General features: G+C 57.9%; 50 protein-coding genes (2 of these 50 running past the window's edge). 39 read left to right on the forward strand and 11 right to left on the reverse strand.

Annotated elements, in window-relative coordinates:
- The 4 genes from ACTHO6_RS14550 to ACTHO6_RS14565 all read left to right on the forward strand — a co-directional run.
- Positions 1 to 611: the 3' portion of an IclR family transcriptional regulator gene (locus ACTHO6_RS14550; protein ID WP_440242457.1), read on the forward strand. It extends 160 nt beyond the left edge of the window; the window shows 611 of its 771 coding nt (coding positions 161-771); the start codon falls outside the window, past its left edge; it ends in the stop codon at positions 609 to 611.
- Positions 612 to 711: 100 nt separating this feature from the next.
- Positions 712 to 1,425, forward strand: a complete 714-nt coding sequence (pxpB, locus tag ACTHO6_RS14555; protein ID WP_440242458.1) for a 5-oxoprolinase subunit PxpB — start codon at positions 712 to 714, stop codon at positions 1,423 to 1,425.
- Positions 1,422 to 2,435, forward strand: coding sequence for a biotin-dependent carboxyltransferase family protein (locus ACTHO6_RS14560; protein ID WP_440242459.1), 1,014 nt, complete (start codon positions 1,422 to 1,424; stop codon positions 2,433 to 2,435). The genes pxpB and ACTHO6_RS14560 overlap by 4 nt, the downstream gene beginning before the upstream one ends.
- A 6-nt stretch (positions 2,436 to 2,441) precedes the next feature.
- The gene (locus ACTHO6_RS14565; RefSeq protein ID WP_440242461.1) at positions 2,442 to 3,221 is read left to right on the forward strand and encodes a LamB/YcsF family protein; all 780 of its coding nucleotides are present in this window, start codon (positions 2,442 to 2,444) and stop codon (positions 3,219 to 3,221) included.
- 87 nt (positions 3,222 to 3,308) lie between these two features.
- Here the strand turns inward: ACTHO6_RS14565 and ACTHO6_RS14570 are convergent, their stop codons facing one another.
- Entirely contained in the window at positions 3,309 to 4,535 is a 1,227-nt protein-coding gene (locus tag ACTHO6_RS14570; RefSeq protein WP_440242463.1) for an aminopeptidase, read from the reverse strand.
- Between the two features lie 289 nt (positions 4,536 to 4,824).
- Here ACTHO6_RS14570 and ACTHO6_RS14575 point away from each other — a divergent pair, with 289 nt between their 5' ends.
- On the forward strand, positions 4,825 to 5,139 hold the full coding sequence (locus tag ACTHO6_RS14575) for an MGMT family protein (RefSeq protein ID WP_440242464.1): 315 nt from the start codon (positions 4,825 to 4,827) through the stop codon (positions 5,137 to 5,139).
- A gap of 37 nt (positions 5,140 to 5,176) precedes the next feature.
- On the opposite strand, the gene ACTHO6_RS14580 is transcribed toward ACTHO6_RS14575, so the two are convergent.
- Positions 5,177 to 5,536 carry a Lin0512 family protein gene (locus ACTHO6_RS14580; RefSeq protein ID WP_440242466.1) on the reverse strand — a complete coding sequence of 120 codons (360 nt, stop codon included), beginning with the start codon at positions 5,534 to 5,536 and terminating at the stop codon, positions 5,177 to 5,179.
- A 166-nt stretch (positions 5,537 to 5,702) separates the two neighbouring features.
- On the opposite strand from ACTHO6_RS14580, the gene ACTHO6_RS14585 reads away from it, so the two are divergent.
- The 22 genes from ACTHO6_RS14585 (at position 5,703) to ACTHO6_RS14690 (ending at position 33,801) form a co-directional block, all read left to right on the forward strand.
- Positions 5,703 to 7,667, forward strand: coding sequence for an ATP-dependent DNA helicase (locus ACTHO6_RS14585; RefSeq protein WP_440242468.1), 1,965 nt, complete (start codon positions 5,703 to 5,705; stop codon positions 7,665 to 7,667).
- A 171-nt stretch (positions 7,668 to 7,838) separates the two neighbouring features.
- Positions 7,839 to 8,039, forward strand: a complete 201-nt coding sequence (locus ACTHO6_RS14590; protein WP_440242469.1) for a hypothetical protein — start codon at positions 7,839 to 7,841, stop codon at positions 8,037 to 8,039.
- A gap of 530 nt (positions 8,040 to 8,569) precedes the next feature.
- Positions 8,570 to 8,704: a hypothetical protein gene (locus ACTHO6_RS14595; protein WP_440242471.1), complete on the forward strand. Its 135-nt coding sequence runs from the start codon at positions 8,570 to 8,572 to the stop codon at positions 8,702 to 8,704.
- Positions 8,697 to 10,835 carry an acyltransferase family protein gene (locus tag ACTHO6_RS14600; protein ID WP_440242472.1) on the forward strand — a complete coding sequence of 713 codons (2,139 nt, stop codon included), beginning with the start codon at positions 8,697 to 8,699 and terminating at the stop codon, positions 10,833 to 10,835. Before ACTHO6_RS14595 ends, ACTHO6_RS14600 begins: the two co-directional genes overlap by 8 nt.
- Positions 10,836 to 11,002: 167 nt before the next feature.
- The gene (locus ACTHO6_RS14605) at positions 11,003 to 11,410 is read left to right on the forward strand and encodes a DUF4288 domain-containing protein (RefSeq protein ID WP_440242473.1); all 408 of its coding nucleotides are present in this window, start codon (positions 11,003 to 11,005) and stop codon (positions 11,408 to 11,410) included.
- Positions 11,411 to 11,532: 122 nt separating this feature from the next.
- Positions 11,533 to 12,441 carry a DMT family transporter gene (locus tag ACTHO6_RS14610; protein WP_440242475.1) on the forward strand — a complete coding sequence of 303 codons (909 nt, stop codon included), beginning with the start codon at positions 11,533 to 11,535 and terminating at the stop codon, positions 12,439 to 12,441.
- A 185-nt stretch (positions 12,442 to 12,626) separates the two neighbouring features.
- Complete coding sequence (gene msrB / locus ACTHO6_RS14615; RefSeq protein ID WP_440242477.1) at positions 12,627 to 13,598, forward strand: peptide-methionine (R)-S-oxide reductase MsrB; 972 nt, start codon at positions 12,627 to 12,629, stop codon at positions 13,596 to 13,598.
- 189 nt (positions 13,599 to 13,787) lie between these two features.
- Complete coding sequence (locus tag ACTHO6_RS14620) at positions 13,788 to 14,717, forward strand: D-alanyl-D-alanine carboxypeptidase family protein (RefSeq protein WP_440242479.1); 930 nt, start codon at positions 13,788 to 13,790, stop codon at positions 14,715 to 14,717.
- Between the two features lie 128 nt (positions 14,718 to 14,845).
- Positions 14,846 to 15,493 carry a TetR/AcrR family transcriptional regulator gene (locus tag ACTHO6_RS14625; protein ID WP_440242481.1) on the forward strand — a complete coding sequence of 216 codons (648 nt, stop codon included), beginning with the start codon at positions 14,846 to 14,848 and terminating at the stop codon, positions 15,491 to 15,493.
- Between the two features lie 220 nt (positions 15,494 to 15,713).
- The gene (gene accB, locus ACTHO6_RS14630) at positions 15,714 to 16,250 is read left to right on the forward strand and encodes an acetyl-CoA carboxylase biotin carboxyl carrier protein (RefSeq protein ID WP_440242482.1); all 537 of its coding nucleotides are present in this window, start codon (positions 15,714 to 15,716) and stop codon (positions 16,248 to 16,250) included.
- Positions 16,251 to 16,283: 33 nt separating this feature from the next.
- Positions 16,284 to 18,407: a methylmalonyl-CoA mutase family protein gene (locus ACTHO6_RS14635; RefSeq protein WP_440242484.1), complete on the forward strand. Its 2,124-nt coding sequence runs from the start codon at positions 16,284 to 16,286 to the stop codon at positions 18,405 to 18,407.
- Complete coding sequence (gene scpA, locus ACTHO6_RS14640) at positions 18,407 to 20,590, forward strand: methylmalonyl-CoA mutase (protein WP_440242548.1); 2,184 nt, start codon at positions 18,407 to 18,409, stop codon at positions 20,588 to 20,590. The genes ACTHO6_RS14635 and scpA overlap by 1 nt, the downstream gene beginning before the upstream one ends.
- Positions 20,587 to 21,636 carry a methylmalonyl Co-A mutase-associated GTPase MeaB gene (gene meaB, locus ACTHO6_RS14645; RefSeq protein ID WP_440242485.1) on the forward strand — a complete coding sequence of 350 codons (1,050 nt, stop codon included), beginning with the start codon at positions 20,587 to 20,589 and terminating at the stop codon, positions 21,634 to 21,636. Before scpA ends, meaB begins: the two co-directional genes overlap by 4 nt.
- A gap of 28 nt (positions 21,637 to 21,664) precedes the next feature.
- Positions 21,665 to 23,215 (forward strand): acyl-CoA carboxylase subunit beta, encoded by a 1,551-nt coding sequence (locus tag ACTHO6_RS14650; protein WP_440242487.1) that lies wholly within the window; start codon positions 21,665 to 21,667, stop codon positions 23,213 to 23,215.
- A 17-nt stretch (positions 23,216 to 23,232) separates the two neighbouring features.
- Complete coding sequence (locus ACTHO6_RS14655; RefSeq protein ID WP_440242489.1) at positions 23,233 to 23,694, forward strand: acetyl-CoA carboxylase biotin carboxyl carrier protein; 462 nt, start codon at positions 23,233 to 23,235, stop codon at positions 23,692 to 23,694.
- Between the two features lie 14 nt (positions 23,695 to 23,708).
- Entirely contained in the window at positions 23,709 to 25,085 is a 1,377-nt protein-coding gene (gene accC, locus ACTHO6_RS14660; RefSeq protein ID WP_440242490.1) for an acetyl-CoA carboxylase biotin carboxylase subunit, read from the forward strand.
- 371 nt (positions 25,086 to 25,456) lie between these two features.
- A complete protein-coding gene (locus tag ACTHO6_RS14665) occupies positions 25,457 to 26,935 on the forward strand; it encodes an Lsa family ABC-F type ribosomal protection protein (RefSeq protein ID WP_440242492.1) in 1,479 nt (492 codons plus the stop codon).
- 114 nt (positions 26,936 to 27,049) lie between these two features.
- A complete protein-coding gene (locus ACTHO6_RS14670) occupies positions 27,050 to 27,634 on the forward strand; it encodes a hypothetical protein (protein WP_440242493.1) in 585 nt (194 codons plus the stop codon).
- A gap of 168 nt (positions 27,635 to 27,802) precedes the next feature.
- Positions 27,803 to 28,084: a heterocycloanthracin/sonorensin family bacteriocin gene (locus ACTHO6_RS14675; protein ID WP_440242495.1), complete on the forward strand. Its 282-nt coding sequence runs from the start codon at positions 27,803 to 27,805 to the stop codon at positions 28,082 to 28,084.
- A gap of 178 nt (positions 28,085 to 28,262) precedes the next feature.
- The gene (locus ACTHO6_RS14680) at positions 28,263 to 30,242 is read left to right on the forward strand and encodes a putative thiazole-containing bacteriocin maturation protein (protein ID WP_440242497.1); all 1,980 of its coding nucleotides are present in this window, start codon (positions 28,263 to 28,265) and stop codon (positions 30,240 to 30,242) included.
- Positions 30,235 to 32,175 (forward strand): TOMM precursor leader peptide-binding protein, encoded by a 1,941-nt coding sequence (locus tag ACTHO6_RS14685; RefSeq protein ID WP_440242499.1) that lies wholly within the window; start codon positions 30,235 to 30,237, stop codon positions 32,173 to 32,175. Before ACTHO6_RS14680 ends, ACTHO6_RS14685 begins: the two co-directional genes overlap by 8 nt.
- 27 nt (positions 32,176 to 32,202) lie before the next feature.
- Complete coding sequence (locus tag ACTHO6_RS14690) at positions 32,203 to 33,801, forward strand: SagB family peptide dehydrogenase (RefSeq protein WP_440242501.1); 1,599 nt, start codon at positions 32,203 to 32,205, stop codon at positions 33,799 to 33,801.
- Positions 33,802 to 33,885: 84 nt separating this feature from the next.
- On the opposite strand, the gene ACTHO6_RS14695 is transcribed toward ACTHO6_RS14690, so the two are convergent.
- The 3 genes from ACTHO6_RS14695 to ACTHO6_RS14705 form a co-directional block, all read right to left on the reverse strand.
- Positions 33,886 to 35,139 carry a cation:proton antiporter gene (locus tag ACTHO6_RS14695; protein ID WP_440242503.1) on the reverse strand — a complete coding sequence of 418 codons (1,254 nt, stop codon included), beginning with the start codon at positions 35,137 to 35,139 and terminating at the stop codon, positions 33,886 to 33,888.
- Between the two features lies 1 nt (position 35,140).
- The gene (locus tag ACTHO6_RS14700) at positions 35,141 to 35,638 is read right to left on the reverse strand and encodes a cation:proton antiporter regulatory subunit (RefSeq protein WP_440242504.1); all 498 of its coding nucleotides are present in this window, start codon (positions 35,636 to 35,638) and stop codon (positions 35,141 to 35,143) included.
- A gap of 92 nt (positions 35,639 to 35,730) precedes the next feature.
- The gene (locus tag ACTHO6_RS14705; RefSeq protein ID WP_440242506.1) at positions 35,731 to 36,090 is read right to left on the reverse strand and encodes a hypothetical protein; all 360 of its coding nucleotides are present in this window, start codon (positions 36,088 to 36,090) and stop codon (positions 35,731 to 35,733) included.
- Positions 36,091 to 36,204: 114 nt separating this feature from the next.
- Here ACTHO6_RS14705 and ACTHO6_RS14710 point away from each other — a divergent pair, with 114 nt between their 5' ends.
- From ACTHO6_RS14710 to ACTHO6_RS14725, 4 genes are all read left to right on the forward strand, one after another.
- Entirely contained in the window at positions 36,205 to 36,816 is a 612-nt protein-coding gene (locus tag ACTHO6_RS14710) for a DedA family protein (RefSeq protein WP_440242508.1), read from the forward strand.
- Positions 36,817 to 37,068: 252 nt separating this feature from the next.
- Complete coding sequence (gene kynA / locus ACTHO6_RS14715; RefSeq protein WP_440242510.1) at positions 37,069 to 37,929, forward strand: tryptophan 2,3-dioxygenase; 861 nt, start codon at positions 37,069 to 37,071, stop codon at positions 37,927 to 37,929.
- Between the two features lie 23 nt (positions 37,930 to 37,952).
- The gene (gene ybaK / locus ACTHO6_RS14720) at positions 37,953 to 38,441 is read left to right on the forward strand and encodes a Cys-tRNA(Pro) deacylase (RefSeq protein ID WP_440242512.1); all 489 of its coding nucleotides are present in this window, start codon (positions 37,953 to 37,955) and stop codon (positions 38,439 to 38,441) included.
- 193 nt (positions 38,442 to 38,634) lie between these two features.
- Positions 38,635 to 39,987, forward strand: a complete 1,353-nt coding sequence (locus tag ACTHO6_RS14725) for an LLM class flavin-dependent oxidoreductase (RefSeq protein WP_440242514.1) — start codon at positions 38,635 to 38,637, stop codon at positions 39,985 to 39,987.
- Between the two features lie 219 nt (positions 39,988 to 40,206).
- Here the strand turns inward: ACTHO6_RS14725 and ACTHO6_RS14730 are convergent, their stop codons facing one another.
- The gene (locus ACTHO6_RS14730) at positions 40,207 to 41,223 is read right to left on the reverse strand and encodes an LLM class flavin-dependent oxidoreductase (RefSeq protein ID WP_440242549.1); all 1,017 of its coding nucleotides are present in this window, start codon (positions 41,221 to 41,223) and stop codon (positions 40,207 to 40,209) included.
- A gap of 386 nt (positions 41,224 to 41,609) precedes the next feature.
- Between ACTHO6_RS14730 and ACTHO6_RS14735 the strand changes: the two genes are divergently transcribed.
- The 7 genes from ACTHO6_RS14735 (at position 41,610) to ACTHO6_RS14765 (ending at position 47,640) form a co-directional block, all read left to right on the forward strand.
- Positions 41,610 to 41,879: a glutaredoxin family protein gene (locus ACTHO6_RS14735; RefSeq protein WP_440242516.1), complete on the forward strand. Its 270-nt coding sequence runs from the start codon at positions 41,610 to 41,612 to the stop codon at positions 41,877 to 41,879.
- 223 nt (positions 41,880 to 42,102) lie between these two features.
- Positions 42,103 to 43,458: an LLM class flavin-dependent oxidoreductase gene (locus tag ACTHO6_RS14740; protein WP_440242518.1), complete on the forward strand. Its 1,356-nt coding sequence runs from the start codon at positions 42,103 to 42,105 to the stop codon at positions 43,456 to 43,458.
- A 57-nt stretch (positions 43,459 to 43,515) separates the two neighbouring features.
- Positions 43,516 to 44,673: a M20 peptidase aminoacylase family protein gene (locus ACTHO6_RS14745; protein ID WP_440242519.1), complete on the forward strand. Its 1,158-nt coding sequence runs from the start codon at positions 43,516 to 43,518 to the stop codon at positions 44,671 to 44,673.
- 9 nt (positions 44,674 to 44,682) lie between these two features.
- Positions 44,683 to 45,468, forward strand: coding sequence for a methionine ABC transporter ATP-binding protein (locus tag ACTHO6_RS14750; RefSeq protein WP_440242521.1), 786 nt, complete (start codon positions 44,683 to 44,685; stop codon positions 45,466 to 45,468).
- On the forward strand, positions 45,465 to 46,133 hold the full coding sequence (locus tag ACTHO6_RS14755; RefSeq protein ID WP_440242523.1) for a methionine ABC transporter permease: 669 nt from the start codon (positions 45,465 to 45,467) through the stop codon (positions 46,131 to 46,133). Before ACTHO6_RS14750 ends, ACTHO6_RS14755 begins: the two co-directional genes overlap by 4 nt.
- Before the next feature lie 40 nt (positions 46,134 to 46,173).
- Complete coding sequence (locus ACTHO6_RS14760; protein ID WP_440242525.1) at positions 46,174 to 47,076, forward strand: MetQ/NlpA family ABC transporter substrate-binding protein; 903 nt, start codon at positions 46,174 to 46,176, stop codon at positions 47,074 to 47,076.
- A gap of 27 nt (positions 47,077 to 47,103) precedes the next feature.
- The gene (locus tag ACTHO6_RS14765) at positions 47,104 to 47,640 is read left to right on the forward strand and encodes a GNAT family N-acetyltransferase (RefSeq protein ID WP_440242527.1); all 537 of its coding nucleotides are present in this window, start codon (positions 47,104 to 47,106) and stop codon (positions 47,638 to 47,640) included.
- Between the two features lie 133 nt (positions 47,641 to 47,773).
- Here the strand turns inward: ACTHO6_RS14765 and ACTHO6_RS14770 are convergent, their stop codons facing one another.
- Positions 47,774 to 48,676: a LysR family transcriptional regulator gene (locus ACTHO6_RS14770; protein WP_440242529.1), complete on the reverse strand. Its 903-nt coding sequence runs from the start codon at positions 48,674 to 48,676 to the stop codon at positions 47,774 to 47,776.
- 122 nt (positions 48,677 to 48,798) lie between these two features.
- On the opposite strand from ACTHO6_RS14770, the gene gltB reads away from it, so the two are divergent.
- Positions 48,799 to 53,412, forward strand: a complete 4,614-nt coding sequence (gene gltB / locus ACTHO6_RS14775) for a glutamate synthase large subunit (protein ID WP_440242531.1) — start codon at positions 48,799 to 48,801, stop codon at positions 53,410 to 53,412.
- Positions 53,413 to 53,544: 132 nt separating this feature from the next.
- Here gltB and ACTHO6_RS14780 read toward each other — a convergent pair whose 3' ends face one another.
- The 4 genes from ACTHO6_RS14780 to ACTHO6_RS14795 all read right to left on the reverse strand — a co-directional run.
- Positions 53,545 to 54,099, reverse strand: a complete 555-nt coding sequence (locus tag ACTHO6_RS14780) for a GNAT family N-acetyltransferase (RefSeq protein ID WP_440242532.1) — start codon at positions 54,097 to 54,099, stop codon at positions 53,545 to 53,547.
- A 265-nt stretch (positions 54,100 to 54,364) separates the two neighbouring features.
- Entirely contained in the window at positions 54,365 to 55,693 is a 1,329-nt protein-coding gene (locus ACTHO6_RS14785) for a GntP family permease (protein WP_440242534.1), read from the reverse strand.
- Between the two features lie 23 nt (positions 55,694 to 55,716).
- Positions 55,717 to 57,258, reverse strand: coding sequence for a gluconokinase (gene gntK, locus ACTHO6_RS14790; RefSeq protein ID WP_440242536.1), 1,542 nt, complete (start codon positions 57,256 to 57,258; stop codon positions 55,717 to 55,719).
- A gap of 175 nt (positions 57,259 to 57,433) precedes the next feature.
- Positions 57,434 to 57,671 carry the final stretch of a MurR/RpiR family transcriptional regulator gene (locus ACTHO6_RS14795; protein ID WP_440242538.1) on the reverse strand. 632 nt of this gene lie beyond the right edge of the window, so only the last 238 of its 870 coding nucleotides appear in the window; its start codon lies beyond the right edge, outside the window; the stop codon is at positions 57,434 to 57,436.

Raw genomic sequence — 57,671 nt, forward strand, 5'->3', positions numbered from 1 at the left:
TGCAGAGGGGCGAGGATGGCAAGTTTTCGCTCGGGCTGTTGTTTTTGCAGTTCGGCCAGCTGGTGGCGGAGCGGCTGGATATTCGCCAGCTCGCTCTGCCTGTGATGAGCGCCCTGCGGGACGAAGCCGGCGAGGCGGTCAACCTCATCATTCGGGACGGCAAAGAAGCGATCTATATCGAAAAGCTGGATACCCCCCATCCCGTCAGGCTGTATACGAAGATCGGGCGCAGATCCCCTCTGTATGCGGGGGCCTGTTCGCGGATTATCTTGTCGTTTCTGGAGGAGAAGGAAAGAGAGCAGTATGTGCGCGAAGTGGAGCTTGTGCCGATTGGCCGCGGGACGATCACAGACAGGGAGCAGCTGCAACTAGCCATACAAGAGGCGCGGGAAAAAGGGTATACGATCAGCTACTCGGAGTTGGAAAACGATACGGTAGCAGTCGCAGCTCCCATTTTCGACCACGAGGGACGTCTGTATGCAGGCATCAGCCTCGCAGGACCGCAGGAGCGGTTCACTGAGGAACGGCTGCCAGGGCTGATTGCCCGTTTGAAGGACGCCGCAGAGCGTATTTCCGCGGCGCTTGGCTGGAGGCGAACCAGGCGTACTTGATTCCGAGGGCGGACGGCAGGAGGACAACCCCTCTTTTCCTTTTCCCCAACATTCGGAATGATCGTACCGATGATCGAAAATGGAAGGGGAGGGACGCAGGTTGGAGCAAATCGAGTTTTTTCCGCTCGGTGACTCGGGGATTGTCGTCAAGCTCGGAGACACCATCGACCAAACGACGCAGCAAAACGTACAGGCGCTCGCTGACCATCTGGAACAGCACCCGCTGCCGGGAATGGTTGAATTCGTGCCGGGCTATACGTCCGTTACGGTCTATTACGATCCGGTGTCGTGGTACGATCCGCGCGAAGCGGACAGCCCGTACGATCGGTTCAAAGCACGGCTGGCCAGGCAGCTTGTGTCGATTCGCGCAGAAGAGCAGAGCGCGCCTCGACTGATCGAGATTCCTGTCTGCTACGGCGGAGTGTTTGGCCCTGACCTGCCGGACGTGGCTGCGTATCACGGCATGACGCCGGACGAAGTGATCCGCATTCACTCCGGTCAGGAGTATCTGGTGCACATGATCGGCTTTGCTCCTGGCTTTCCTTATTTGGGCGGGCTGGACAAGCGCCTTGCTACTCCCCGACGGCAGTCGCCGCGCACCGCTATCGCGCCGGGAAGCGTCGGGATCGGAGGAGAGCAGACCGGCGTGTACCCGATCGAGAGTCCGGGCGGCTGGCACATCATTGGCCGGACGCCGGAACGGCTGTTTCGCCCGGAAGAACAGCCGCCGAGCTTGTTGCGGGCAGGCGACAGAGTCCGCTTTTGCCCGATCGCGGAAGAAGCGTACGAGCAAAGGGGGCGGATGGGAACGTGAGTATCGAACTGCTAGCGCCAGGACTGTACACGACGGTGCAGGACCTGGGCCGATACGGCTATCAGCGGTACGGCGTGATCGTCGGCGGGGCGATGGACACGCTGGCGATGCGCCTGGCCAACCTGCTTGTTGGCAACGAGCCAAACGCTGCCGTGTTGGAACTGACCGTGAAAGGCCCCGTCCTGTTGGTTCATCAGGATTTGCTGCTGGCCGTCTGCGGAGCGGACATGCAGCCCACTGTGGACGGCGTCCGCATTCGCAGGAACCGTCCTGTCTGGGTGAAAAAAGGCAGCACGCTGACATTTGCCCATGCCCGGACAGGCTGCCGGGCTTACCTCGCCGTTGCAGGCGGCTGGGATGTTCCGCTCGTCATGGACAGCCGGAGTACGAATGTCCGGGCGGGCTTTGGCGGAGCAGAGGGCAGGACGCTTCGGGCAAAAGATCGGCTGCAACCGGGCAAGCCGAGCGAGTTGGGGCTGCTTTTGGGGGAACAGCTGAAAGCCAAAAGCAAGGCGCGCAACGCGGATTGCTGCGAGATGGACTGGTTTGTTCCGTTCCATGTTTTTCCGTACCCCAAAGAGGCGGTCGTCCGGGTCATGCGGGGAGAAGAGTTCGCTTATTTTTCGGAAGCGAGCCGCCGGCAGTTTTTCGCGACACCGTATCGGCTCGCCGCGCAATCGGACAGAATGGGCTATCGCCTGGACGGGCCGGAGCTTGCGCTGGAGTCTCCGCTTGAGCTGATTTCCGCTGCCGTCTCTGCGGGAACGATCCAGGTCCCGCCAAACGGCCAGCCGATCATGTTGCTTGCGGACAGGCAAACGGTTGGCGGCTACCCGAAAATCGCCCATGTAGCGACCGTCGATTTGCCAATAGTGGCGCAGCTGCGGCCGGGTGATCGCGTGCAGTTTCAGGAGGTGTCCCTACGTGAAGCCCAGCAGGCGCTGTACAAGCAGGAAAGCGAACTGCGACAAATCAGGCTGGGAATCGAAATCAACGCGGGACGGAGGTAGAGCCCATTGAGAATCGTCGACTTGAACTGTGACATGGGGGAGAGCTTTGGGGCGTATCAGCTGGGCAACGACCAGGCGCTCTTGCAGCACGTCAGCTCCGCCAACATCGCCTGCGGCTTCCATGCAGGCGATCCGGCTACGATGCGACAAACAGTGAAGCTGGCCCTGGAGAACCAGGTAGCGATCGGGGCGCATCCCGGTCTGGCTGATTTGGTCGGATTCGGCCGCCGCCGCATGGACATTTCCGCTTCGGACGCTTACGATCTGGTCGTCTATCAGATCGGGGCGCTGCAAGCGTTTGTTCAGGCGGAAGGGGGCGTGATGCAGCACGTCAAGCCGCATGGAGCCTTGTACAACATGGCCGCTACGGATTCCGCCCTGGCCGAGGCCGTGGCGGAGGCAGTCTACCGGGTCAACCCGGAGCTGATCCTGTTCGGACTGGCTGGCAGCGAATTGACGCGGGCCGGGGAAAAAATCGGGCTGCGCACCGCTCATGAAGTATTTGCGGATCGGACGTATCAGGCGGATGGGACACTGACGCCACGCACGCAGCCAAACGCCCTGATCGTAGAGGAAGCCAAAGCGCAAGAACAGGTCGTGCGCATGGTGACAGAAGGCAAGGTACAAGCGCTGCAAGGTGTAGACGTGCCGATTCGCGCGGACACCATCTGCATCCACGGAGACGGCGCTCATGCCCTCGCATTCGCGCAAGGCATCCGCCAAGCGCTGACAGCGGCCGGAGTTTCCATTCGCTGCGTACGCTCGTCTGGGTTTGGCGAAGCGTAGGCAAAAAAAGAGGATCATGGCTCTATAGCAGGGCCTGATCCTCTTTTTTGCTGCCAAGCGTGTCGTCGGGATTTGCTTGCGACTTCCTTACGCCCAGTTGCCGTTGCGAAACAGCGGCTCCCGTACGCCGTCCGCTGTCTCGCCATCAATGTTCATCTCGGCGCAGCCGATCATGAAGTCGACATGCACCAGGCTCGTATTGAGGCCGTGGGCTGCCAACTCTTCCGGACTCATCGATTGGCCGCCTTTGATGTTGACCGAGTAGGCGTTGCCGATCGCGAGATGATTCGAGGCGTTTTCATCAAACAGCGTGTTGTAAAAAATGACGTTGGACAACGAGATCGGAGAGTGGTGGGGGACCAGTGCGACTTCTCCGAGATAGTGCGAGCCTTCATCCGTCGCAATCAGCTGCTTCAAGGCGTCTTCGCCCTTTTCCGCGCTGACCGAGACAATTTTGCCCTGGGCAAACGTCAAGGTGAAATTTTCAATGACATTGCCATGATAGCTCAAAGGCTTGGTGCTGCGGACCGTTCCGTTCACGCCGTCTTTTTTCGGAGCGGTGAACACTTCCTCGGTCGGCATGTTTGCCATATACGACACGCCTTTTTCGTTCACGCTGCCGCCGCCGATCCAAACGTGCTGCGCAGGCAGCTCAATCGTCAGTCGGGTGCCCGGCGCCTCGTAGTGGAGGTAGCGATATTGCTTGGCGTTCAATTGTTCGACCTTGCTGTTGAGCATGGCGTGATGGTTGTGCCAGGCCTGCACGGGATCGTCCGCGTCCACGCGCGTCGCCCGGAAAATCGCGTCCCACAAGGCTGGCACCTGCTCTTCGGCGGGCAAGTCGGGGAACACCATGGCCGCCCATTCCGGTGACGGGACAGCCATGACGCACCAGCTTACCTTGTCGGACATGGTGTAGTTGCGGAATGTCCGCAATGCTTGTCCCGCTGCTTTATTTGCAGCCGAGATTCGCTCCAGCTTGACACCCTTGAGCAAATCCGGATTCGTTGCTGTGATATACAAAAACGCCGCGCCGTTTTCCGCCATTTCTTCGAGACCCTTGGCTTTCCACAGCGGGTACTCGGCAAAAGCCTCATCCGGGGCGAGATCGTACTTCATGCGGGTCAGTTCGTCGTCGGTCCAGTCGATATGGACATGTTTGGCTCCCGCTTCATACGCCTTGCGCGCTACCTTGCGCACGAACGGAGCAGCGGAGAGCGGGGCGGTCACCACCAACGTCTGCATCGGCTGAACATGGACGCCGACTTTTACGGCGAGATCGGCATAGCGGTCAAACAAAAGCTCGAAAGACATAGCGTACCTCCTGTTCGTTTGCGATAAACTCTTCTTTATTCTCCCTCTCTACGGGGAGTCATGCGCTGATTTTTGTGCAAAGAATTTCCTTGGAAAGCGCAGAAAAAGACAGATTACGGCGGCTTTCGCGTGCGCGGTCAGCCTGCTCTTCGGCAGGTACGACCCTATTTGCGCTCTTTCTGGACGCGGGTGAACAGGAAAAACGGCGTATGATGGCGAAACCGTCAAAAGCCTTTTCCCCCGTCGTTTTTTGACGCCAACCAGCCAAAAACAGATAGGAGTACAGGAAATGACCGAATTTACCAAGCGAGCCGTACAAATCATCGCCAGCATCCCGCCGGGTCGCGTCATGACGTACGGACAGGTCGCCGCCCTGGCGGGAAGCCCCCGGGGAGCCAGGCAAGTGGTGCGGATCCTCCACTCCCTGTCGAAACCATACAAGCTGCCGTGGCATCGCGTCATCAATGCCAAAGGCAAAATCGGGTTGCCGGACCGCGATGCCATGACCTTGCAAAAAATGTTGCTGGAGGGCGAAGGCGTAGCGGTCTCCGAGGCAGGGGAGATCGACCTCGAACGCTATCGGCACCAGCCAAATCGCTTTTGACAGCTTGCTGCCCTCGCGTGGGACCGCCCGATCCGGTCTAGTAGCCTACCTCCACGGAGGCAATCACGACGTAAGCGAGGTCGTTTTTATCTTCTTTTTCCGCGATCACGACGCCGCTCGATGTCAGCATGCCGCCATCGACGACCTCAAACGAGACTTCGCCGTACGGCAATTCAGCGCGCACGGTGTCCAGATCGAGCTTGTCGCGGTCGGCTGGCACCGCAAGGCGGACGTTGACCTTCATATGGCGAAGATCGTTTCCGGGCAGCACGGAGCGCAGCCCCGGCATCGAATTGTGATGGATGGCGTTTTGGACAGCGCGCACGGCTGCTTTCGTGACGTTTTGCCCGTGGAGATCAATCCCCATTCCGATTTCGATAAACATAACCTTGTCCATTGTTGCATTCACTCCTGCCGTTTTCTTTCCTGATTTCTCTCCTATCTTATCACGAATCGCGATTTTTTCCCTCCTGACGTCTTGTGTTTCTCCATCACTCGTGTCATCATTACACTTTGGCATCCTCGCTTATGATTCTTTTGACGATAATGGAGGCAGGTCTGAAGTGGAACGATACCCTTTTCCCTACGATCCGGCCCAGCCGTTCATCCCGCAGGTGAGCGACTGGGTAGCGGACGTTTTTTACGAGATATTGCCAGAGGCAGGCTTCGAGGTGCGCGATGAGCAAATCTACATGGCGTTTCAGCTCGAACGGGCTTTCCAGGAAAAGCGGACGATTTTTGCCGAGGCGGGGGTCGGGACGGGCAAAACGCTCGCCTACCTGCTGTACGCCATCTGCTATGCCCGCTATACGCGAAAGCCGGCGATCATCGCCTGTGCCAACGAGTCGCTGATCGAGCAGTTGGTGAAGCCGGAAGGGGACATCGCCAAGCTGGCCAAGCATCTGAACCTGACCATCGACGCCAGACTGGGAAAATCGCCGGACCAGTATCTTTGCTTGCGGAAGCTGGACGAGGCCCGTCACGAGCTGGATGGCGACGAAGTTTTCCAGGACATGTACGAGGGGCTGCCGTCTTTTGTGCACACGCACGAAGCGCTCCAGTCGTTTTATCCGTACGGAGACCGCAGCGCGTATTCGGCGCTGAGCGACCGGCAATGGGCCAAGATCAACTGGGATGCGTTCCAGGACTGTTTGGTCTGCGACAGGCAGCATCGGTGCGGACAGACGCTGTCGCGCGACCACTATCGCAAGTCGGCCGATCTCATCATCTGTTCGCACGATTTTTACATGGAGCACGTCTGGACGTACGAAGCGAGAAAGCGGGGCGGGCAGCTGCCGCTTTTGCCGAGCCACAGCTCCGTCATTTTTGACGAAGGGCATTTGCTGGAGCCTGCCGCGCAAAAGGCGTTGACCTACAAGCTGAACCACGCCGTTTTCGAAGAGATCATTACGCGGCTCTTGCAAGGGGAGATTAGGGAGTCGTTGGCCGTAGCCATTGAAGAAGCGATCGTCCAGAGCGAGGAGCTGTTCTCGCGCTTGAACGCCGAGAGCAAGCCAGTGGCTGGCTCTTCCCGCAAGGAAATCGCCTTTCACCCCGAACTGCTTGCCGCCATTCACCGCTTTACCAGCCTGATCGGCTCGATTGAGGAGGAACTGGCGCTGGAGAGCGGTCTGTACACGCTGGACGACTTTCAACTGCGGATCGTCGAGGAGCAGTTGGACATGATGCAGCTTGCTCTTCGCCTGTTCCAGCAGCCCGATCACGTCGTTTCCTGGATGAGCGAAGAAGGGACAGGCCCGACCCTGGTCGTCATGCCGAAATTGGTGCGGGAAGTGCTCCGGGAGCGCGTTTTCTCGCAAAACATGCCGATCGTGTTCTCGTCTGCGACCTTGTCGGTCAACCAGTCGTTTGCCTACATGGCCGACAGCCTGGGCATTGAAAACTACCTGTCGTTTTCCGTCGCCTCTCCGTACGACTACGCGGAGCAGATGGAAGCGTTCGTGCCGCCGTTGTCCTGTACGCAGCCGTTCGCGGAAAAAATGAAGCTGGCCGTCGCGCTGCTGCAAAAAACCGGGGGACGCGCGCTGCTTTTGTTTTCGTCGAGGGAAGAAATGCAAGCGTTCAAACACGCGGTCGGTGCGTACCCGGAATGTGCCTCCATGCGCTTTTGGTACGAGGGCGACGGGGAAATCAGCCATCTGATCTCCTGTTTTCAGAACGACGAAAAGAGCATTCTGTGTGCCGTCTCACTGTGGGAAGGGCTGGATGTGCCGGGGCCGTCGCTCTCGAACGTCATCATCTGGTCGCTGCCGTTTCCGCCGAACGATCCGGTGTTTGCCGCCAAGCGTAAAAGCGCAGCGTCGCCATTCGAAGAAGTCGATCTGCCGTACATGCTGCTCAGACTGCGCCAAGGGATCGGCCGCCTGATTCGCACCCGCGAGGACAGCGGCATCGTCTCCATCCTGAGCCCGGAGTTGTGGAGCGACGAGCGGCTCAGAGAGCATGTGCAGAGCGTCTTTCCGGAAGGCGTGCAGTGGCGCGCTGCGCTGGCGGGCGAGCCTGTTTAGGCAAGCGCAGGCTTCGGCAAGCCTGTGCCGATGGCCAGGGCCTTGTGCAAATGTATGACACTTCTGTTACGATCCGAGAGAAACCGGCGAGGCTGAAGGCGACAAATGCTATAATGGAGTATCCGCCATGCAAAAAAAGGAAGAAGATTGGGACAGGGATGGTGTTCACTTTTGGGTAACGTAGATTTTGCGAGCTTGCCGTGGGATTTGTTTTGGGTCGGAATCTCGTATTTTTTGGTGACCGGGTCGTTTTTCTGTATCGGCTTTATGCGCCTTGTTTCCCAGCGGGTGAAAAGCGGCATTGTCTGTATGGCCATCGCGGTAATCAGCGGGGGACTTTTCTTGCGCTATTTGTTTACGCATCACATTTAACTCCGATTCCCATGCGGGCCTGATGTGTATCGGACGTCCATTTTCGATAGCCGTACATAGTGGAGCTGACGGTGAAACGCGCCGTCGGCTTTTTTTTTGCCTTGATTTCCCGGAAAGAATCGGCAGGGAATGTAAACAATTTGTAACGCGTTTTCCTCTGGTGCCCCTTATAATCAGGAGACAAGAGGTTGCCGGGCGAAGAGCGGCAGCGAGGGCTTCGTCAACCCCGTTGGAAAAAAGTCCGGCGTGACCGCGAAAACAAGGAAGGAAAGAGGGGAAACAGCCATACATAAAAAGAAGGAGCACATTTCTGACAGAACGTAGGGCACCACATTCCGAATACGGGCAAGGAGGATTGGAAGGATTCATTTTCCCTAACAGATGATGAACGACCAACCCCCGTTTTCTTTTCGCGAACTTCAAAGAAATCTGGGGTTTTTGAATTCCGATCGCACGGATTTCCCGATGGGTCATGACTGCCCCTGTCAACGAATGAACGAACAGAATGGAAGCAAAAGGGGAGAATGCAGATGAACGGCATGGCGAGCACGATCAACAAGAACAACCAAGCCATCCTTTTTTCGAAGGGCCACAATCCGATGCACAAGCAAGCAGAAGGACGGACTCGCCAAACCAACAGCGGAGGAGGCCGCCGACATGCCTGAACCGATCAAGGCTACCGACAGCCGTTACATGCCCGGAATCGACGGGCTTCGGGCACTGGCGGTACTCGCCGTCCTATTTTATCACGTCAATGACAAATGGGCGCCGGGGGGATTGCTCGGCGTCGGGATCTTTTTCGTCCTCTCCGGCTACCTGATTACCGATTTGCTGATTGCCCAGTGGCGCAGATACGGGCGGCTGGACATGAAGGACTTCTGGCTGCGCAGGGCCAGACGGCTTTTGCCTGCCCTGTTGCTGCTTTTGGTTGTGGTCGTGACCACCGTCGCGTTGTTTCTGCCGGAGCAGATGGGACGCTTGCGCGGGGATGTATGGGCAGCTATTTTCTACGTCAGCAACTGGTGGCTAGTCTTTTCCGAGGTATCGTACTTTGAGAAATTCGGCCCGCCGTCGCCGCTTGGCCATCTGTGGTCGTTGGCCGTGGAGGAGCAGTTTTACCTGATCTGGCCGCTCTTGGTCGCACTCGGGCTGTCCGTGGTCAGACGCCGCGGCCCGCTCGTGATGATGACGCTCGGCCTGGCTGCTTGCTCGGCGGTTCTGATGGCCGTCATGTATGTGCCGGGAGAGGACCCGAGCCGGATTTATTACGGAACAGACACCCGGGCGTTTGCCCTCTTGATCGGGGCTGCTCTGGCCATGCTGTGGCCGAGTCGCAAACTGCCCGCGACCATATCCGGCAAGGCACGCGCGACGCTGGACGCAATCGGGAGCGCGAGTCTTGTGACGTTGCTTCTGGCGATCTGGAAAACGAACCAGTACGATGACTTTCTTTATCAGGGCGGGCTGGTCCTGCTATCGCTGGCAAGCGCGGTTCTGGTAGCCGTCCTCGCCCACCCGGCAAGCGCCCTGGCGAGGTGGATGGGCTGCAAGCCGCTCAGATGGCTTGGCGTACGCTCATACGGCATCTATTTGTGGCACTTTCCCGTGATCGTGTTCACAAGCCCGGCACCTGGCGCGGACGGAGGCTGGCTCGCTGTCTTGCGCGCCGCCCTTCAGCTTGCGGCTTGCATCGGGTTGGCCGCTCTGTCCTGGAAATACGTCGAGGAACCGATTCGCCATGGTCTGCTGGGCAGAGTCTGGGCGAAGCTCCGCTCGGGGAAAAAGCAGGGGACGCCCAGACGCTCTACCCGCGTACTCGCCACCGGGTGCGCCATTATGCTGTGTGTCCTTTATTTTGGAGTAGCTACGTTGACTTCTGGCGCTACTGCGGGCAACGGCTCTGTGCTGCCACCGCCGGCGGAGTCGTCCCCGGCCGAAGAAAAGCCGGGACATAAGGAGGCTGCCGATAGCGTCGAAAAACCGCACGGCCCCGAATGGCCAGTAGCTGCGAAGAAGCCGGACGCGACCGCAAAGCCCGGTAGCCAAACGGCGGCAAAGCCGAAACCGGAAGCGAAGCCGGCTGCAACCCAACCAGCTGGGGGTGGCACAAAGCCTGTGCAAAATCCGGGCAATTCCGTTGATTCCCAACCGCCGAAAGCTTCGGATGCGCCAGCCGTTGCCGTCCATTCCGGCGAAGGATGGACCGCCATCGGCGACTCCGTCATGCTCGACGTGGAGCCGTATCTGGCGAAGCTGTTGCCCGGGATCGTCATTGACGGCAAAGTCGGTCGGCAAATGTCGCAAGCCCCGGATACGATTGCCGCCCTGAAAGCGCAAGGGCGGCTGGGCAATCGGGTAATCATCGAACTGGGGACGAATGGTCCCTTCGGCAAAAGGCAGCTCGACAAGCTGCTGCAGGCATTGCATGGCGCTGAGCAGATCGTCCTCATCAACACGCGAGTTCCGCGGCCTTGGGAAAGCGTTGTGAACCAGACGCTGGCAGATGTGGCAGCCGCCCATCCGAACATCAAGCTGATCGATTGGCATGCGGCAAGCGCAGGCAAACCCTCGTATTTTTACAAAGACGGCGTGCATCTCAACTCCGAGGGCGCGCGGGCGTATGCTTTGCTCGTAGCCCATGCGCTGGCTTCGGCCAAAGCCGACCAGGAAAACGAGGCGCCAGCACCGAAGCCGGACGAGGAACAGCCGCAACAGCCACAGCCAGCGACTCAAGATGCCCACAAGCAGGAGCATGGGACAAAAGAGCCGCAGGAAGCGCAAGAAGCGCAGCAATAAACGAAAGCGAATCAAGGCAGGCCAGTCTTTCCAAAAGGAGCGCTGGCCTGTTTTCTGTACAGGATGAAAGGGAAGCAAGACGCCAAAAGGTGATGCCACGGCAAGAAAAGCGAAACCATTCGTCAATCCCGGGAGATTTACGAAAAATAAATCAAAAGGAGTCAGTTATGGAAGCCAGTTCTAAACCCTCCCCAACAAGATGGTATGCGGTTAAGATTTTATTTGAATCCGTTCATACGGGTGACTCTTGTTTTGACAGGAGTCACGGCGAAAACATGAAGCTGTTTGAGGAAAGTATTCTGGTCGTAAAAGGGATGAATAAGGAAGGGGCGATTGCGTCGGCAGAGCAGTTTGCCAAAAAAGCCGAGCATGAGTTCGTGAATGGTTATGGTGAAATCGTGAAGCATCAGTTTGTCCAAGCGTTAGATGCTTTTGAGCTACACGACGATGACATCACACATGGAACGGAAATCTACTCAAGATTTATCCATGTTCGCAGGGACCATTCAGCCATGGATGTAACGAAACGCTATTTCCCAGAAGCTGTAGGTGATGATGGGGATACCAGTATGTAACGGTATTCAACCGAGGGTAGCCGGGCAGTGTATGCTGCATCTTCACATGGACTTTTTTGGTCTTCTCCTGTACGATTGCATACGGGATTCTTACCATGCAACGGAGGAAAGAAGGAAAAACAATGATTCGTTCATACGCGCTACTGCTTTTTTGCGTGACATTGTGGGGAAGCAACTTTGTGTTCGGGAGCATGCTGGTCAAAGAGTTTCCCCCGCTGTTTCTCGCCGATGTCCGGCTGATTTTCACGTCGCTGTTTTTGGTGATGTACGCCTGGCTGACGAAAAAATTTGTGAAACTGACGCGGCGGGAGCTGGGCCTTCTCGTCTTGCTCGGACTCGTCGGAACGCTGGCCAACCAGACGGCGTATTTCAACGGCTTGCTGACGACTGATGCCACGACCGCCTCACTGATCCTGTCGTTGGCGCCGATCGTGACCGCCATTCTGGCTTCGCTGTTTTTGAAAGAGCCGTTTACGCTGCGCATGAAGCTCGGCTCGGCGCTCGCCTTGCTCGGCACGTTTTTTGTCGTGGGGGTGGGGGCGGGTCTTTCCATTTCCAAAGGCGTGCTGCTGATCGTGATTGCGATGGTGACCTTCTCGGCGTCGATGATTATCATTCGCAAGCTGACACAGACGATGCAGCCGTTCATTGCGACGGTGTACTCGACAACAGCCGGGACGCTGTTTTTGACACCTGCTGCCATGCTGACGCTCGATTCCGCAGCGCAGATCAGCCGGGAAGCATGGGCGTGGGTCCTGTTGATCGTCACAGCGATTCTCATGCAGGGCGTTTGCGGGATCGTCTGGAATTCGCAGCTGAAAACGGTCGGGACGGGGAAAGCGGCGATTTTCCTCAACCTGCAGCCGTTCGTGGCGATGCTCGTCGGCTTTTTGCTGCTCGGCTCGCAGGTGACCGCGATCCAAGTAGGCGGCTCTCTCTTGATTGTCGCAGGCGTCGTGGTCGCAAGCGTGCGCTCCAAGCAGTCTGCCGTGCAAAGGCTTGCCAATCGTTCGAATCGGTACAACGTTTGAAATCATGGACTTCGCTTGCGCCATCGTGACGGACGGCAGAGCTGTACGGCTGAAGCGCGCGCTTGACCAGACGGGTGGGGCTTTTGGTTCCCGCTGCTTCGGGCGACAGCTGCGGAGTGGACTTTCCTTTTGCAAACCATGTACAATCGGTGGTAGCTGTCGTATATTTCAGGAGGCGAACTTGCATGAATCGCGAACAATCTCGTTTGGAAACGGCAACCTTTGCAGGTGGATGCTTCTGGTGCATGGTCAGCCCGTTTGACAAGCTGCCAGGAGTCCATAAGGTTGTATCAGGTTATACAGGCGGACATGTGGAAAATCCGACCTATGAACAGGTGTGCTCCGGTACCACGGGACACTACGAAGCCGTACAGATTACGTACAATCCTGCGCTCATCTCCTACGAGGAGCTGCTGCAGATGTTCTGGAGACAGATCGACCCGACAGATGCAGGCGGCCAATTCGGCGATCGCGGACAGTCGTACGCTCCGGCGATTTTCTTCCACAGCCCCGAGCAGGAACGGTTGGCAATCCAGTCGCGCGAGGAGCTTGCGCAAAGCGGCCGTTTTCAGAAGCCGATCGCGACCTTGATTTTGCCTGCCAAGCCGTTTTACCCGGCAGAGGAGTATCACCAGGACTACTACAAGAAAAATCCGCTGCGCTACAACTACTACAAGGCAGCGTCCGGCAGGGCGAAGTTCATCAAGGAAGCGTGGAGCGACAAACAAAGACAGGAAGAGTTGAAAAAGAAGCTGACGCCGATTCAGTATGAAGTGACGCAGAACAACGGCACCGAGCGTCCGTTTGCCAATGAATACTGGGATCACAAGGAAGAGGGCATTTACGTCGATATCGTCTCCAACGAGCCGCTGTTTTCCTCGCTGGACAAATTCGATTCGGGCTGCGGCTGGCCGTCTTTTACCAAACCGCTGCACGACGACAACATCACAGAGCACATCGACCTGTCGCACAACATGATCCGAACGGAGGTACGCAGCAAGCAGGCCGATTCTCATCTCGGACATGTGTTCGAGGACGGTCCCGGAGAAAACGGCTTGCGCTATTGCATCAACTCGGCGGCGCTGCGCTTCATTCCCAAAGACAAACTGGAAGAGGAAGGCTTCGGCGCGTACAAAAAGCTGTTTGAAAACAACTAGCGCTGGCTGCTGCCCCACGGTACGTCTTGCGAGCGACGATTGTGCGATTTTGGACGAAAGCGACACCGTTTTGTAACGAAAATGGCCCGATTTCTGTCATAATGGGTACGTACTTCTCCATCCGAAGAACGTACCCAACACCTTTGTGGGCTGTCTGTATAGCCGGGCCCGATTCGAAAGGACGTCACGATGAAACGTTTTGCCAATTGTACCAACCATCCGATCATACTGGTAATGGCGGCGATTCTGACGCTGTCGGGGTGCAGCGGCTTGGCTGTGCCGGCTCCGACAGAAAAAACGGAGTCGCCTGCCGCCGCACCGGAACAGACGAAGCAGGAAAGCGTCAAACCGGGGGAAAAGGGCAAGCCGACCGCTCAAGAGCCAGCAGCTTCTGGCGAACCCGCGCCGTCTGTCGAAGTCAAGCCGGATACAGCGAAGCAAACGGAAGCGCAGCCGCCGAAAAAGCCGCCTGCCAAAGCATCCGCCGACACCGAGGAGCTGCTGGCGGGCATCGAGGTAGTCGCCGAGCCGGAGAGCATGGCGGTCCTCGTCAACAAGCAGCGCAAGCTCCCGGAAAACTACACGCCCACCGATCTCGTTTTTCCGAATGTGCCTTACCTGCTCCCGGAAAAAAGCGAGAAGCGGAAGATGCGCAAAGAAGCGGCAGCGGCATTGGAAGCCCTGTTCGCAGCGGCGAAAGCAGACGGGATCGCGCTGGCGGGCGTATCCGCGTACCGTTCGCACACGTACCAAAAAGCGTTGTTCCACCGCTACGTGCAAAAAGACGGAATCGAGAAGGCGCGCACCTACAGCGCCGTGCCCGGAACGAGCGAGCATGAGACGGGACTGGCGATCGACGTCGCCGGGCTGGACGGCAAATGCGCCGCGACCAGCTGCTTTGCCAACACCAAAGAAGCGAAGTGGCTGGCCGAGCACGCGACAACGTACGGCTTTATCATCCGCTACCCGGAAGGAAAAGAGGCAATCACCGGCTACATGTACGAACCGTGGCATTTGCGCTATGTCGGGCCGGAGATCGCCAAAAAAATCGGAGAGCAGGGCATTACGCTGGAAGAATACTGGGGCGTGGTCCCCGTCTCCGCCGATGCCCAACGCTAACCAACCAAAAGCAACGCCGATTTTTCGCAGGAAGAAAAGTCGGCGTTTTTCTTGTACAGCTGCTGTCGGGCGCGCAATCTCCCATTGAGAAAGGGATTTGTATGCTATAATGGTCTCGGGTGAAGAGCATGAGCGAAAAATCAATCAGAGAACGAATTATCGAAACGGCCATGCGCCTGTTCGAAGCGCACGGCTACCACAGGGTGACCGTCGACCAAATCGTCAAGGAAAGCGGAACCTCGAAGGGAGGATTTTATCACAATTTCAAATCCAAGGACGAGCTCCTCTACATCATTCACGACCAATTCATTACGTACGTTCTGGAAAAAGCAGAGGAAGCTTACGAAAAATGGGATACGCCGACGGAACGCCTGCAAGCGATCGTCAAATCGTTTGTGATGATGATTGATCTGTACCGCTCACAGGTAACGATTTTTTATCAGGAAAGCCTCTTTTTGGCCCCCGAGTATTTTACCGATATTGAAACGAAGCGGGATCGCTATAAAAAAATCATGTTTACCGTCATCTCAGACGGGATCCAGTCAGGCGAATTCCGGCCGGAGCTGCCTGTGCCGATCGTCTCCATGGCCATTTTCGGCATGGTCAACTGGATTTACAAATGGTATCAAAAAACAGGGACGTATTCGATCGAGCAGATTGCCGACATTTACGCCGACATGGTGCTGCATTCCGTGTTGAAGCCCGAGGCGATGGAAAACCCGGCGTTCAACCGTTTTTTCCTGGCGTCTGGCAGTACGCCGTTCAAGCCGTTGTGAAGCAGGAAGGATCAGGCGGCTACTCGCCGTTTGCTGGCAGGAGAGCAGGGGCATAGTCGCTTCACGGTCCGAATAAAAAAGGATGCCAGACGAACGGGTTGATCTGTACTATTATTCAGACATTTGCTATAATCATCAAAAGACCAACTGGTCGGTCTTGCCTACTCTCTACAGACCAACCAGTCGGTTCGTGACGGATTTTAACCCGGGAGGAATACGTGTGCTGACGATTTATGAATGGAGAGAACTTGCCAAGCTGCTGGAACAGACCGATATAGAATCGATCGAAGTCATCGAGGAAGAATCCCGCCTGCGGATCAAACGACGCGTGAACGGGATGGCGACAAATGCGGAAGCGGCATACGGACAAAAGGCCGATGCTGGTCACAAAGCGGCTACCGTCATTTCGATGCCGCAAGCCGTACCCGCGCCTGTCCCGCAGCCCAAGCCCCAGCCGCAGCCTGTGGCGGCAGTCCAAACAGTCGCTCCGGTCGCAGCCGTCGAACAGACGGAACGCTTGCACCCCATTGCTTCTCCGATGGTCGGAACCTTTTATGCCGCTCCGGCCGAGGATGCGCCGCCCTACGTTTCGGTGGGTGACCGCGTAGAGCCGTCGAGCATCGTCTGTATTGTCGAGGCCATGAAGCTGTTTAACGAGATTGAAGCGGAGGTAAAAGGGGAAATCGTTCAAGTACTGGTGGAAAACGGTCAGCTGGTTACGCATGGGCAACCGCTGTTTCTCGTAAAGCTTGCCTAGCGAAAATGCGCGATTGAGGGGAGGTCTGGACAAGTGAACAAAGACACGCTGTTTACGCAATTTCCCGTGCCGACGTACGAGCAGTGGCGGGAAGCGGCAGAAAAATCGTTGAAGGGCGCGTCATTCGATGCCAAACTGTTGACCAGGACATATGAAGGAATCGTTCGTCAGCCGATTTACCGGACGGAAGATGTCGCAACATTGCCACATCTGGACGCAGAGCCGGGCCAGGCGCCGTTTGTCAGGGGGACGAAAAGCGCGTACGCCAAAGGGGCACAGCGCTGGGAGGTCTGCCAGGAGATAACGGCTCCGGATGCCAGGTCGTTTAACGAAACGGCGCTCACGGATTTGGCTCGCGGCCAAACGATGCTGCACCTCGTGCTCGACCGGGCGGCGAAGGCGGGACTGGACCCGGATGAAGCGCTCCCAGAAGACATCGGAGCGGGGGGGCTCTCGCTTTTTTCCGTGGAGGATGTGGCTGAGGCGCTCAGCGGACTGAACCTGGAGGAACTGCCGATTTACATCCCATCCGGACCGCTCGGCTTGCCTGTGTTTGCCCTCCTGTTGGCGCATCTGGAAGCGAGCGGACGCAATGCCCGAGAGCTGCGCGGCTGCATCGGCCAAGACCCGGTGGCCGCGCTGCTTACAGAAGGTCAGCTTCCGTACGCGCTGGACACGGCGTTTGCCGCCATGGCGAAAATCACGCGCTGGGCGAGCGAGCATGCACCGCAGCTCAAAACGATTCTCGTCCAAGGCAACGCCTACTATGAGAGCGGCGGCCATGCGGTAGCCGAGCTGGCGTTTTCGCTGGCGACGGGCGTCGACTACATCCAGGCCATGCTGGAGCGCGGACTGTCGATCGAGGAAGCGGCGGGCCGGATGCAGTTTTCTTTTTCCATCGGTTCCGACGTGTTCATGGAAATCGCGAAGCTGCGGGCCGCGAAAATGCTCTGGGCGAACATCGTCGCTTCCTATGGAGGCTCGACCGAGGCCCAGAAGATGAAGATTCACGCGCGGACGGCCGCCTGGACGAAAACGGTGTACGATCCGTACGTCAACATGCTGCGCGCGACGACGGAAGCGTTTTCAGCGATTGTCGGGGGAGTCGACAGCCTGCACGTGTCCGCGTTCGACGAAGCAATCCGTCCGGCAACCGATTTTTCCCGGCGAATCGCGCGCAACACGCAAATCATTTTGGAGCAGGAGTCCCATCTGGCGAAGGTGGCAGACCCTGCCGGCGGCTCCTGGTACGTGGAATGGCTCACGGATGAGCTGGCGAAAAAAGCATGGGAGCTGTTTTTGCAGGTAGAGGAAAAGGGTGGCATGCTTCGGGCGCTGGCGGAAGGCTTCCCGCAAAGCGTGATTGCAGAGAGCGCCGCGCGCAAGGAAAAAGATATCGCTTCACGCAAAAGCCGCATCGTCGGCACGAACATGTATCCGAATCCGTCCGAGCAGCCGTTGCCGCAGCAGGCCGCACCTGCCCTGCATGAACAGCGCATCGCCGCGTTGCGCGCTCATCGGGCGAGAAAAGCACCGTCTGCGTTTTCCGAACGGCTGGCAAAGCTCGCACACGACACAGAAGAGTGGGTCGGCCATGCCGTACAGGCCGCGCTCGCCGGAGCGACCATAGGCGATCTCGCCAAAGCGTTGACCCGCTCCGGGCAAACAGCGACCGTCATTGCCCCGCTGCGCCCGCACCGTGCGGCCGAGGCGTTTGAAGCGCTTCGCAAGCAGGCGGACGACTATACGCACAGGACCGGGCAGCGACCGAGCGTCTTTCTCGCGGCAGTGGGCCCTGTGGCGCAGCATAAGGCGAGGGCGGATTTTGCCGCCGAGTTTTTTGCCGTCGGAGGCTTTGCGGTTTTGCGCCCGCAGGCGTATGCCACTGCCGCAGAGGCCAAAGAAGCGGCGCTCGCCTCCGGAGCCAAGGTGATTGTCATCTGCTCCGACGATGAGAGCTATCCCGAGCTGGTTCCGCCGCTCGCCCAGGTGCTCAAGCAGGAGGCTGGCGACAGGATCGTGCTGCTGGCCGGTTTGCCGGACGCCGAGCAGTTGGCGGCGTACAAGGCGGCTGGCGTAGATGACTGCATCCATTTGCGCTCCAATTGCTATCAGATGCTGCGAGAACTTCAGGAGCGGACAGGAGTGAGCTCATGATGAACAGACCTGATTTTTCCAAAGTGCCGTATCGCGGCAGCCGGGACATTTCCGACCTGTTTTACGGCCAGGCGCCGTCCGCCGAAGCGAAGAAGCTTCTGGATGAGCAGATTTGGCAGACGCTGGAGCAAATTCCCGTCAAGCCTCTCTATACAAAAGAAGACGTGCAAGGCATGACGCATCTCGGCTACATGCCGGGCTTGCCGCCGTATTTTCGCGGGCCGTACCCGACGATGTACGTAACGCAGCCATGGACGGTGCGCCAGTATGCCGGCTTTTCCACGGCGGAGGAGAGCAGCGCCTTCTATCGCCGCAATTTGGCAGCGGGACAAAAAGGGCTGTCGATTGCCTTTGACCTCGCGACGCATCGCGGCTATGATTCCGACCATCCGCGGGTCGTCGGCGATGTCGGGAAGGCCGGGGTGGCGGTAGACTCGATTCTCGACATGAAAATTTTGTTCGACGGCATTCCGCTGGACAAAATGTCTGTCTCGATGACGATGAACGGAGCGGTGCTGCCAATCATGGCGTTTTACATCGTGGCGGCGGAGGAGCAGGGCGTCTCGCAGGACCAGTTGACCGGAACGATCCAAAATGACATTTTGAAGGAATACATGGTGCGCAATACGTACATTTATCCGCCGGAAGCGTCGATGAAGATCATTTCCGATATTTTCGCCTACACCTCGAAGCACATGCCGAAATTCAACAGCATCAGCATTTCCGGCTACCACTTGCAGGAAGCGGGCGCGACGGCGGACATCGAGCTGGCGTACACGCTGGCAGACGGGCTGGAGTACGTGCGCACAGGGCTTGCCGCAGGAATCGACATCGACGCATTCGCGCCGCGCCTGTCGTTTTTCTGGGCGATCGGCATGAACTACTTCATGGAAGTCGCGAAAATGCGGGCAGCCCGCCTGATCTGGGCAAGCCTCATCAAGCAGTTCAACCCGAAAAACGAAAAGTCGATGGCGCTTCGCACCCACTCGCAGACGTCCGGCTGGAGTCTGACGGAGCAAGACCCGTACAACAACGTCGTGCGGACGTGCATCGAAGCGATGGCAGCAGCGCTTGGACACACCCAGTCGTTGCATACGAACGCGCTCGACGAGGCAATCGCGCTGCCGACCGACTTTTCGGCCCGGATCGCGCGCAACACGCAGCTGTTCTTGCAGGACGAGACGCAGATTACGAAGGTCGTCGATCCGTGGGCTGGCTCGTACTACGTCGAGTCGCTGACGGCGCAGCTCGTGGAAAAAGCGTGGGCGCACATCGAAGAGATCGAAGCGTTGGGCGGCATGGCCAAGGCGATTGAGACCGGCCTGCCGAAAATGAAGATCGAGGAAGCGGCCGCAAGACGCCAGGCGCACATCGACTCGGCGAAAGAAGCGATTATCGGCGTAAACAAATACCGGCTGGACAAGGAAGACCCGCTGGAAATTCTCGAAGTCGACAATACGGCCGTGCGCGAGGCGCAAATCCGGCGGTTGCAGGAGCTGCGCCAAAACCGCGATGAGGCGAGAGTGCAGGCGGCTCTGGCGGCGATTACGGAGTGCGCGCGCACAGGCGAAGGCAACCTGCTTGCGCTGGCGATCGAAGCGGCGCGGGCACGGGCTTCGCTCGGGGAAATATCCGACGCCTATGAAAAAGTGGTCGGTCGCCACAAAGCGGTCATTCGCTCGATCAGCGGCGTCTACAGCTCAGAGTACGCGGATGCGGAAGAAGTGGCAGCCGTGCGCAAGATGGCGGACGAGTTCGAGCAGTGGGAAGGCCGACGCCCGCGCATCATGATCGCCAAAATGGGCCAGGACGGGCACGACCGGGGCGCGAAGGTGATCGCGACGGCTTTTGCCGATCTGGGCTTTGACGTCGATATCGGGCCGCTGTTCCAGACACCGGAGGAAACCGCCAAGCAAGCGGTAGAAAACGACGTGCACGTCATCGGGTTCAGCTCGCTGGCCGCGGGGCACAAGACGCTGCTGCCGCAGCTCGTCGAGGAGTTGAAAAAGCTCGGGCGCGAGGATATCGTCGTCGTCATCGGCGGGGTCATTCCGCCGCAGGATTACGCGTTTTTGCGCGAGCACGGCGCTGCTGCCATCTTCGGTCCGGGGACGGTCATTCCGGTAGCGGCCCAGCACGTTTTGCAGGAGATTGTGCATCGGCTGGAGGCTGCTGGCCTATGAGCGCAGGCGGAGACGGCAAACATTCGCTGAACGTGTCCTCGAAAGTCCGCCTCCCGCGCCTCTCCGTCGACCAGTACGTCAAGGGCGTGCGCGAAAATAACCGGACCGTGCTCGCGCAAGCGATTACGCTTGTCGAGAGCAACTCCGCCGCCCATATGGAGATGGCTCAGGAGGTGATCCGCCAGCTGTTGCCGCACACGGGAAATTCCATTCGTATCGGCGTGTCCGGCGTGCCGGGAGCGGGCAAGAGTACGTTTATCGAAGCATTCGGCACAATGCTGTGCGATAAAGGCCATCGGGTCGCCGTGCTGGCGGTCGATCCGAGCAGCACGGTGACGCGCGGCAGCATTCTCGGAGACAAGACGCGGATGGAGCTGTTGTCGCGCAATCCGCAGGCGTTCATCCGGCCGTCCGCGACAGGCGGGACGCTGGGCGGCGTCAACCGCAAGACGCGGGAGACGATGCTGATTTGCGAAGCGGCTGGCTACGACGTGATCCTGGTCGAGACGGTCGGCGTCGGGCAAAGCGAGACGACGGTCAGGTCGATGGTCGACTTCTTTTTGCTCCTGATGCTGACGGGAGCGGGCGACGAGCTGCAAGGCATCAAAAAAGGCATCATGGAAATCGCCGATGCGCTGTTGATTCACAAGGCAGACGGGGAAAACCGCACCCGTGCGCTGATCGCCAAAGGCGAATACAACCGGGTGCTGCACTATTTGCAGCCGGCGACAGCCGGGTGGGAGACGAAGGCGTACATGTGCTCGTCCGTGACGGGCGAGGGCATTCCCGAAATATGGGATGTCATCGGACAGTTTCGCGAGACGACGATGAAGTCGGGCGGCTTCGAGGCCCGGCGCAAGGCGCAACTGCTCGACTGGATGCACAGCATGGCGCAGGACTATTTGCGCGCGACTTTTTTTGGCAATCCGCAGGTCGCGCAACTGCTGCCGACGATTGAACAGGCTGTCGCCAGCGGGGAGCTGTCGCCGACGAGCGCCGTTCAGCAGCTGGTAGCGATTTACGAAAAAGCGATTAGGAACGATTAGGAAATAGGGACAGGAAGAAGGTCGGACGATGAGCGATATGTACGAAAAAATCGACGAATTGATGGAGCGCAAATTCAAAATCCAGCTGGGCGGTGGCGATGCGCGGATTGATGCCCAGCACAACCGCGGCAAGCTCACTGCCCGCGAGCGGATCGAACTGCTGCTCGACCCGGACACGTTTGTCGAGCTGAATCCGTTTGTCGAGCACCGGGCCACGCACTTTGGGCTGGATCAGATGGAAGCGCCAGGCGAAGGGGTCGTGACAGGCTACGGCAAAATCAACGGGCGTCCCGTCTACTTGTTCGCGCAAGATTTTACCGTGTTTGGCGGCGCGCTGGGAGAGATGCACGCGCTGAAAATCGCCAAGGCGATGGATTTGGCGGCGAAAAACGGCGCACCGTTTATCGGGCTGAACGACTCCGGCGGCGCGCGCATTCAGGAAGGCGTCAGCTCGCTTGACGGCTACGGGACGATTTTTTACCGCAATGCGATCTACTCCGGAGTCATCCCGCAAATCTCGGTCATTCTCGGCCCGTGCGCAGGCGGCGCCGTCTACTCTCCGGCGATTACCGACTTCGTGTTCATGGTGGAAAAGACAAGCCAGATGTTCATTACAGGGCCGAAAGTGATCGAGACGGTGACCGGCGAGAAAATTTCTGCCGAAGATTTGGGCGGCGCCCGGGTGCATTCTTCCGTCAGCGGCAACGCCCACTTCACGGCAGAGTCCGAGCAGGAGGTACTCGAAGGCGTGCGCAGGCTGCTCAGCTTCCTGCCGCAAAACAACCGCGATCGCGCCCCTGTGCGGGAAGGGGAGCCCGGCAAGGAGTGGCAAGAAGAGCTCTTGGAGCTGGTCCCTGTCGAGAGTACCAAAGTGTACGATGTCCGCAAGGTGATCGAAAAAATCGTCGACTACGGCGACTTCCTGGAGGTGCAGCCGAATTTCGCCCGCAACATCGTCATCGGGCTGGCCCGCATCGACGGACACAGCGTAGGGATCATTGCCAACCAGCCGAAGGTGATGGCAGGAGGACTCGACATCCATTCTTCCGACAAGCTGGCGCGGTTTATCCGCTTCTGCGATTGCTTCAACATCCCGCTCTTGACCTTCGAGGACGTCTCCGGCTTTTTCCCGGGAATCAACCAGGAGCACGGGGGAATCATTCGCCACGGCGCAAAAATTTTGTACGCCTACTCGGAAGCGACTGTCCCGAAGATTACCGTCATTTTGCGCAAGGCGTACGGCGGCGCTTACGTGGCGCTCAACTCCAAGTCGATCGGCGCGGATATCGTCTACGCCTGGCCGAATGCCGAAATCGCCGTGATGGGACCGGAAGGCGCGGCGAATATCATTTTTGCCAAGGAAATCGAGAGTAGCGAAGACCCGGCGGCGACCCGCGCGGAAAAAATCGCGCTCTATCGCGAGAAGTTTGCCAACCCGTACGTGGCAGCCAGCCTGGGTATGGTAGACGATGTGATCGACCCGCGCGAAACGCGTCTGAAGGTCGCCCAGGCGTTGGAAATGCTCCGGAACAAGCAGGAAGACCGTCCATATAAAAAGCATGGGAACATCCCATTGTAAGAGGGGAGCGTCTTGGAATGAAGCTGCATGAGCTGCGTGAATTCATCAAGCTGGTCAACCAGTCCTCGATCGAGGAGCTGGAATGGGAAAAAGGCAAGACCCGGATCGTCATCAAAAAAGGCGAGCCTGCCGTTGTAGCGGCAGCCGCGCTCCCCCTGCAGCCAGGCGAGGTCGAGCAAGGCTACCGGGAAGCGGCGGCTACGGCGGAGGCAGAGCCAGTCCCCGTCGTTGCGGAAGAAAAAGCGCCAGAGGAAGCGACACAGCTTGTCCTGTCCACGTCTGTCGGGGTTTTTTACGCGCAAGTAACCGTCGGCCAGGCGATCAAGGCGCAGGAGGTAGTCGGACGCTGCACCGTAGACGCGCTGCAGCTGTCGTCTGACATCGTTTCGCCGGTGGCCGGGGTCGTGACGGAAATTCTTGTGCCGGACGGTCAGCTCGTCGATTACGGCAAAGCATTGCTGCTCGTCAAACCACAGTAAGAAGGGGCGTTCCTATGTTCACGAAAGTTCTGATTGCCAATCGCGGAGAAATCGCCGTGCGTATTATTCGAGCGTGCCAGGAGCTGGGGATCGCCACGGTGGCCGTCTACTCGGAAGCAGACCGCGAAGCGCTGCACGTCGAGCTGGCAGACGAAGCGTACTGCATCGGCCCGAAGGAATCGAAGGACAGCTACTTGAACATGGCCCGGATCATGACGGTTGCCTTGCTCACAGGCGTGGATGCGATCCATCCCGGCTACGGCTTTTTGGCGGAAAACGCTTCGTTTGCCCAACTGTGCCAGGATTGCTCGATTACGTTCATCGGCCCTGATCCTGATGCGATTGCGAAAATGGGAGACAAAGCGGTCGCCAAAGCGACGATGAGCGCGGCGAATGTGCCGCTCGTGCCAGGCACGGACGGGCTGATCGACGACATCGAAGAAGCGCTGCAGGTAGCCGAGAAGATCGGTTATCCCGTGATCGTCAAGGCGACGGCGGGCGGAGGCGGCAGAGGCATGCGCGTCGCCTTTGACGCCGAGGAGCTGGAAAAAGCGATTCGCCAGGCGCAAAAAGAGGCGGAGACGGCTTTTGGCAACGCGGGCGTGTACCTTGAGAAATACGTCGAGGAGCCGCGCCATGTGGAGATTCAGGTGATGGGCGACAAGCACGGCAACGTCGTCCACTTGGGCGAGCGGGACTGCTCGATCCAGCGCCGGCACCAGAAGCTGGTAGAGGAAGCACCATCGCCTGCGCTCGATCCGGAGCTGCGCGAGCGGATGGGGCAAGCGGCTGTCGCGGCTGCGAAGGCGGTTTCGTACCACGGGGCAGGCACCGTCGAATTTTTGCTCGATCGGCACGGACAGTTTTACTTCATGGAAATGAACACGCGCATTCAGGTCGAGCATCCGGTCACGGAAATGATTACGGGTATCGACCTCATCAAGGAGCAGATTTCGGTCGCGGCGGGCAACCCGCTGTCCTTTTCCCAGGAAGACGTCAAAATCAACGGCTGGGCGATCGAATGCCGGATCAATGCGGAAAACCCTGCGAAAAACTTCATGCCTTCGCCGGGAAAAGTCCGCAACTACTTGCCGCCGGGAGGCTACGGCGTGCGCGTCGACAGCGCCGTTTACCCGGGCTACGAGATTTCGCCGTTTTACGATTCCATGGTCGCCAAGTTGATCGTGTGGGGCACAAGCCGCGAAGAAGCGCTGGCTCGCATGAAGCGGGCCTTGCGCGAGTTCGTGATCGAAGGCGTGCACACGACCATTCCGTTTCACGAGAAGCTGCTGGAGCATCCTGATTTTGTGGCGGGCCATTTCGCGACCAACTTTTTGGAGAAACATCCGCTGGAGCTGAAGGAAACCGAAGCCGCAAGCGGCGGCAAATGACGAACGTGCTCGGTTCGGTTCGCCAGGCGGGCAAGGGGCAGAAGCTCTGCGCGCAGCCAGGTGACACCGGGACATTTGCTCGCGGTGCGTAACGGATCATTGATCGAAGCAGCGCGGTGTGGTAAGATGGGTGTACTTTGATGACTGGAGTTGAAGCCGATGTAGGAAGCTTTCTTGCTTACAAGAGGAAAACAGGTGCGATTTTTTCGCATGTGTATTTCCTTCTATGCAAGAAAGTTACGACATCGGTTCACTCAAGCGATATATCCAAATCCGGCTCCCTGGGTGGAGTAGGTTTTGTTATACGTTTATGAGCTGCAAGAGAGTAACTTTCTTGCAGCTCTTCTATTTTTATCCAGGGGGATGAGGGTATGTCGACCATTAAAGTGACCAATCTGACTTTTGCCTATGACGGCAGTTTCGATCACATTTTTGAAAACGTGAGCTTCCAGATGGATACCGATTGGAAGCTCGGCTTTACCGGGAGGAACGGCAGAGGGAAGACGACGTTTCTGAACCTGCTGCTGGGACGCTATGAATACAGCGGCACGATCTCGGCGCAGGTGCCCTTCGAATATTTTCCCTACCAGATTGACAACAAGGAGCGAAACACCAGGGAGATCATTCGGGAGATGGTTCCCGACTGCATGGACTGGGAGCTGTTGCGCGAATTCTCCTTGTTGCAGGTCGACGAGGATGTGTTGGATCGACCGTTTGCGACGTTGTCCAACGGAGAGCAGACGAAGGTGCTGCTCGCCGCCCTGTTTTTGAAGGAAAACAGCTTTTTGCTGATCGATGAGCCGACGAACCATCTGGACATGGCTGCGAGAAAGCTCGTCAGCGACTACCTCCAGAAGAAAAGCGGCTTTATTCTCGTGTCCCACGACAGAGCCTTTCTCGACAACTGCGTGGACCATATCCTGTCGATCAACAAGACGAATATCGAAATTCAAAAAGGCAATTTCTCAACGTGGTGGGAGAACAAAGAGCGGCAGGACAGCTATGAGCTGGCGGAAAACGAGCGGCTGAAAAAGGACATCAAGCGGCTGTCCGAGTCCGCCAAACGCACCGGCAACTGGTCGCACGAAGTGGAAAAAACGAAAAACGGGACGCGAAATTCCGGTTCCAAGGTAGACAAAGGCTATGTCGGCCACAAGGCAGCGAAAATGATGAAGCGCGCAAAATCAATGGAGCAACGCCAGCATGCGGCTATCGAGGAAAAGTCCAGGCTGCTGAAAAACGTGGAGCAAAGCGACACGCTGAAGCTCTCTCCGCTCGTCTATCATAAAGACCGCCTGATCGAGCTTCTGGACGTGGCGATTTTTTACGGAGACAAACAGGTCACAAGCGGCGTCCGCTTTTCGATTTCGCAAGAGGAGCGCATTGCGCTTACGGGGAAAAATGGCTCGGGCAAATCGAGCATCCTCAAGCTGATCTGCGGCGAAGACGTGCGCTACACGGGAGAGTTCCGCAAAGGAAGCCAGCTGAAAATCTCCTGCGTCTCCCAGGATACGTCGCACTTGCAGGGCGATTTGACGGAGTACGCCAGAAGCAACGGACTGGACGAAAGTCTGTTCAAAGCAATCCTGCGCAAGCTCGATTTTTCCCGGGTGCAATTCGAAAAGGATATGGCTGCTTTTAGCGGGGGACAGAAGAAAAAGGTGCTGATCGCCAAAAGCCTGTGCGAGCGGGCGCATCTGTACGTCTGGGATGAGCCGCTGAACTATATCGACGTCATGTCGCGCATGCAGATCGAGGAACTGCTTTTGGAGCACGCGCCAACGATTTTGTTTGTGGAGCATGACAGCGAGTTTTGCCGAAATATCGCGACGAAGGTGATCGAGTTGTAACAGGAAGACTGGTGTGGCATGGTGACGCGAGAGGGCGCCGTCACTTGTTCTTGTCCTGTTTTGCGCCGCCTGGACATACCCTGTAGGGAGGAACTTATCCGCAGAGGTGGTATCATGAGCGCGGTTTTCCAGGTTTTGGCATTTGTCATCATCGCGTACGTCTGGTTTGTCTGGCTCATGTGGCAAAGAAGAGGACACGTACAGCCGATGCCCGGGATGGTCAGCGCCATGGCGGTCGGAATGCTGGTCGGGCTGATCGCTGGTCTGTTGTTTGGGCTCCTATTCCAGGGGAGCCTTGCTCGCTCCACGCTGTGGGGGATGTCGTCCGGCGCGGTGGCAGGCTTGCTCGTCGGCTTGCCCTTGTCGATGCTGACCGTGGTGGAAGGAGTGCTGTCCGGGCTGATGGCGGGCATGATGGGCGCCATGCTGGGGGAAATGATCTCGCTGGAGCAGGCGGAGCCGCTGTTGTTTTTTCTCATCATGCTGTACACAGCCTGTCTTTTGCTGATGGAGAGATGGCATCTGCCTGAACAAAAGAAGGCGGAGCCGTCCGCAACGTGGCTTGGGCTGCGGCATCCCGTCGTCGGGGCTTTGCTCTTGCTCGCTGTGTTTGTCTGGTTTCAGGCGATGAGCTTCGCGCCCCCCGAGTCAGGCGAGCGCCCGGCCAATCCGTTGCATCATGAGCAACGGCAGAAGTGACCGTCAGAAGAACCAGGAGGAAGGTAGCCAGGGAGTGTCCCCCTTTTCGTCTACCCGATTGATGCCGGGTTTGTCCCGGACCAAAATGGGCGTTTGTATTTGGAACGAATACCTATCGCCGCTTCATACATGTAGAGTAGCTACATGCAGTGGCGGAGGTGAATGTTGATGGATGAGTGGAAAAAAGAGCTACGAAAGCTGAAGGCTTCGGAATTCAAGGCGGAGAAAGTGACTCCCTGGGATAAAGAAAAGGAACAGGAAGCGATGCTGGTGCGCAGCCGATGCGGGCACGGGCGATGCGGAGGCTGTGCCAGGTGCGGAGGTGGCGCCAGATGTGGAGGCTGTGCCCGATGCGGCGGCTGCGGCGGGTGCAGTTGCGCTTGTAGCTGCGTTGGCACGTGCTTCTTTCCGTGCTTTTTTCCCTGCACGTCGTGCGCCCGTTGTTTCTAGCCTTTGCCGAAAGCGAGCAATGCGACCACGAACACGAAAAAGCTCCCGTCCGGCGTATGCCAGGCAGGGGCTTTTCGGCTTTTTCCCGCAGGCATGTCGGACAAAGCGCCCGACATACAATGACCGTGACACCCTCATCGCATCAAGTGGCGCATACAGCCAAGCAAGGAGGAGGAGCATGGTCATACGAAATCCATCGCTGCGTCTGGCAGTGAAACGGGATACGTTTTTTTTGCCCAATCCCGATGGCAGCGTCTATTTTCGCAATAACGTCGGGACATTTCGCATGGAAGGGGAAATGATCGACCAGTGGGTCCAGCAGTTGTTGCCGATCTTCAACGGGGAGCACACGCTGGCTGAGATTACCGCCGACTTGCCGGAGGAATACCAGGCGCAGATTTATCAAATCGCCGACAGCCTGCTGCAAAACGGATTTGCTCGGGACGTGAGCGAGCGTAAGCCTCATCAGCTGTCTGCTGCGGTCGTGGAGCAATTTTCCGCGCAGATCGGCTTTGTCGAGCATCTGGTTGGTTCCGGCGGCCACGCCTTTCAAACGTATCGGCAGCAAAAGCCGCTCGCAATCGGGGCGGGTCCGTTTTTGCTGGCTTTGATTCAGGCGTTGTGGGAGTCGGGCTGCCCGCATATTCATTACGCGTCGACCGATCCAGCGTCGGTCAATCGAGAAAGGCTGGCAGAACTGTACGCCCACGCCAGACAAAAAGATGCCGAGGCAAAGCTGAGCGAAATCCCGATTCCGCAGCAGGGAAAAGAAGGCTGGGAGCAAGCGCTTGCGCCGTTTTCTGCGGTTTTGTACGTCGCGGATGATGGCGAACATAGCGAGCTGTCTTTCGTGCATGCCTTGTGCCGGGAGAGGGGGAAAACGTTTGTTCCCGCCTTTGGACTTTGGCAAAAAGGGATCGCGGGCCCGCTGATTCACCCCGCGTCGCCCGTCTGTCTCGATTCGGTGCTGCGCCGCTTGCACCGCGTTTCCCTGATTGCAGATGCGGATGACCACCCGTTTACGGCTACGTCCGCCGCTCTGTTGGCAAACGTCGCTGTGTTTGAATGGTTCAAGCAGGTGACCGGTGTAGCGGCGGCAGAGCCTGCGGGCAAGCTGTACGTGCTCGACCTGGAGACGCTTTCGGGCAACTGGCACACGGCGATGGCGCATCCGCTTGTACAGGGAAGTCCGCGTCTCGCTCCGGTGGACGAACAGCAGCTGCTGGCGCAAGCAGCGCCGTCCAGGCACGGTCTGCTTGCTTCCTTCCTGGCGTGGACTTCGCCGGACGTCGGCATTTTTCACAGCTGGGACGAAGGGGAGCTGGTGCAGCTGCCGCTCGCGCAATGCCAGGTGCAGGCAGTCGATCCTGTAGCAAGCGGTCCTGCCGAACTGCTGCCCGCCCGAATATGTCCGGGCTATACCCATGAAGAAGCGCGCAGGGAAGCGGGCTTGCTGGGGACGGAAATGTACGTGTCCCGCCTGGTCGGCGCGTGCGGCATCCGGACGGCTTCAGCACATCTGTTTGGCGGCGGCGAATCGGACAGTACAGAGGAGAGCGCCTACGGCATTGGCGCGGGTGAGTCGGGAGCGGAGGCGCTGTGCCGCGCCTTGTACCACCTTTTGCAGTCCAGCCTGGCCGAACAGGTGCGAGAGCGGCCGCCCGTAGCGACTCGCGTGGTGCTGCCAGAGCTTGCAGACGAGCCGTGCCGTTTTTACCTGCGCGCGCTCGCGATCGAAAACGAACAGCCGCCAATCGCCCGAGGTGCCGACCTGTACGGCTTTCCGGTGTACTGGGTGGGAATGGCGGCAGGGACAGAGTGGGTGGGCACGGTTGGCCTGCATGAAGCGGCGGCGCTGCGCAAAGCGCTGCAAGCGGCGTTGGTGCTGCAAAAGCGGCACGACATGCCGCAGGAGCAACTCGCCCCCGTCGTGCGCGCCTCTCATGTCGCGCTGAAACAGTCCGATCAGCCCGGGCAGGATGCGTTGCTTCGCCCTTGCCCGGATACCGAGGCAGAGCTGTGGCAGCAGGCGCGAGCCGTGCTGGCCCGGCAACGGCTGGTCCCCGTGCTGTTGAATGCAGCCGTGGAGCCGTTTTTACAGGAGGACCTGGCGGGAGTTGTCGCTTTGTCGTTGCGAGAGGAGGACGCGCATGAGTAAGCAGATTCTGATCGTAGGCGACGGGCTGCTGGCTGATCTGGTCGTCTCGCGGTTACAGGCGGAGTTTCGCCTGACGCGGCGGCAGACGGTCGAGCGAGCGGATACGCATGCCGACCTGGCGCTGGTGCTGCAAGACGGCTGGCAGCCGCATGAACATCTGGAAGCGGAAAAACGGTTTCAGGCATCCGGCATCCCTTGGCTCCGAGCGTTTGTGTCCTTTGGCGAAGCGGTGGTAGGGCCGTTTGTGCGGCCGGGAATGCCCGGTTGCTCGCAGTGCGCCGACATGCGGCGGCTTATGGCTGGCCGCGACCGCAAGGAGATGTGGGAGCATCAGTTCCAGTTGACGGAAGAGGGCGGGGGCGGGGCAGATGCCTGGGCCTCGCGCACGGGACTTTTGCAGGCGAGCCATTATGTGGTCGAGGAAGTGCACCGGTTGGCGGCGGGAGAACAAGCCCGGTTGCACGATCACATCCAGTTGCTCGACTTGCAGACGCTGGCGTGCTCCCGTCACTTTTTCCTCCCGGATCCGCTCTGCGGCATTTGCGGACGGCTGGAGGAAGATACCCCGGAAAAAGCGACGTTTGCCTGGAAGCCGAATCCCAAGCCGCATCCGAATCGCTATCGGGTGAAGTCGCTGGACAATTTGCAGCCCAGGCTGCGCACGGAATACGTGGATGCGCGGACAGGTTTTCTGAACGGGAAAATGCGCGATCTCGTCTCGGTTTACGCGGATGTGAGCGTCAATCTCCCGTTGTTTCCCCACGATGAAGGGACCGCAGGCAGGTCGAATTCCTACGCCGACAGCGAATGGACGGCGATTCTGGAAGGGCTGGAGCGCTATTGCGGCCTGACCCCGCGCGGCAAAAAAACGGTTGTGTACGACTGCTACGCGAATCTGGCCGAACACGCGCTCGATCCGGTGACATGCGGCGTTCATTCCCGGGAGCAGTACGCTATGCCCGGCTTTCCTTTTCAGCCGTTCGACCCGAAGCGACCGATGAACTGGGTGTGGGGCTATTCCTGCATGAAGGAGCGGCCGATTCTCGTTCCCGAGCGGATGGCTTACTACAGTCTTGGCTTCGGAGACGGCTTCGTCTTTGAGACGTCCAATGGCTGTGCCATCGGCGGGAGCCTGGAGGAAGCGATTTTTTACGGCATCCTGGAGGTGGTGGAGCGCGATGCGTTTTTGCTCACCTGGTATGCCAAGCTGCCGCTGCCCAGACTCGATCCGGCGACGTCCGGTGATCGGGAGCTGGACTTGATGCTCGCGCGGCTTGCGTCCGTCACCGACTACGATTTGCACCTGTACAACGCGACGATGGAAAACGGCATTCCGAGCGTGTGGATGATCGCGAAAAACCGCAAACAGGCAGGGCTGAATCTCGTCTGCGCAGGCGGCGCTCATCCCGATCCGGTCCGGGCGGTCAAAAGCGGGCTGCACGAAACCGCCGCGATGCTGCACAACTTGCAAGACAAGTTCGAAGCCAATCGTGACAGCTACTTGCGCATGTACCACGACGCCTCGCTCGTGAAAAAAATGGACGATCACGCCATGCTCTACGGCTTGCCGGAGGCGGAAGAACGCCTGGGCTTTTTGCTCGAAAACAACGGGCCGCCGCAGTCGTTTGCCGAGGCGTTTGCCCAGCCGCGCAAGCACGCGGATTTGACAGACGACCTGAAGGAGCTTTTGGATGTCTTTCGCCGTTTGCAGCTCGACGTCATTGTCGTGGAGCAGACGACGCCAGAGGTCAGCCGTATCGGGTTGTCCTGCGTGCGGGTCCTGATTCCGGGGATGCTCCCGATGACGTTTGGTCACCATCTGACGCGCCTGACCAACCTGGAGCGTGTCCTGCACGTTCCGGTCACGCTCGGCTACGCCAAGCAGCCGCTCACGTACGCCCAACTGAATCCGCATCCGCACCCGTTTCCGTAAAAATCGCGCCCCAAAGGGGAGAGAGTGATGAGTCTTGAGCGTTTTTTGCACGACCTGCATTTTGCCACCGAAAAAGTCAGGCCGCCTGATCTGGAAGTGAACTGGGACGACGCTCCGCTGCCCTACAAGCTGTACGGCGGTTTGCCGACTGTTTCGCTGCCCGCGGAGGTAGCCTTGTCGCTCGTAGACGAACAGGTGGAGGGCGAACCGACAATGGCCCAGCTCGGCAGCCTGCTCTACTATGCGTACGGACTGGCAAAAATCAGCCAGACGGTGTTTCCGCAGGAGGAGAGGGAGGGGGGGCTGTTTCCTGCGCAGTCCTACCGCAGGGCCATTCCTTCGGGCGGAGCGTTGTATCCGAACGAAGTCTATCTGTATGCGAAGCTCTCGTACATGACCCAGGGCGTCTATCATTACGATGTGGCCCATCATCGGCTTGTGCTGCTGCGCGAGGGAGACTTCGATGCCTACGTGAGCCAGTCGCTCGGACAACGCTGCGCGGTGCACCACTGCTTTGGCGTGCTGTTTCTATCCTCCTACTTTTGGAAAAACGCCTATAAATACGACTTGTTTTCGTACCGCCTGCAAGCGCTCGATACGGGCGTGCTGCTCGGACAATGGCTGGCTTTGGCCGCTGGCTGCGGCATGGAAGCAGGCGTGCACTATTTGTTTTTGGATCGGGCTGTCAACCATCTGCTCGGCTTGTCGGGGAGCGAAGAGAGCGTGTATGCGATCATGCCGCTGACGACGAAGCCGCAGGAAGCCTGGCCGTTGCCTGCGCCGGGGCTGTCGACCGGACCGGCATCCACCGGGGAGTTGACGGCTGAACGACTGATCTGCCAGCTAGGACGCGTCAGGCATCGGCACAAAATCGGCTCGCAGACGCAAAAAGACTACCCGCTGCTGCGCAAAATGAATGAAGCGGCCATGTACGAATCGACCGCATCCTTTGGCGATCCGGCAGCCGTCGGCGAACCGCCGGGGAGGAAAGGCGAGGAGAAGCGGCATAGCCTGCCGCCAGGCTCGCCGCCGCGACCTGATCTTGCGGAATTTTGCCGCCGCCGCATTTCGCCGGAGCTTGATTTTGTTTGGCGAAAAATCGCGCAGGAGCAACTGGGGGCCCTGTTGCAAGAGGCGTTTGGCGCTTTTCGCTACCGCCATGATCTCGGAGGCACAGAAAGCGCGCTGCCCGCCCTGTATGTCTGTATATACCGGGTGGAAGGCATCGCCGATGGGGCATATCGCTACGCGCCAGACAGGCACAGTCTGGTGGCGAGGCAAACGGGGGATCAGCGGCAGAGGCTACAGGCGGGCATGACGCTCGACAATGTCAATCTGTTTCAAGTGCCGCTCTGCTTCCACGTTGTGGGGCAGAGGCACCATCTGCGCGCCCGATGGGGGTACAGAGGCTACCGGATTCAGCAGATGCAGGCAGGAATCGCCGTACACCGCTTGCTGCTCGCGGCCTTTGCCTGCGGGCTGGGCGGACACCCGCTGCTCGGGTACGATGTGGCGGCCTGCGACGGGATTTACGGGCTGTCGGATGAACAAGAGACGTGCCTGATCCAGGTGCCTGTCGGCTCGTACAGGCAGCGAGTTCGTCTGGAGGGCAGCTTACACGGGTAAAACGAAAGAAGGCTGACGTGCGCGGGAGGCGCAGACAGCCTTCTCTTGGTATCGGGTTCTTTGGTGACGCCTGAATGAACGTCTCTATCGCTGGTGTTTTTCCCCGCTCGGGGCAGGAGCAGCGGCTTTGGCTGCTTGTGTCCGGAACATCCTGTCCAGCGGAAGCACTTTGCTGACCAGGTTGTGAATATGCTTCGATTCCTTCGTCAGTACCGGGCCGAGAATGGCCAGAATCAGGACGTAGAGGGCGGTGAATGGCTGCAAAATTTCCAACAGTCCGCCTGCTTTTCCCAGATTCGCAATCAGGATGGAAAATTCCCCGCGCGCTGTAATCGTCAGACCGATATTCGACGAAGCGCGTGCCGACAAGCCTGCGCTGCGTCCGGCGAGAAGTCCGGCCGTGTAGTTTCCGATCAGGGTGATGGCGACCGCAGCCAGCGACAGCCAGACAGCGCCACCGAGCTGGAGCGGGTCAATCGACAAGCCGAAGCTGAAGAAGAACATGGCGCCAAAAAAGTCGCGGAAAGGCAGAATCATGTGCTCGATTCTCTTCATATGGACCGTTTCTGCAAGGACCAGCCCGACGAGCAAGGCGCCAATCGCCTCAGCTACGTGGATCGTTTCCGAGAAGCCGGCTACGAGGAACAGGCCTGCAAAGACCGTCAACATGAAAAGTTCATTGGATTTGATATGGAGCGCACGGTTGAGCAATGGGACGAGCTTGCGTCCTACGATGATGAACAGAAGCATGTACCCGAGCGCGATCAGCGCTGAGGTGAGGACGCCGACGACCGATGTGGCTCCACTCAGCACGAGACCGGACATGATGGACAAGTAGACAGCGAGGAACAGATCGTCAAACATAATCATGCCCAGAATCATTTCCGTTTCCGGGTTGGCTGTCCGTTTGAGATCCACCAGCACCTTTGCCACGATGGCTGTGGAGGAGATCGTCGTAATCCCGGCAATAATGAGAATTTCCTTGAACGGAACCCCGGCAAAGTACCCGAAGAGCAAGCCAAGCGTAAAGTTGATGCCTATATAGATGGTGCCGCCGATCGCGATGGAGCGTCCCGCTTTAATCAGACGGCCAACCGAAAATTCAAGTCCAACGTAAAACAACAGAAACAGGACACCCATCCGACCCATGAAGTCAATGAGTGGTTCGCTTTCAATAAACCGAAAATCGATCAGACCGATCGAGGCGGCGTGCGGCCCGACGGCCATACCGATGAGGATGTAAAACGGAACGATGGAAAAGCGGAGTTTTTGCGAGATGAACCCTGCAATGGCGATTAAGCCAATGGCCAGACCGATTTCAAAGACGATGTGTTCCAAATCAAGCCCCCCCTGATATGAGTGTAGATTTTAACACTTTCACCTGCCCTCTCTCGCCTGCGACAACCAGCGTCACACCCGCAGTAAGAATGCATTCTGGTCCCGGACTCACTTTCTGCTTTTGATCCTTTTCAATAATGGCGATGATGGTAGCCCCTGTTTTTTGGCGAATGTCCAGTTCCCCGATCGACTTTCCGATGCAGGCCGAACCTGGCTCGATCTTGTACCATTCGATCACGAGCTGATCGAGCGCCATCTCGATTGTTTCCAGCGCTTTCGGCTTATAGGTCATCCCGCCGATGATGCCGGCCAGCTGGCGCGATTCCTCGTCATCGAGCGTGACCATCGAGACGCTTTCGTCCCAGTCGTCTTTGTCAAAATGGTAAATTTCCCGTTGACCGTCATCGTGGATAATGATAATCAGCTTGTCACCGCTTCTTGTCTCCACTTGGTACTTTCGTCCGATTCCTGGCAAATCTGATTCCCTGATAGTGAACATGGAATACGCCTCCTAAACGTGGAATCCACCTGTTTTCGACAAACAAATAATTGTTTGCTAATATCATCATATACGTAAATGATGCGAAAAGTCTACATTTCGAAACAGTTCGCAAAAAATATGACACACTTTGTCCGATTTCTGAAGGGGCAGAAAAGCGCAAAAAAGACCGCCGCTGCGAGCAGTCCAGGTAAATTCTCTTTAACTCGGGGTGAATAGTAGGAATGTCTTTTTTGGATGTTTTCCAGCAGTTTGATGATTCGGTCGTTTTGCTCGACTTGCATGAGGATGTTCGCGTTGATTTTTCGCAAGGCGTCGTACAGGGCAGCCAAAGCGGCAACGGCAACGACGGCAACCAAACCCAGCATGTGGATCGCTCCTTTTACATTTTTTTCTAATCCAATCGAGAGAATTGTACCACATGTACCAGATGTGGCGCGCGCAAGACTCATTGCTCTGCACAGATTCTCCCGGCCACATGCCGCTTTTCATTGAACGAGGAGGCAATCGTCTCTATACTTGAAGGATAGAAGAATAAGTATCGGTTGATATAAAAGAGGGGTACTATGCAAAACTGGCTGACGCATTTCATTGAACAATACAGCTATCTAGGCATTTTCTTGATGATGGCGCTGGAAAATGTATTTCCGCCGATTCCTTCTGAAGTGATCCTGACCTTTGGCGGCTTTATGACCACGCACTCGACGTTGACCGTGCCGGGCGTCATTTTGTCGGCCACGTTCGGGTCCGTACTCGGCGCGATTCTGCTTTACGGGATCGGCTACTATCTGGACGTGGAAAAAATCGGGAAGGTCGTGGAGCGCTGGGGACATCTCTTGCGGATCAAGCAGACAGACATCCAGCGAGCGCATGCCTGGTTTGACAAATACGGCTACTGGACGATTTTGTTTTGCCGGATGATTCCGCTGGTACGCAGCCTCATTTCCATTCCGGCGGGGATGGCCCGGATGAACCTGCCGTTGTTTTTGCTGTTTACGGGCATCGGGACCTTTTTGTGGAACATTGCCCTGGTGTGGGTCGGGGCGTTTCTCGGTGAGTCGTGGCAAGACGTGCTCCACGTGATGGAAGTGTACGCGGGATTTGTCTACAAGGGGATTGCTGTCGCCGCGGTCGTTTTCCTCCTGGTTTTCCTTCGCAAGCGCGGCGTCAAACCATAAGCTGCCAGCTGAGGAGATGGGCCCTCTTTCTTTTGGGGAAAGAGGGTTTTTCGCAACGGCAAGCGACGCCGCCTTTTTCTTGGACAGGCCGCAGCGGTGGAGAAAATGACCCTGTCCCAAAAGAAAGTCGGCAGGAACCATGCGGGGCGGGAAGGAATTAATGAAGAGGAAAACACACACCAGAGCGCAAGCAGGCGCACGGTTGTGTAAGCGCATACCATGCATCTGCATGCAAAAGGAGGCCGACTACACATGAATGCTCACCCGCATGGGAACAACGAACCGGACAAGTCCACGCTGGAAAAGGAGATCCATACCGATTTCAAGAAGGAAATGACGTATGGCGACTACCTGCATCTGGACAAGATTTTGGCGAGTCAAAAGCAGTTGTCCACTCATCACGACGAGATGCTGTTCATCATCATTCACCAGGTGAGCGAGCTGTGGATGAAGCAGATTTTGCACGAGCTTGCCGCAGCGATGGACTGTATTTCCCGCCACGAGCTGGAGCCGGCCTTCAAGATGTTTTCCCGCGTGTCGCGCATTCAGCAGCAGCTCATCAAGTCGTGGGATGTCCTTTCCACGCTCACCCCTGCTGACTACTTGCAGTTCCGCGACAAGCTGGGGCACTCATCCGGGTTTCAGTCCTTTCAAAACAGGCTGATCGAGTTTGCGCTCGGCTATAAAAATGCGCATGTCTTGGCCGTGTACGAGCATCAGCCACAACTGCATGCGCAGTTGAGCGCAGCGCTGCACGCGCCCAGCATTTACGATGCGGCGATCAAGGAGATGGCAGCGCGCGGCCTGCCGATCGATCCGGCGTGTCTGGAGCGGGACTGGTCGCAGCCGTATCAGCCTCATGCAAGCGTCGAGCAGGCCTGGCTGACGGTATATCGCGACGTACACCAATACTGGGATTTGTACGAGCTGGCGGAAAAGCTCGTGGACATCGCCAGCCAGCAGCAGCAATGGCGCTTCAACCATATGACCACCGTGGAGCGCATTATCGGACAAAAGCCCGGCACGGGTGGCTCTTCCGGCGTCGCTTATTTGCGCAGGGCGCTCGATCATCGCTTTTTCCCGGAGCTGTGGAGCTTGCGTACGCAGTTGTAGGCGAACGAAATGGAGTGGGGAACATGAAGCAGACCAAAACGAATGCGATGCGGATATTGGAAAGGGAAAAAATCGACTACACCATGCTGACGTATCGAACCGACGACGGGAACATTGACGGCATTTCTGTCGCGCAAAAAATCGGCCGGGAAGCCGGAGCCGTATGGAAAACGCTCGTTACGCAGGGGACGAGCCGGGCGTATTACGTCTTCGTGATCCCGGTGGAAGCCGAGCTGGATCTGAAAAAGGCAGCGAAAGTGGTCGGGGAAAAAAAGATCGAGATGATCCCCGTCAAAGACATCACCGCTGTATCGGGATATGTGCGCGGCGGTTGCTCTCCGGTGGGGATGAAAAAGCTGTTCCCGACCGTCATTGACAGCAGCGTGGCGCACAGGGAGCGGATCATCGTCAGCGGGGGCAGCATTGGCGTGCAGATTGAGCTGGCGGTTGACGGGCTGCTGAAGGCGACGAAAGGTCGGCTGGCTGACGTTACTACGATGCCAATCGCATGAGGCCGGGCTGCTTTTTACAAAACCTTATTGACACATCGGAATAACCCTACTAATCTGGATGGAGAAAACCCGTTTCCTGCCGATTGGTCGACCAAAGGCTCCTGTGCTTGTACAGGGGCCTTTTTGTGCGTTCTCAACCGGGGCTGGCTGCGGGCGTAGGCGAAAAGGCGTACGGGATGAAGGAGGAGAGAAAATGGCAAGCAACAGGCAATTGAGGCTCGGAGCGATGATTCACGGAATCGGCGGGCATATGGGCGCGTGGCGACATCCGGATGCGCAGCCGGACGCCAGCGTCAGCTTTGCGTTTTACAGGCAGCAGGCGCAAAAGGCGGAGGCCGGGAAGTTTGATCTGGTCTTCGTCGCGGACGGCTTGTACATCAATGAAAAATCGCTGCCGCATTTTTTGAACCGCTTCGAGCCGCTGACGATTTTGTCGGCCTTGGGCGGCGTCACCAGCAAGATTGGCCTGGTCGGGACGGTGTCGACCTCGTACAGCGAGCCGTTTACGGTAGCGAGGCAGCTCGCCTCCCTCGACCAGATCAGCGGCGGGAGAGCAGGCTGGAATGTAGTGACCTCGCCGCTGGAAGGCTCGGCGAAAAATTACGGCAACAAGCCGCATCCCGATCACGCGCTGCGCTACCGGATGGCCGAGGAGTATTTGAGCGTGGCAAAAGGGCTGTGGGATTCGTGGGAGGACGATGCCTTTGTCCGGGATAAGCAGTCCGGGGTGTTTTTCGACCCGGCGAAGATGCATCGGCTGGATCATCAGGGAGAGTTTTTCGCGGTGCAAGGGCCGCTGAACATCGCCCGCTCCAGACAGGGACAGCCGGTCATTTTCCAGGCAGGCTCGTCGGAGAGCGGAAAGACATTGGCAGCGAAATCCGCCGATGCGGTCTTTACCGGACAAGAGACGCTTGCCGATGCGCAGCGTTTTTACCGCGATGTCAAAGGACGGGCAGCCGCTTACGGGCGAAGCCCCGCCGACCTGCTCATTTTCCCCGGCATCAGTCCGATCATTGGCCGCACGGCTGAGGAAGCGAAGCGCAAGCACGAAGAGCTGGCGAGCCTGGTCAGTACGGAGCAGGCGCTGCATTTTCTGGGACGGTTTTTTGACCATCACGACTTTTCCCAGTACCCGCTGGACGAACCGTTTCCGGACGTGGGCGAGGTAGGCCGCAACAGCTTCCGGAGCACGACGGACAAAATCAAGCAAAAGGCCAGGGAGCAAAAGTGGACGCTCAGGCAGACCGCGCTCTACACCGCGACGCCGGAGAGCGAGTTCATCGGCACGCCCGAGCATGTGGCGAATCTGATCCAGCGCTGGTTCGAGGAAGAGGCGGCAGACGGGTTCATTCTCCAGTCGAACGTGCCGCGCGGGCTGGACGATTTCGTCGATCAGGTCGTTCCGATTTTGCAGCAGCGCGGGCTGTTCCGCACGGAGTACGAGGCCGACACGCTGCGCGGGCATCTCGGACTGCCGATCCCGGTCAATCGCTATGCGCTGCCCAAGCAAGCAGGGCAGCAAGCGGCAAATGCGCCGGTGTAAAAACCAGGGGGCGCGAGAGGCAAACCAGCCCGATGCCGGAATAACGAAGCATCGACCGCGCAAACTCTCTGCCTCGCTCTAGCTAGCGCCCGAAAAACAGCCCCCCAGCGGCGGAACGCTTCCACCGCAGGGGGGCTGTTCGAGCGTTGCGGCATCTTTTGCCGCTTTTTTTCGCCATGCATCACATGTCAGAAATGCCAGGCTTGCCAACACAAGCATTCAGGTGACGCTCAGTTCGGAAAACGCATCGTGCAAGAGCTCGTAGGAGAGCAGTCGCTTGGGAAAATGCTGGATCGGGGTGTGGATCACCAGCTCGTCTACCTGATAGGTGCGGGCGAGTTGCAGCAGCTTCTCGCGCACGGACTCCTTCGTTCCCGACAGGACGTTGGCTTCCTTGACCTCGATCCGGAACGGTTCGTTCGCCTGCTGCCCGTATTCCTCCGCTTTTTTCAGGCTGGTGACGGTGACGGTTTTGCCGCTTTGCAGATGAATTTTCGCGACTTTCGTATCCGCTGCCAGGCGGGCGGCTTCCTCCTCCGTCTGGGCGACGATGACCGAGACGGCCAGTATCGGGAGCGGCTGTGCCGATTTGCCTGGCTGAAACCGCTGACGGTACACGTCAAAAGCTTCCCGGCAAACCGCTTCGTCCTGGCTGATAAAGAGGGCGAACACGTACGGAACGCCGCGTTCGGCCGCAAGCTGCGCGCTTGCTGCACTCGTACCGAGCAAATAAATCGGGACCGGCTCGTTTGGCAGAGGAACGGCAGTCAGGCCATACAACGGGTGGGGAGGGGCCAACTCATCGTGCAGGAACAGCTCCAGCTCCGCAAGCTTTTCCTCCAGCGAGGCGTTGGGCGTGCCGCCGTGCTGTTGCAGCGCTTTTGTCGAGAGGGGAAGCCCTCCCGGCGCGCGGCCAATGCCGAGATCCACCCGTCCCGGGGCCAGGGCGGCGAGGACGTGAAAATTTTCCGCTACTTTATAGGGACTGTAATGCTGGAGCATGACCCCGCCGGAGCCGATGCGGATGCGCTCTGTTTTCGCCAGCAGGTGGGCGATGAGCACCTCGGGGGAGGAGCCGACCACATGATCGAGGTCGTGATGCTCCGCCACCCAGAAGCGGTGATAGCCCCAGTCCTCCGCCTTTTGCGCCAACTGAACCGTATGCTGGAAGGCTTCGGCCGCTGTCTCTCCTTCTTGAATCGGACTTTGATCGAGAATGCTCAATGTCAATGCCACCATGTCTCTCCCCTTACCATGTCGAAGTACGCACAAAAAGCCCCTCCGTCCGCGATCGGCATTCGATCGGAAAAGGGGCTTCTGGCTGTCCAGTCAGCTATGCGAGCAGGCAGTTGTCGTTGCTGCGTCTTTATCCTGTGTTTGCTCCGCTGTTTACTCGGATTTTAACGATCCCGTTACGGGCTGTCAATGGGGGCAGGCAAAATGAGGCCAAATGGAAAAAACCCGTTGACGGGACAGAAGGCGAATGATATTATCCCTAGTAATCCGATATGAATTTAAAAAGTCCTCGACCAGACAACTGGAGAGACTTCCTGCTTAGGCTATGCCATCAAGCAGGAAGTCTTTTTCTTTACCTGGAAACCGCAGCGAAACCATGGGAGGGAATGCAAGTGGCAGGGACACAACAAACGAAAAAAGTCGTGGTATGGGGAAGAGAAGGCTGCTCCTATTGCGAAAACGTCAAAGCCGCCTTGGAAGAGCAGCACCACCCTTACGAATGGATTGACGTAGCTGGAAAAGACGTGCTGCGCGATGTGCTGGAAGTCAAATACGGCACGCGCCTGATCCCGCTCGTGGAAATCGGCGGCGACGGCAAATACGAGGCGCTGCTCTACACCCAACTGGATCGGCTCGAAGCGCTTTTGGCCGAGTAAAAGCGAAAAGCGCCAAGACTGTTCATGAAAACGCACTCCGTCCGAGGCAAGCATTTACCCGTCCAGAGAAGTACCGGAATTCATCACCAAAACGTACAAGGGCAACTACATTCCGACACAGGTGTCCGTGGAGGAATGGAACCATATCAAGGAGACGTTTGCGAGCAAGCCGTAACGGCTGGGCGAAGGACGCTCGCAGGCTGATCGGAAAGGAGAGCCGTACATGCCGCAAAAAAGACAGATTCACTTGTCCGCTTATTTGGTGGGAACGGGCATTCACGTTGCCTCCTGGCGGCTGCCGGAGGCGCGAAAACATGCCAGCATCGACATTGACTACTACAAATATTTGGCGCAGACAGCCGAGCGGGGGAAGTTCGATATCGCGTTTATCGCCGACAGCCTGGCGATCAACGAAGCTTCGCACCCGAACATTTTGAACCGCTTTGAGCCGACGACACTGCTCGCTGCCCTGGCTGGGGCGACCAGCAAGATCGGGCTGGTCGGCACCGCGTCGACCACGTATCACGAGCCGTACAATCTCGCCCGGCTGTTCGCCTCTGTCGACCATATCAGCAATGGCCGCGTCGGCTGGAACGTGGTTACGACGGGGGATGCTACCGGAGAGACGGGGCGCAACTTCAGTCGCACCGAGCATGTGGAGCACGATCTCCGCTACGAGCGCGCAGAGGAGTTCATCGACGTCGTGCAAGGCTTGTGGGATTCGTGGGAGGACGATGCGTTTGTCCAGGACAAGGAAACAGGCGTTTTCTTCGACCCGGCAAAAATGCATCGGCTGAACTACCAGGGCACGTACTTCTCCGTCCAGGGGCCGCTCAATATCGGCAGGTCCAGACAGGGACAGCCCGTCATTGTGCAGGCCGGAGCCTCCGAGCCGGGGCAACGCCTGGCAGCGCGCACCGCAGAAGTCGTCTTCTCGCACGTAAAAGATTTCGGGCGGGCCAAAGCGTTTTACCGAAGCTTGAAAAGCAAGCTGTCCGACTACGGGCGCACGCCTGACCAACTGCATATTTTGCAGGGCATTTCTCCGATTATTGCCGATACGCAGGAAGAAGCGGAAGCGATCCACCGCAAGCTGCACGATCTGCTTTTGCCGGAGCAGGGACTGCGCTTTTTGTCCGGGTACTTGGGCAAGGTCGATTTCAGCAACTACTCGCTCGATACTCCCGCGGCAGAGGTGGAATTCCCGCAGGACAACGGCATTCAAAGCCATTTTGAATGGATGACGGAGCTGATTCGCAAAGAAAACCCGACCTTGCGCGAGCTGTACGCCTTGCTCGAAGGCGGGGCAAACCGCGAGCTGATCGGCACCCCGAAGCAGATTGCCGACGTGCTGGAAACATGGTTTACCGAGGAGGCCGCAGACGGTTTCATGTTCATTGCGCCGGTGCTACCGCAAGGGCTGGAGGCGTTCGTGGACAAAGTAGTGCCGATTTTGCAGGAGCGGGGCTTGTATCGGCTGGATTACGAAGGAGACACCTTGCGCGAGCACCTCGGTCTGGAAAAGCCGTACAACCGTCTGGCGGTGCGCCGCAAACAGTTGTCAGGGGTTGAATCCTGAATACAGAGAGAAGCGCCACAGCAGACAGGAGAAGGAGAAGGAGAAGGAGAGGTTCGCGTGAGTACAGGAACAAAGCAGCCGACAGAAACAGAATGGGAACAAAAGCTGATCGCGATACGCAGGCAACTGCACCAATACCCGGAGGTGGCCTACGAGGAATATGAAACCACCCGTTCCATTCGAAACTGGCTGACGGACGCGGGAATTCGCCTCGTCGAGCTGCCGCTGGAAACGGGCGTCGTGGCAGAGGTGGGCGGCCACAACGGCGGGCCTGTCATCGCGCTGCGGGCCGATATCGACGCACTGCCGATTCAGGAGGAAACGGGCTTGCCGTATGCGTCGACGGTCGTCGGGAACATGCATGCGTGCGGACACGATTTTCATACCGCGGTGATACTGGGAGCCGCCTTTTTGCTGAAGCAGCAGGAGGAAAAGCTGCCAGGAACGGTGCGCTTTTTGTTCCAGCCCGCCGAGGAAAAAGGCACGGGCGCGTCGCTTCTGATCGAAAGAGGGGCGCTCGCGGGCGTCTCGGCGATCTTCGGTCTGCACAACAAGCCTGATCTGGCAGTCGGGACGGTCGGGATCAAGCCGGGGGCGCTGATGGCGAGCGTGGACGGGTTCGAGATTGAGGTCGAAGGCTTGGGCACGCATGCCGCCATCCCCCATGCCGGCATCGACCCGATCGTCGCCGCCTCGCAGATCGTCACGGCGCTGCAATCCATCGTCAGCCGCAGCATCAGCCCGCTCGCCAACGCAGTGGTCAGCGTGACGACCATCCATGGCGGAACGACCTGGAACGTAATCCCGGACAAGGTCGCTCTCGGCGGCACGGTTCGCACATTTCAGGAGGAGGTGCGCAGGCAGATCCCGGATCGTCTCCGGGCGATCGTCGAGGGAGTGGCAGCGGCTTACGGAGCCAAGGCGAGCGTGCGCTGGTTCCAGGGACCGCCCTCTGTGCAAAACGATGCCGAGCTGACCAGGCTGGCCGCCGAGACAGCAGCGCGGCGCGGGCTGCAAGTCGTCACGCCGGAACCGACTTCGGCGGGGGAAGATTTCGCCTATTATCAGCAGCACATTCCCGGTGTGTTCGTGTTCGTCGGGACCTCCGGGACAAACGAGTGGCACCATCCCGCCTTTACCGTCGATGACCGGGCGATTGCCCCCGCCGCCAGCTACTTTGCCGAATTGGCCGTGGGCGCACTGAAAGGCAGGTGAATCGAGCGCATGCTCCACATTTCCAATCTGAGCAAATCGTACAAGACAGCGAAAGGCATGGTGCCTGTTTTGCAAAACATCAATCTGCACATCCCAAAAGGGGACATTTTCGGGATTATCGGCTTTTCCGGGGCGGGCAAATCGACCTTGATCCGCTGCCTGAACCGGCTGGAGGAGCCGGATACGGGCAGAATCGAGATCGGCGGACGGGTGATTACCGATTTGCCGGAAAAAGAACTGCGCCGGGCCCGGCAAAAAATCGGGATGATCTTTCAGCAGTTCAATCTGCTCGATGCGCGAACCGTTTTCCAAAACGTCGCCTTTCCGCTGGAGGTGGCCGGACACCCGAAGCCGTACATCCGCAACCGCGTCCGCGAAATCCTCGATCTCGTACAGCTTGGCGACAAGGAAAACGTCTACCCGTTCCAGCTGAGCGGCGGGCAAAAGCAGCGGGTCGGCATTGCCCGCGCACTGGTCAACCAGCCTGATCTGCTCTTGAGCGACGAAGCGACCTCCGCGCTCGACCCGCAGACAACCTACGCCATTCTGGAGCTGCTGCGCGAGATCAATCGCCAGCTCAACCTGACGATTGTACTCATCACGCACGAGTTGGACGTGCTCCAGCATGTGTGCCACAACATGGCCGTGATTGAAAACGGGCGAATTGTCGAAACCGGAACCGTGGAGAAGTTTTTCCTCAACCCGGAGAGCGACACGGCAAAGCGGTTTGTCCGCATTATTGATTATTACCGCGAAAAGCGAAATGTGTGGGAAGGAGTCGGGGCGGGGATATGAACAACGATTTGGTTGACTTGCTCTGGGAAGGGCTCCTGGAGACGCTTTACATGGTGTTCTGGTCGTCTTTGTTCGCGCTTGCCATGGGGATCGTCCTTGGCGTCACGCTGGTCGTCACGGAAAAGGGCGGCATCCTTGAGGCGCCCAAGCTGCATAAAGCCATCGGCACGGTCATCAACGGCGTTCGCTCTCTTCCTTTGATTATCCTGATCGTGCTGCTTTTGCCCTTGTCGCGCCTGATCGTCGGCACGACATTGGGGCCGACCGCTGCCATCGTTTCGCTGTCGATTGGCGCCGCGCCGTTTTTGGGCCGGATTATCGAGAGCGCGCTGAAGGAAGTCAGCGCCGGAAAGATCGAAGCAGCCAAATCCGTCGGGGCGACGCCGTTCACGATCATTTTTCGGGTGCTGATTCCCGAGGCGATGCCTGCTTTGGTGCGCGGGATTACGATCGGGATTATCGGCATTACCGAGTTTACCGCGGTAGCGGGTGCGATTGGAGCGGGCGGACTCGGCAGTCTGGCGATCCGCTTCGGCTACCAGCGCTTTCGCGAGGACGTCCTGATCGCCACCGTCCTTTTAATCATTTTGTTAGTTCAGCTGATTCAGTGGTCAGGCGATTTCCTCGTCAAATCGATCAACAAAAAGCGTTACAAGTTCGAGTAAGATCCAACTTGAAAACAGAAGAACCAGGGGAGTGGAAACGATGGGAAAGAAAAAAGGTCTCGGCATCATGTTTAGCGTATGGGTGGCAATCAGCGTGCTTGTGGCAGGTTGCGGCTCCAGCAGCTCTGGCTCTGGCAGCCAGTCGTCCGGCTCCGGAGCGGCGCCAGCGGCCAACGCCTCGGCAACACAGGCAAGTGGAGGGCAGGCAGCTGAACCGGCAAAAGAAGTGACGCTGAAGGTGGGCGCGTCCCCTGTGCCGCATGCCGAGATTTTGGAGTTTATCAAGCCGAAGCTCAAGGAGCAGGGCGTGAATCTGGAGGTCGTCGTCCTCGATGACGAAGGGCAACTGAACCCCGCCTTGCAGGAAAAACAGATCGACGCGAACTTTTTCCAGCACGTGCCGTACCTCGATTCGGTGAAAACCGAGAAGGGCTATGATTTCGCCGTCACGACCAAGGTACACGTCGAGCCGATCGGCTTTTACTCCGACAAGCTCAAATCGAAGGACGAACTGAAGGAAGGGGACAAGATCGGCATTCCGAACAACCCTTCCAACGAATACCGCGCCCTGGTTTTGCTCCAGGAGCAAGGATTAATCAAGCTGCGCGACGGCTTGACGACCTACGAGGCCACCCCGAAGGACATCGCGGAAAACCCGAAAAAGCTGGAATTCGTGGAAGCGGAAGCGGCTACCTTGCCACGAGCGTTGCCTGATCTCGCCGGCGCCGTCATCAATACAAACATCGTGCTGGAAGCGAAAATCGATCCGAACAGCGCCCTGTTCCGCGAAGGCGCAAACTCTCCTTACGCCAACGTAATCACCGTCCGCAAAGGCGACGAAAACCGCGAAGAGATCAAAAAGCTCGACGCCGCGCTCACTTCGCCAGAGGTCAAAGCGTTTATTGAGAGCAAATACGGGGTCGCGGTTGTTCCTGCTTTTTAAGCCGGAAACAGGGAGGGGAAGCCGACGATGAAAGCACCTCAGCAGCGAAACCTTTGCATCCGGGAGGCAGGGAGCCGGGACCGGGAGCAAATCAAACAGCATTTGCTCGACGCCTACCAGCAGTATGAACAGCATTTGTCGGCGGACAGATGGACTCGGTACAAGCAGGAGATCGAGGAATCGGCAGAGGGCCGCCAGACGCTCGCCTTTCTCGTGGCAGACTGGGGCGGGGAAATCGTCGGCAGCGTCCAGTTGTTCGCATCGGCAGAGGCTGCTTACGACCGTCCGGAGCTGGAGATTCACTCGCCGATCATCCGCTTTTTGGCCGTATCGCCGCAAGCGCGGGGCAACGGAATCGCTGCCCGCCTAATCGAAGAGGCTGTCCGGCGTTCGCGCGAGCTGGGCGCAGCCACCTTGCACCTGCACACGACAGACATGATGCAGGCGGCGGTGAAGCTGTACGAGCGATTGGGCTTTGCCCGCGCGGCCGACAAAGACTTTTTCAACGGCGAGACGCACGTCAAAAGCTACTGGTTGCGGCTGGACGAGGCGCAAGTGAGCTGACGGCGTTTCGCTTCGGCCAGATGCGGGGTCAGCTTCGCCCTCAGGCCCCCAGGTACCATCACCGTCCGACCGCACACGATGCGAAAGCCCTGATGAGAGCCAACCATCAGGGCTTTTTCGCGTCTCGTTTTCCCTAGCTGTACTTGCTCAGCGCATCGAAAAATTCCTTCAAAAAATGGTAAAACAGCTTTTCGGAAGGCGGCAGCTCGCGGTTGTTCGGGATGATGATGCCTACCGTTCGCTGCACGAGCGGCTCGCTGATGGGAATTTTCACCGTTTCACGCGGCACATTGTCGGTCAAGGTCAGCTCGGGCAGCAGCGTAACGCCCAGGCCGGCGGCGACAAGTCCCTTGATCGCGTCGATGTCCTCGCCCTCAAAGGCGGTTTTGGGCGTGAAACCCATTTGCGAACAGGCATTGACGGCAATATTGCGCAAGATGAAGCCCGGCGGAAACAGGACGAATGTATCGTCCTGCAATTGATTCAGGCGCAGGCTCGGCTGCTTGGCCAGCGGGTGCTTCGCGGGCAGCAGCGCGACGATTTTTTCGGCGAAAAAAATATGGCTGCGCACGTTTTTTTCCTGGGTCGGAACTGGGCCGAGAAAGGCGAGGTCGATTTCCCCGTTAATCACGGAGTCGATCAGTCCCTGGTAAGAGCCTTGCCGGAGTTGGAAGCCGATGTCCGGGTAGCGCGCGCGAAAACCGGAGATGACGGTCGGCAGCGGGTTCGCGGCCAGACTGCTCGTAAACCCGACGCGAATCGTTCCGTGCTCCGGATCGAGGAACTCGGCAATTTTTTGCTTCCCCTTTTCGATTTCGTTGACGGCCATTTCCACGTGCTGCAAAAAAATTTTGCCTACCGCCGTCAGCTTGACGTTGCGACCTTCGCGAATGAACAGGGAGACGCCAAGCTCCGTCTCCAGATTCGCGATTTGCCGGCTCAGGGCGGACTGGGCCACATGCAGGTTGTGCGAGGCTTCGGTGAAGTGCTCGCGCTTGGCGACTTCGATGAAATAGAGAATCTGTCGCAGCTCCATGAATACCCCTCTTTCTCGATTGATCTCATTTTGAGATTAATATTGCGTAAATTATATATTGTTTGTATCGTTTCACTCAATCTAAAATTGAGTTAACAGAGAGAGCAAGGGAGTGGAGATAAATGACGAGAACTGGAATGCCTGCGAAGCAAGGACTATACGACCCGATGTTCGAGCACGATGCTTGTGGAATCGGTTTTATTGCGAATTTGAAAGCGAAAGCAACGCACGATATGGTCAAAAAGGGATTGCAGATTCTTTGCCAGCTGGAGCATCGCGGCGGCCAAGGCAGCGACCCCGAGACGGGCGACGGTGCCGGGATCTTGACGCAAATCCCGCATGCCTTTTTCAAAAAGACCTGTAAAGAGCTGAACTTTTCATTGCCAGCGCCAGGCAAGTACGGTGTCGGCATGCTGTTTCTGCCCATGGAGGAGAGCCTGCGCAACGAGTACGAGGCGAAGCTCGCCGCGATTGTCAAAGCGGAAGGCCAAAAGCTGCTCGGCTGGAGAACCGTTCCTGTCGATGCGACAAAGATCGGCAAAACGGCGGCAGCCAGCCAGCCTTTTATCCGCCAGGTATTCATCGGAGCGAGCGCAGATGTAGCGGATCAGATGGCTTTCGAGCGGAAGCTGTACCTCATCCGCAAGCAAATGGAGCATGCAGCAGGGGACGACTTCTACGCCGCCTCCCTGTCTTCCCGCACAATCGTCTACAAGGGACTGCTCACGCCCGGTCAGGTAGATGCCTTTTACCTCGATTTGCAAGATAATTCGTACACTTCTTCCTTTTCTGTCGTTCACTCGCGCTTCAGCACGAACACGTTTCCGACGTGGGAGAGGGCGCACCCGAACCGCTATTTGATCCACAACGGCGAAATCAACACGCTCCAGGGCAATGTGAACTGGATGCGGGCGCGCGAAAAGATGTTCGCGTCGAAACTGTTCGGGGCGGATTTGCAAAAAATCGTGCCAGTCATTGATATGCGCGGCAGCGACTCGGCTATCCTCGACAACTGTGTGGAATTTTTCTCGCTGGCGGGCAGATCGTTGCCACACGTCGCGATGATGATGATTCCCGAACCGTGGGATCAGGATGAGCAGATCGATGCGGACAAAAAAGCGTTTTACGAATACCACAGCTGCCTGATGGAGCCATGGGACGGACCGACAGCGATTGCCTTTACCGACGGCAGGCAGATCGGGGCGATTCTGGACCGCAACGGCTTGCGTCCGGCCCGCTACTACGTGACGACGGACGATACGATCATTTTCTCATCGGAGGTAGGCGTTCTGGAAGTGCCGGAAGAAAAAATTGTGCAAAAAGGCCGCCTCAGCCCGGGCCGCATGCTGCTGGTCGACCTGGAGCAAGGCAGAATCGTCTCCGATGAAGAGATCAAGCAACAAATCGCCAGCGAGCAGCCGTATCGCGAGTGGGTAGAAAACAATCTGCACGCGCTGGAGCAGCTGCCGCAGGCAGGCACGGGCGAGGAGCTCAGCGGGAAAGCGCTGCTGGCGCGACAAAAGGCGTTCGGATACACGCAGGAAGAGCTGGACAAAATGCTGGCGCCGATGGTCGTGGAGCAAAAAGACCCGGTTGGCTCCATGGGGGTCGATACGCCGCTCGCCGTCCTGTCGGACCGCCCGCAGCTTTTATACAATTACTTCAAACAATCGTTCGCCCAGGTGACGAATCCGCCGATCGACTCGCTTCGGGAAGCTTGCGTGACCTCGACGCACACCGTGCTCGGCGCGGAAGGAAACCTGCTGGAGCCTGCGGCAAGCCATTGCCGCCGCATCCGCTTGACCAATCCGTTGCTCGCAAACCAAGAGCTGGCACAGCTTCGCGCCAATCCGTACCAGGAATTCAGGGCGAAAACGTTGCCGATCCTGTTTGCTGCTGACGGGGGAGAAGCCGCATTGGAGCAGGCGCTGGAGCAGTTGTTTGCCGCAGCGGATGAAGCGATCGCCGCAGGCTATACGCTTTTGATCCTGTCTGATCGCGGCATCGACGAGAAGCGGGCAGCGATTCCGGCTTTGCTTGCCACGAGCGGCCTGCATCACCATCTGGTGCGCTCCGGTACGCGGACAAAAGCCAGCCTGATCGTCGAGTCGGGCGAGCCGCGCGACGTCCACCAGTTCGCCATGCTGATCGGCTACGGGGCAGACGCTGTCAATCCGTATGTCGCCATCGCCTCTGTGCTCGACCTGCTCGCATCCGGCAAGCTCCAGGACATCACGGGCGAAGAGGCGGTTGAAGCCTACCTGCAAACCGCCATCGAAGGCGTCGTCAAGGTCATGTCCAAAATGGGCATTTCGACTATCCAAAGCTATCGGGGAGCGCAAATTTTTGAAGCGGTCGGAATTCACGCCGACGTCATTGACCGCTACTTTACCCGAACGCCATCGCAGATTTCCGGAATTTCGCTGGACGTGATCGCCCAGGAGACGCTGATTCGCCACGCGCAAGCTTTTTCGCCAGAACATTCGGAAGAAAAGCTCGATCCGGGAAGCGACTTCCAGTTCCGTCGCGACGGCGAGTACCACCTGTTCCAGCCGAAGACCGTTCACGCCTTGCAAAAAGCTTGCCGGGAAGGCAGCTACGAGCAGTACAAAATCTACGCGGAAATGGCAGGCGAACAGCCGTTTTCCGCCCTGCGCCACCTGCTCGACTTCCAACCGGATCGCAAGCCGATCCCGCTCAGCGAAGTCGAATCGGTCGACTCGATTGTCCACCGCTTCAAAACAGGCGCGATGTCCTACGGCTCGCTTAGCAAGGAAGCGCATGAGACGCTGGCAATCGCCATGAACCGTCTGGGAGCGAAAAGCAACAGCGGGGAGGGCGGAGAAGATCCGGCCCGTTACACGACAGATGAAAACGGCGATTTGCGCCGCAGCGCGATCAAGCAGGTAGCCTCCGGACGCTTCGGCGTATCCAGCCACTATCTGGTCAATGCGTCCGAAATCCAGATCAAAATGGCGCAAGGAGCAAAGCCGGGAGAGGGCGGACAACTGCCAGGCAGCAAGGTCTACCCGTGGATTGCCGAAGTGCGCGGCTCGACGCCAGGCGTAGGTCTGATTTCGCCGCCGCCGCACCACGATATTTACTCCATCGAAGATTTGGCCCAGCTCATTTTCGACCTGAAAAATGCGAATCCGCGGGCGCGCATCAGCGTGAAGCTCGTCTCCAAGGCAGGGGTCGGAACGATTGCGGCAGGTGTCGCCAAAGGACTGGCGGATGTCATCGTCATCAGCGGGCACGACGGCGGGACGGGTGCGTCTCCGAAGTCGAGCATCAAGCATGCGGGGCTGCCGTGGGAGCTGGGGCTTGCGGAGACGCATCAGACGCTTTTGCTCAATCAGCTGCGCGACCGCGTCGTGCTGGAGACAGACGGCAAGCTGATGACGGGACGCGACGTGGTCATTGCCGCCCTGCTCGGCGCAGAGGAATTCGGCTTCGCCACGGCTCCGCTCGTCTCCATCGGTTGCGTCATGGCGCGCGTCTGCCATCTCGATACGTGCCCGGTTGGGGTCGCGACGCAAAATCCGGAGCTGCGCAAACGCTTCAAGGGCGATCCGCAGCACGCGGTCAACTTCATGCGCCTGGTCGCTCGCGAAGTCCGCGAGATCATGGCCCAGCTCGGCTTCCGTACGCTGGACGCAATGATCGGCCAAAGCCAGGTGCTCACCGTGAGCGAACGGGCCAAAGCGCACTGGAAAGCGAAGCACATTGATCTGTCCGCGCTTTTGTACCAGCCTGCGGTAGCCGCAGAGGTCGGCCGATACCATCAGCGCAATCAGGATCACAAGCTGGAGGAGACATTGGATCGTCAGACCCTGCTCGCCTTGTGCAAGCCGGCGCTGGAGAAGCAGAAGCCCATCCAGGCGCGCCTGCCAATCAAGAATACCGACCGCGTAGTGGGAACGATTCTTGGCAGCGAGGTAACGAGAAGGTACGGTGTCCACGGCTTGCCGGAAGACACGATTCGTCTGGAGTTTTACGGTTCGGCAGGGCAAAGCTTTGGCGCCTTTGTTCCGCGCGGCATTACCTTGCAGCTTGAGGGCGACGCGAACGACTACGTCGGCAAAGGACTGTCCGGCGGGAAAATCATCGTGGCGCCAGCGAAAACGAGCACGTTTTCACCCGAGCACAACATGATTATCGGAAACGTCGCGTTTTACGGCGCGACCTCCGGCGAAGCGTACATCAACGGCCTCGCGGGTGAGCGCTTCTGCGTCCGAAACAGCGGAGTCACTGCCGTCGTCGAGGGAGTGGGCGACCATGGCTGCGAATACATGACAGGGGGACGCGTCGTCGTACTCGGTCCAGTGGGCAAAAACTTTGCAGCCGGAATGTCGGGCGGTACCGCCTATGTGCTGGCTGAGGATCATGCGGCATTTGCGGCCCGTTGCAATCAGGAAATGGTGCTTCTGGAAAAGCTGGAAGACCAACGGGAGATTGCCGAGGTCAAGCGGCTCTTGGAAAACCACGTCGCCTGCACAGGCAGTCCTCGGGCCAAAGCCTTGCTCGCTTCGTGGCCGCAGACGATCGCCACGTTCATCAAAGTCATTCCCAAAGACTACAAGCAGATCGTTTCGACGGTGGAGAAGCTGGAAAAATCCGGCATGAAACGCCAGGAAGCCATTCTGGCAGCGTTCGAGATGAACCAGAAAAAGAGTGCAGACAAGAAGGCCCCCAAGAGAAAAGTGCCTGAACAAATCGGCGTTTCGGTAGGATAGGGAAAGATAGAAAGGAACCAGGACGGCAACTCGTTTAACGGGTTGCCGTTTTTTTTGGTGGCGGGGCGGGGAAATCGTTGATCTCATGCGAGGCAGACTGCCAGCCGTGGCAGGTAGCAAGCGGTGCTTTCGTCAGCGGACAGACGGGTCTGTCCACTCGTCCCGCAGCAAGGAGAAGATCAGGAGATCCACGAATTGACCGTTCGACTTTTCATATTGACGCAGCAAGCCTTCTTCTGCGAAGCCCAATTTGCGTAATACACGGATCGAGCCGCTATTTTCCGGTTCCACCTTCGCTTCCACCCGGTTTAGCCCAAGCTGGAAAAAGCCATAGCCGATGACGGCCCGCACAGCTTCCGTGGCATAGCCTTTTCCCCAGTAGGGATACCCCAGCTCGTAGCCAATTTCCGTCCGGCCATGGTCGAAATCGAAGGAATTGAAGCCACAGGAGCCGATGGTCTCCCCGGAATCCTTCAGGACGATGGACCACCGGCATGCCTGATCCTTCGCACACAGATCGTTAATCAGCGAAATCATATCCTCTGCCTGTTTGGTACGGGTCATGGCCTCGATATTCATATGCTTGGAAACGTTGGGATCAGACCAAAAGGTAAACAAGGCGGGAGCGTCAGCAGGCTGCATCGGCCGCAACAGCAAGCGCTCCGTAGAAAGAGAGTGGATTTGCATAAAACAAGCCTCCAGAAGTTTCAGGTGTGATTGTCGCCGCAAGCGCGCAACAGCAGGGGATTTGGACGAAGATCACGCAAACACTTTTTACAATAAAGCAGGCGGAATGGAAAGTAAATACAGATTTTTACAAATCCACTCTTCCATTCCGAAAACGCGTCCGCGCCAAGCCGTTGGCGCCGCTTTCGTTGCAAAAAAAGGACATTCCTCCCGCGGGTGGGGAAGGGAATGTCCTGTTCGTTTTCCTGTTCGTTTGGCAAAGCGATTAGATGACCAGGCTCAACGCCATAATCAAGATGATGGCGACGACTGACAAAATCGTCTCCATGACGGTCCACGATTTCAGCGTATCTTGCACCGTCATGTTGAAGTATTCCTTAATCAGCCAGAAGCCGGAGTCGTTGACGTGCGACAGGATCAGGGAGCCTGCGCCTGTTGCCAGCACGAGCAGCTCAGGGCTTGTCCCCGGCACCTGCAGGGCGATGGGACCGACGATGCCGGCTGCGGTCATCATGGAGACGGTCGCAGAGCCGGTCGCGACGCGAATCAATGCGGCGATCAGCCAGCCGAGGAAAATCGGGGAGATCGCGGACGCTTTGGCCAGTTCGGCGATGTAGTCGCCTACGCCGCTGTTCAAAAGCACCTTGTTGAACGCGCCGCCCGCACCGATCACGAGCAGGATGGTGGCCGTAGGCGCAAGGCAGTCGTTCGTGAATTTGAGAATGTCGTCCTTCGTAAAGCCGCGGTTGTAGCCGAGCGTCCAGAACGAAATGATAACGGCGATCAACAGGGAAGTGATCGGGTTGCCGATGAAGTCGGCCCATTGGCGCAGCATGTCTTCTTTCGGCAAGGTCACGTCTGCAACAGTCGCCATCAACATCAACAGAACGGGCAAAAGAACGGTGAAGACCGTAATGCCGAAGCCTGGCAGTTCGCGCTCGTCCTTTGGCTCCGTCAGTTGCGAAGCCAGTTCGGGCGAGATGCTCGTTTTGATCCGTTTGCCGATCCAGCTGCCGTAAAGCGGTCCGGCGATGATCGCGGAAGGAAGCGCGACGATGATCGAGAGCAGGATCGTTTTGCCGACATCGGCCTGGAACAGATCAACGGCCGCCATCGCCGCTGGGTGCGGCGGCACGATGCCGTGTACGATGGACAAGCCTGCGACGAGCGGAATCCCGATTTTCAACAGCGAGACGCCTGTCTGTCTGGCGATGGTGAAGACGAGCGGAATCAACAGAACAAAGCCTACCTGGAAAAAGACGGGAATCCCGACGATAAAGGCGACGAACATCATGGCCCAGTGTACGTTTTTTTCACCGAACAGATTAATCAGCGTGCGGGCGATGCGTTCCGCTCCGCCTGATTCTGCCATCATTTTCCCGAGCATGGTGCCCAGCGCAAGCACGATGGCGATAAAGCCGAGCGTTCCGCCCATCCCGTCCTTGATCGAGTCGACGACCTTGACGAGCGGCATACCGGATGCGATTCCGACAAATCCGGCGGCGAGCAGCAGGGCGACAAACGGGTTTACCTTGAACCGCGTAATGAGAATGAGGAGGAAAATAATGGATAGTAACGTAATGAGAAGTGGCATAGCAGACCCTCCTTATGGTATCGCTAGTTGTTCAGTTGCTTTTGGAACTTGGCGATCAGCTTGTATTCCTCCAGCAGGTTGTAGTAGACGCGTTCGTAAATGTAAAAGAGTTCCAGATACATGCTGGATCGTTCCAAGTTCGGCTCGTGCCGATGGGAGATGTGAATCATCTTTTTCACGTCGCGCAAATCGTCGAGCGCGCCGAGCGCGTGCATCGCCAGCAGGGCCGCGCCGAAGCTGGAGCTTTCATGGCTTTCCGGAATCAGCACCTCGTAGCCGAACATGTCGGACATGATCTGCCGCCATTCCTTGGAGCGGGCAAAGCCGCCGGATGCGCGAATTTCCTTGGCTCCGCCTGCCAGATCGCGAAGCGCGATGCCAATGCTGTAGACGCTGAACAAAATGCCTTCGAGCACGGCGCGAATGAAGTGCTCGCGCTTGTGGTGCAGACCGATTCCGAAAAAAGAGCCGCGGGCCTGCGCATTCCAGTACGGAGCGCGTTCCCCGGAGAGGAAGGGGAGGAAGAGCAGCCCGTCTGCACCTGGGCGTACGTTCTCCGCCGCCTGAATCATGACTTCGTACGGATCGACGCCCAACTGCTTCGCTTTTTCCACTTCCGGCCAGCTGAACTCGTCGCGGAACCAACGCAGCATGATGCCGCCGTTGTTGGACGGACCGCCGATGACCCAATGATTTTCCGTCAGTACGTAGCAGAACGTGCGGCCTTTCGGATCGGTGATCGGCTCGGGAACGACCGTTCTGACTGCGCCGCTTGTCCCGATCGTGATCGCAACCTGACCGTTGTCGATCGCCCCGATGCCGAGATTGGCCAGCACGCCGTCACTGGCCCCGACGACAAAAGGCGTATCGGGATCAAGCCCGATTTCTTCCGCATAGCGCAGCTTCATACCCCGCAGGATATGGGTGGTAGGCACGGGCTCGCTCAGGTGGTGCCTGGAAATGCCGGCCAGTTTGAGCGCGTCTTCGTCCCAGTCCAGCTTGCGCAGGTTGAACAGTCCGGTAGCGGAAGCGATGGAGTAGTCGACCACATACTGGCCGAACAGCCGATACATCACGTATTCCTTGATGGAAATGTACTTGGCTGTCTTCTGGCACGTATCTGGCATGTGCTCCTTCAGCCACATGATTTTGGGCAGGGGAGACATGGGGTGAATCGGGGTACCTGTGGCCAGATAAATCTGGTGGCCGACCCCGTCTTCCTTGAGCCGATCCGCCTGTGCCGCACTTCGGTTATCCGCCCAGATGATGCTGTTCGTCAGCGGATTTCCCTGCGCATCCACGGCAATCAGGCTGTGCATCGCGGTCGAGAAGCCGATTCCGCCGATTTCATGCTTGTCGATGTTCGCCTGCTCAATCGCTTGCTTCAGCGCCTGGATGACCGCGGCAAAAATCGTCTCCGGATCTTGCTCCGCCCAGGAGGCTTTCGGGACGAGCAGAGGATAGTCGAGATTGCCTGTCCCTCTGACAGCACCGGAGGGCGTGAAGACAATCGCCTTCGTGCTGGTTGTCCCGATATCAAGACCGATAAAGTAGGTTTGCTTCATGGTTCTGTTCACCCTTTTTGTATACGCTTTCAACCAAGTCGCGTGGTGATAACGAGATTATATCGAAATTTTTTTCATTTGTTAATACAAAAGAAAAAAATTATTTCAAATTTATCATCACATCCGCAGGTTGCCCCTCCAAAACCTGCTGGCGGGCAAAAGAAAAACGCCTGATTTACAGACGTTTGAGCGAAATCGCTTCGCGAATGTGCTGGATGTTGGCAATCGTGTCGTCCTGGCGGCGGAGCGACACCGCCACGTAGAGCAAATCGATCAGGCAGAGCTGGGCCAGCCGGGACGACAAGGCTTCCGTGCGAAAAACGGTTTCGCGGGAAGTGGTGTACAGGCACATGTCGGCCTGCCGGACGAGCGGGGATTTGCCGTAGCTCGTAATCCCGATCGTTTTGGCTCCG

This window comes from Brevibacillus sp. SAFN-007a (assembly GCF_051967035.1).
Lineage (GTDB): Bacteria > Bacillota > Bacilli > Brevibacillales > Brevibacillaceae > Brevibacillus.

Bases quoted from the DNA above. Each gene is read 5' to 3' on its own strand.
- ACTHO6_RS14570 (WP_440242463.1), bottom strand. From the start codon at position 4,535: ATGTCTTTCGAGCTTTTGTTTGACCGCTATGCCGATCTCGCCGTAAAA.
- ACTHO6_RS14575 (WP_440242464.1), top strand. From the start codon at position 4,825: ATGACCGAATTTACCAAGCGAGCCGTACAAATCATCGCCAGCATCCCG.
- ACTHO6_RS14580 (WP_440242466.1), bottom strand. From the start codon at position 5,536: ATGGACAAGGTTATGTTTATCGAAATCGGAATGGGGATTGATCTCCAC.
- ACTHO6_RS14595 (WP_440242471.1), top strand. From the start codon at position 8,570: ATGAACGGCATGGCGAGCACGATCAACAAGAACAACCAAGCCATCCTT.
- ACTHO6_RS14600 (WP_440242472.1), top strand. From the start codon at position 8,697: ATGCCTGAACCGATCAAGGCTACCGACAGCCGTTACATGCCCGGAATC.
- ACTHO6_RS14605 (WP_440242473.1), top strand. From the start codon at position 11,003: ATGGAAGCCAGTTCTAAACCCTCCCCAACAAGATGGTATGCGGTTAAG.
- ACTHO6_RS14610 (WP_440242475.1), top strand. From the start codon at position 11,533: ATGATTCGTTCATACGCGCTACTGCTTTTTTGCGTGACATTGTGGGGA.
- msrB (WP_440242477.1), top strand. From the start codon at position 12,627: ATGAATCGCGAACAATCTCGTTTGGAAACGGCAACCTTTGCAGGTGGA.
- ACTHO6_RS14620 (WP_440242479.1), top strand. From the start codon at position 13,788: ATGAAACGTTTTGCCAATTGTACCAACCATCCGATCATACTGGTAATG.
- ACTHO6_RS14625 (WP_440242481.1), top strand. From the start codon at position 14,846: ATGAGCGAAAAATCAATCAGAGAACGAATTATCGAAACGGCCATGCGC.
- scpA (WP_440242548.1), top strand. From the start codon at position 18,407: ATGAACAGACCTGATTTTTCCAAAGTGCCGTATCGCGGCAGCCGGGAC.
- meaB (WP_440242485.1), top strand. From the start codon at position 20,587: ATGAGCGCAGGCGGAGACGGCAAACATTCGCTGAACGTGTCCTCGAAA.
- ACTHO6_RS14650 (WP_440242487.1), top strand. From the start codon at position 21,665: ATGAGCGATATGTACGAAAAAATCGACGAATTGATGGAGCGCAAATTC.
- ACTHO6_RS14655 (WP_440242489.1), top strand. From the start codon at position 23,233: ATGAAGCTGCATGAGCTGCGTGAATTCATCAAGCTGGTCAACCAGTCC.
- accC (WP_440242490.1), top strand. From the start codon at position 23,709: ATGTTCACGAAAGTTCTGATTGCCAATCGCGGAGAAATCGCCGTGCGT.
- ACTHO6_RS14665 (WP_440242492.1), top strand. From the start codon at position 25,457: ATGTCGACCATTAAAGTGACCAATCTGACTTTTGCCTATGACGGCAGT.
- ACTHO6_RS14670 (WP_440242493.1), top strand. From the start codon at position 27,050: ATGAGCGCGGTTTTCCAGGTTTTGGCATTTGTCATCATCGCGTACGTC.
- ACTHO6_RS14675 (WP_440242495.1), top strand. From the start codon at position 27,803: ATGGATGAGTGGAAAAAAGAGCTACGAAAGCTGAAGGCTTCGGAATTC.
- ACTHO6_RS14680 (WP_440242497.1), top strand. From the start codon at position 28,263: ATGGTCATACGAAATCCATCGCTGCGTCTGGCAGTGAAACGGGATACG.
- ACTHO6_RS14685 (WP_440242499.1), top strand. From the start codon at position 30,235: ATGAGTAAGCAGATTCTGATCGTAGGCGACGGGCTGCTGGCTGATCTG.
- ACTHO6_RS14690 (WP_440242501.1), top strand. From the start codon at position 32,203: ATGAGTCTTGAGCGTTTTTTGCACGACCTGCATTTTGCCACCGAAAAA.
- ACTHO6_RS14700 (WP_440242504.1), bottom strand. From the start codon at position 35,638: ATGTTCACTATCAGGGAATCAGATTTGCCAGGAATCGGACGAAAGTAC.
- ACTHO6_RS14705 (WP_440242506.1), bottom strand. From the start codon at position 36,090: ATGAGTCTTGCGCGCGCCACATCTGGTACATGTGGTACAATTCTCTCG.
- ACTHO6_RS14710 (WP_440242508.1), top strand. From the start codon at position 36,205: ATGCAAAACTGGCTGACGCATTTCATTGAACAATACAGCTATCTAGGC.
- kynA (WP_440242510.1), top strand. From the start codon at position 37,069: ATGAATGCTCACCCGCATGGGAACAACGAACCGGACAAGTCCACGCTG.
- ybaK (WP_440242512.1), top strand. From the start codon at position 37,953: ATGAAGCAGACCAAAACGAATGCGATGCGGATATTGGAAAGGGAAAAA.
- ACTHO6_RS14725 (WP_440242514.1), top strand. From the start codon at position 38,635: ATGGCAAGCAACAGGCAATTGAGGCTCGGAGCGATGATTCACGGAATC.
- ACTHO6_RS14735 (WP_440242516.1), top strand. From the start codon at position 41,610: ATGCAAGTGGCAGGGACACAACAAACGAAAAAAGTCGTGGTATGGGGA.
- ACTHO6_RS14740 (WP_440242518.1), top strand. From the start codon at position 42,103: ATGCCGCAAAAAAGACAGATTCACTTGTCCGCTTATTTGGTGGGAACG.
- ACTHO6_RS14750 (WP_440242521.1), top strand. From the start codon at position 44,683: ATGCTCCACATTTCCAATCTGAGCAAATCGTACAAGACAGCGAAAGGC.
- ACTHO6_RS14755 (WP_440242523.1), top strand. From the start codon at position 45,465: ATGAACAACGATTTGGTTGACTTGCTCTGGGAAGGGCTCCTGGAGACG.
- ACTHO6_RS14760 (WP_440242525.1), top strand. From the start codon at position 46,174: ATGGGAAAGAAAAAAGGTCTCGGCATCATGTTTAGCGTATGGGTGGCA.
- ACTHO6_RS14765 (WP_440242527.1), top strand. From the start codon at position 47,104: ATGAAAGCACCTCAGCAGCGAAACCTTTGCATCCGGGAGGCAGGGAGC.
- ACTHO6_RS14770 (WP_440242529.1), bottom strand. From the start codon at position 48,676: ATGGAGCTGCGACAGATTCTCTATTTCATCGAAGTCGCCAAGCGCGAG.
- gltB (WP_440242531.1), top strand. From the start codon at position 48,799: ATGACGAGAACTGGAATGCCTGCGAAGCAAGGACTATACGACCCGATG.
- ACTHO6_RS14780 (WP_440242532.1), bottom strand. From the start codon at position 54,099: ATGCAAATCCACTCTCTTTCTACGGAGCGCTTGCTGTTGCGGCCGATG.
- ACTHO6_RS14785 (WP_440242534.1), bottom strand. From the start codon at position 55,693: ATGCCACTTCTCATTACGTTACTATCCATTATTTTCCTCCTCATTCTC.
- gntK (WP_440242536.1), bottom strand. From the start codon at position 57,258: ATGAAGCAAACCTACTTTATCGGTCTTGATATCGGGACAACCAGCACG.